Source organism: Lentzea sp. NPDC059081 (assembly GCF_042738015.1).
Classification (GTDB): Bacteria; Actinomycetota; Actinomycetes; order Mycobacteriales; family Pseudonocardiaceae; genus Lentzea.
The window spans coordinates 134646-192316 of sequence record NZ_JBHYGW010000016.1 but is presented as its reverse complement, the minus strand read 5'-3'; the positions used below and the strand labels follow the sequence as shown (position 1 = coordinate 192316).

Here is a 57671-nt window from a genome sequence, read left to right as displayed (position 1 = left end):
CCAAGGGCGAGATCACCGACGCGCAGTCGATCGCCGCCTACACGCTCCTGCTGCTGCACGAGCACTCCCAGCCCTAGTCCTCAGCCCTGAAAAGCCGCCCGGTAGCTCTGCGGTGAGGTCCCGGCGATCCGCTTGAACCTGTCGCGGAACGCCGTGGCCGAGCCGAACCCGACCCTGCTCGCGATCAGCTCCACCGAGTCCTTCGTCGTCTCCAGCAGGTGCTGCGCCCGGCGGACCCTCGCCCGGTGCAGCCACTGCACCGGCGTCGTCCCGGTCTGCTCGCGGAAGCGCCGGTTCAGCGTCCGTGTGCTCATGCCTGCCTGCCGGGCGAGGTCCTCCAGCGTCAGGTCGCGCTCGGCGTGCTCCTCCATCCACCGCAGCAACGGTTCCAGCTCGGCACCCTGCGGCGTCGCGGGTGGCGTCACGATGAACTGCGCCTGCCCGCCCTCGCGTTCCAGCGGCATCACGGCCAGCCTCGCCGCGTCGGCCGCCACCGCGGACCCGTGGTCGCGCCGGATCATGTGCAGGCACAGGTCGAGGCCCGCCGCGGCACCGGCGGACGTCAGGAACTGGCCGTTGTCGACGTAGAGCACGTTCGGGTCGACGTCGATCTCCGGATACCGCTCGGCCAGCTCCGGCGCCGCGAGCCAGTGCGTGGTCGCCCGCAACCCGTCCAGCAGCCCGGTCGCCGCGAACACGAACGTGCCCGAGCAGATCGACGCGATCCGCGCGCCTCTCGCGGCGGCGGCCCGCACCGCCTCGACCACCGGCGCGGGCACGACGAGGTCCGCCGCGTGGCCGGGCAGGACGACGGTGTCCGCGTCCGACAACAACTCCAGGCCGTGCGGCACCTTCAGGTCGAACAGCTCGGACTTGACCGTCCTCTTAGGACCGCAGAGCTCGGTCCGGTAGAGCCCGGTCCTGCTGAACGCCTCTATCGGAACGGCGAAGTCAAACGGGACGACGCTGTCCATCACCACCACTGCCACCGTGTGCACGTCCGCCACGATAGCTGGCGAGAATCCGTTGGAACATGGCATTCCTGCCAGTTCTCCTCACCTCGGGACGCCCCTAGCGTCTTGATCACCGAAGTGAGGGGATGAACGAAGTGAAGGCTCAAGTTGTGCTGTTCGACGGCTTCGACCCGTTGGACGCGATCGGCCCGTACGAGACGTTGATGGCGGGCGGTGTCCAGGTCGAGCTGGCGTCGGCGGAGGGACCGCGCGGGGTGCCCGCCGGTCTGGACCTGATGACGTTGCAGGCCACCGCGCGGCTCGACCCCGGCACCGACCTGGTCGTCCTCCCCGGCGCGGCCGCCCTGCAGGAGGAGGAGATCTTCGCCATCCTCGGCAAGGCGGCGGGGAGCATCGGCCCGGCGCTGAAGGACAGGACCGCGATCCTCGGGACCGTGTGCGGCGGCTCGCTGCTGCTGGCGATGGCCGGTCTGATCGAGGGCCGCAACGCCACCACCAACCACCTCGGCCTGCACGCGCTGAGCTCCATGGGGGTCAACGCCCACCGCGTCCGCATCGTCGACGACGGCGACCTCGTCACGGCCGCCGGTGTCAGCTCCGGCGTCGACCTCGGCCTCTACCTCCTCGAACGCGAGGTCGGCGTCCAGCAGGCCCTGGACGTCGAGGAAGTGTTCGCGCACGAGCGCCGCGGCACGGTGTGGAGGGCCGCGTGACCAAGCTGTTCCTGTCGCTGCACGTGCTGGCGGCGATCATCGCCATCGGCCCGGTCACGGTCGCGGCGAGCATGTTCCCCAGGGCCGTGCGCGACGCCGACGGCAATCCCGCGCTCCTGCACCGGATCTGCCGCGTCTACGCGGTGATCGGCATCTCGGTGCCGGTGCTCGGGTTCCTGACGGCCGGCGTGATGGGCGTGACCGGCCACCCGTGGGTGATCGTGTCGATCGCGCTCACCACCGCCGCGGCGGTCGTGCTGGCGCTCAAGGTCATCCCCGGCCAGGAGAAGGCGCTCAAGACGAACGACGTCAAGAACCTCGCCATGTACACGGGGATCTTCAACCTGCTGTGGGCGACCGTGACCGTGCTGATGATCCTCCGGCCCGGTTCGACGACCGGGGCCTAGCGGTCGGCCACCGGCCGCACCACGATCTCGTTCACGTCGACGGTCTCCGGCTGCGAGATCGCGTACGCGATGGCGTCCCCGATCGCCGACGCGGGCAGCGCGTTCTTGCGGTACTCCGCCATGAACGACGCCGCGTGCTCCTCGGTGATCGTGTCCGCCAGCTCGGACTGCGTGACACCGGGCGAGATCACGGTGACCCGCAGGTCGTCCCGTTCCTGGCGCAGTCCCTCGGACAGCGCCCAGACCGCGTACTTGGTCGCGCAGTACACCGCGGCCGTCGGCGTGACCAGGTGCGCGCCGATCGAGGCCACGTTCACGACGTGCCCTCCGCCGGTGAACAGGGGCAGCACTGCGGCGAGACCGTTCAGCACGCCCTTGATGTTCACGTCCACCATGCGGTCCCACTCGTCGACCTTCAACGAGTCCATGAGGGACAACGGCATCACGCCCGCGTTGTTGACCAGGACGTCGACACGGCCGTACTCGGCGACCGCCGCGTCCACGAAGGACTGGAAGGACTCGCGCGAGGTCACGTCCAACGGCGCGTACCCGGCGCCGATCTCGGACGCCAGCGCCTTCAGCCGGTCCTCGCGTCGAGCACCGAGGAACACCTCGTGCCCCGCCTCGGCCAGGATCCTGGCCGTGGCCTCGCCGATGCCGCTGGAAGCTCCACTGATCAGAACGACTTTGCTCATGGCCACCACCCTCGGCGTGGAACAGGGCGCCTACCAGGACACCTTCTGCCTAGGTGTGGCACACCCAGGCAGTCGACGACGGCAGCACCTACGCTCGGATCCATGCTCGGCGAGTTCCTGAAAGCACACCGCGCCCGCGTCAACCCCGAGGCCGCGGGCCTGCCGAGTCACACCCTGCGCAAGGTCAAAGGCCTGCGGCGCGAAGAGGTCGCGGTGCTCGCGGGGGTGAGCGCGGACTACTACGCCCGTCTCGAACAGGGCCGTGAGACCAACCCGTCCGCGCAGGTCCTCGACGCCCTCAGCCGCGCGCTCCAGCTCGACACGGACGCTCGCGCGCACCTGCACCGCCTTGCGGGCGTCGTCGCGGACGAGGGCCACACGACCGACAAGGTCAGTCCCGAACTGCGGCAGCTCATCAGCGGCATGCACGACATGCCGGCGTTCGTGATGAGCTCCTACCTCGACCTGCTCGCCAGCAACGCGCTGGCCGACGCCCTCTACGAACCGTTCGCCCCGGCCGACAACCTGGCCAGGATGACCTTCCTGGACCCGGCAGCCCCGAGCTTCTACCCGCGCTGGAACTGGGTCGCGCAGAGCACTGTCGGGAACCTGCGGCTGACGGCCGACCCGAGCTCCGCGCGCCTGCGGCGGATGGTGGCGGAGCTCAGCCGCAACCCGGTGTTCGAGGAGCTGTGGGACCACCACGAGGTGCGCGGGAAGACCCAGGACGCCAAGGAGTTCGTGCACCCGGCGGTCGGTCCGCTCAAGCTGACCTACCACTCGTTCGACGTGCGCGAGGCGCCCGGCCAGTTCCTGGTGGTCTACCAGGCGGAGCCGGGCCCGAACGCCGACGCGCTGAAGCTCCTCGCGACTAGTCGGGCCACACGGGAGGCCGCTTCTCCAGGAACGACGCCCGTCCCTCTTTGGCTGACGGGGACTGCGACGTCTCGGCCATGACGTTCAGCGCGACCTCGTAGGCGTCCGCCTCCGGCCGGTCGAGCTGCGCGTAGATCGTCCGCTTGCCGACGGCCTTCGACGCCCGGCTGCCGCGCGTGGCCCGTGCGAGCAGGTCGTCGACCTCAGCGTCCAGCTCGGCGGCGGGCACCGCGCGGTTGATCAGTCCCCACTCGACCGCCGTGGCCGCGTCGATCACGTCGCCGGTGAGCACCAGTTCCATCAACCGCTTGCGCCCGATCGACCTCGCCACCGGCACCGCGGGCGTGTGGCAGAACCACCCGGCTTTGCCGCCCGGCAACGAGAACCCGGCCGTGTCCGCCGCCACCGCGAGGTCGCACGACGCCACCAGCTGACACCCGGCCGCCGTCGCCAGCCCCTGCACGCGGGCGATCACGACCTGGGGCGAGGACTGGATGGTCTTCATCAGTACGGTGCACAGCTCCAGCAGCAGCCGCACGCCCTCCTCGTCGCGTGCGTGCACGTCCGCGAAGTCGTGCCCGGCGGAGAACACCGGTCCCTCGGCGGCCAGGACGATGCCCGCGGCGTCCGACGCGCGGACCTCGCGGAACGCGTCGAGCAGCTCCGTGAGGTGTTCCGCGGACAGCGCGTTGCGCTTGGCCGCGCGGTTCATCGTGATCCGGACGACCGACCCGTCCCGCGAAACGTCCACCATTCCGCGACAGTAAGGCCCTACGCGGGGGAACGCACCTCCCGGATCACGGTGACGATCTCGTCCATGATCTCGGTCAGCTCGTAGTCCTTGGGCGTGAACACCCGCGCCACCCCGCGCTCGCGCAGCTTCGCGGCGTCGTCCGGCGGGATGATGCCGCCGACGATCACGGGGATGTCCCCGGCACCGGCCTCGCGCAGTCCCTCGACCACCGCGGGCACGACCTCGAGGTGCGACCCGGACAGGATCGAGAGGCCGACGACGTGCACGTCCTCCTGCACGGCGGCGGCCACGATCTGCGACGGCGTGAGGCGAATGCCCTGGTAGACGACCTCGAAGCCGACGTCGCGGGCTCGTACGGCCACCTGCTCGGCGCCGTTGGAGTGCCCGTCGAGACCGGGCTTGCCGACCAGCATGCGCAGCCGTTCGCCGATCTCCTCACCGGTCGCGCGCACCCGGTCGCGCACCCGTGCGATCTCCGACCCCGCCTCGCCCGACGCCGATGCGCCGGAGACACCGGTCGGTGCGCGGTATTCGCCGAACGTCTCCCGCAACGCCTGCGACCACTCGCCCGTCGTCACCCCGGCGCGCGCACACGCCAGCGTCACCTCGACGAGGTTCTTGTCGGTCTTCGCGGCCTCGCGCAACGCGTCCAGCGAAGCCTCGACCGCGGCGTTGTCGCGGTTCGCGCGCCACTGTTGGATCGCCTCGACGGCGTGCATCTCGACGATCGGGTCGATGGTCTCGATCGCGTTGGCGCCCTCGGCCTGCAACGGCGACGGCTCGGTCGTGTCGAACTTGTTGACGCCGACGACGACCTCTTCGCCGGACTCGACGCGACGACGCCGGTCGGCCAGTGACGACACCAGCTGCGACTTCATGTAGCCGGACTCGACGGCCGCGACGGCGCCGCCCATCGCCTGCACGCGGTCGATCTCCTCCCGCGCGCCGGCGAGGATCTCGTCCACCTTCGCCTCGATGACGGGCGAGCCGTCGAAGATGTCGTCGTACTCCAGCAGGTCCGTCTCGAACGCGAGCACCTGCTGCATGCGCAACGCCCACTGCTGGTCCCACGGCCGCGGCAGGCCCAGCGCCTCGTTCCACGCCGGCAGCTGGATCGCACGCGCGCGGGCGTTGCGGGACAACGACACCGCGAGCATCTCCAGCACGATGCGCTGGACGTTGTTCTCCGGCTGCGCCTCGGTCAGCCCGAGCGAGTTGACCTGCACGCCGTAGCGGAACCGGCGGTGCTTCGGGTTCTCGACGCCGTAGCGCTCACGCGTGATCTCGTCCCAGAGCTGGGCGAACGCGCGCATCTTGCACATCTCCTCGATGAACCGCACACCGGCGTTCACGAAGAAGGAGATGCGGGCGACGACGTCCCCGAACTTCTCCTGCGGCACCTGGCCGGAGTCGCGCACCGAGTCGAGGACCGCGATCGCCGTGCACATCGCGTACGCGACCTCCTGCGCCGGCGTCGCGCCGACCTCCTGGAGGTGGTAGCTGCAGATGTTGATCGGGTTCCACTTCGGCACGTTGGAGACGGTCCACGCGACCATGTCGGTGATCAGCCGCAGCGACGGTCCCGGCGGGAACACGTACGTGCCGCGGGACAGGTACTCCTTGATGATGTCGTTCTGCGTCGTGCCGGCCAGCGCCGCCGGGTCCGCGCCCTGCTCCTCGGCCACGGTGACGTAGAGGGCGAGCAGCCACATGGCCGTCGCGTTGATCGTCATCGACGTGTTGGCGCCGCCGAGCGGGATCTGGTCGAAGAGCTGCCGCATGTCGCCGAGGTGGCTGACCGGCACGCCGACCTTGCCGACCTCGCCCTTCGCGAGCTCGTCGTCGGGGTCGTAGCCGGTCTGCGTGGGCAGGTCGAACGCGACGGACAGGCCGGTCTGGCCCTTGGCGAGGTTGCGGCGGTAGAGAGCGTTCGACGCCGCGGCCGAGGAGTGGCCCGCGTACGTGCGCATCACCCAGGGGCGGTCGCGTTCACGGTCAGCCGGGTACGGCACAGCAACCTCCCACAACGTCGTTGTCCGGAGCGTACTGGCCGGTAACTCCCGCTGCGCGTGCGCTTGCTCACTGAATCGAGACCACAAAGAGCATGATGGGGAGGTGACGGGCTTCTACCAGACCGCGGTCGTCTTCGGCGCGCTCGGCTTGCTGGCACTGGTGTTGCGGTACTTCGCCGGCAACGACAGACGCGCGGTTCCCGACCTCGACGGCACCGACTTCGGGTTGCTGAACGAGGTCGCGCTCGTGCCCACGGAAGAAGCCGCGATCGTGCTCGTGCAGAAGCTCAAGGCGAACGGGGTGCGCGCCACGCGTTCGCGGCACGCGCCCTACCGGATCATGGTGTTCCCGCAGGACGTGGCGAACGCGCGGCTCGTGCTGAAGAGCTAACCGCTCACTCGTTCGACGTCGGCACCCAGCTTGCGGAGGTTCTCCACGAAGCCCGGGTAGCCGCGTTCGATGTGGAAGATCTCGTAGACCTCGGTGGCCCCGTCCGCGCACAGGCCGGCAAGAACGAGTCCCGCACCCGCACGGATGTCCGACGCCCACACGGGCGCACTCGACAGCGTCTCCACACCGCGGATCACGGCGTGGTGGCCGTCCGTGCGCGCGTCGGCCCCGAGACGGATCATCTCGTCGATGAACCGGAACCGCGCCTCGAACAGGTTCTCGGTGATCATCGAGGTGCCCTCGGACACCGCCGACAACGCGATGGCGAACGGCTGGTTGTCGGTGGCGAAGCCGGGGTACGGCAGCGTCACGAAGTCGACGGCCTTGGGCCGGCCCTCCATGACGACGCGGAAGCCCTCGTCCTCACCCTCGTAGACGGTCACCTCGGCGCCCGCCATCCGCAGCTTCTCCAGCACCAGGTCGAGGTGGTGCGGGTTCACGCCACGCACCCGCACGTCACCGCGCGTCATGGCGGCGGCGAAGCCCCACGTCGCGCCGACGATCCGGTCGCCGATGACGCGGTGCTCGGTCGGCTTGAGCTCGGTGACGCCGTGCACGGTCAGCGTGGACGTGCCCGCGCCCTCGACCTTCGCGCCCATCTGGGTCAGCATCAGGCAGAGGTCGACGATCTCGGGCTCGCGCGCGGCGTTGTCGATGACCGTCGTGCCGTTGGCCAGCACGGCCGCCATCAGGATGTTCTCGGTGGCCCCCATGCTGGGGAAGTCGAGCCAGATCTGCGCGCCGTGCAGCCCCTCGGCCTCGGCGACGATGCAGCCGTGCTCGATCCACGTCTTGGCACCGAGCTTCTCGAGCCCGCTCTGGTGCATGTCCAACGGCCGCGACCCGATCGCGTCCCCACCGGGCAACGCCACGACGGCCCGCTTGCACCGCCCGACCAACGGCCCGAGCACGCAGATGCTGGCCCGCAGCTTGCCCATGGCCTCGGAGTCGGCGTGGTAGCTGAGCTCGGCGGGCGTGGTGATCCTCGCCACGTCCCCTTCGAGCTCGACCTGGCACCCGAGGCTGCGCAGCGCGTCGGCCATCAGCGGCACGTCGAGGATGTCCGGGCAGTTGGTGATGGTCGTGGTGCCCTCGGCGAGCAGGGCGGCCGCCATCAACTTCAGGACGCTGTTCTTGGCGCCGACGACATCAACTTCGCCGACCAGACGTGCGCCACCATGTACCCGGAAATGCTCGCTCACGCGGCAATCCTACGTACGGCCATAGAGTGCCGGTCATGGCGGTGCATCTCACGAAGATCTACACGCGAGTCGGCGACGACGGCACGACGGGCCTGGGCGACTTCTCCCGCGTCCAGAAGACCGACCCGCGCATCGAGGCGTACGCGGACGTGGACGAAACCAACGCCTCCCTGGGCGTGGCGCTGGCCCTGGGCCAACTCGCACCCGACGTGTTCGACGTCGTGCGCAAAGTGCAGAACGACCTGTTCGACGTAGGAGCAGACCTCTGCACCCCGATCGTCCCGGACCCGGAGTACCCACCCCTGCGCGTGACCCAGGCCTACGTGGACCGCCTGGAGGGCTACTGCGACGAGTTCAACGAACGCCTGGGCAAACTGGACTCGTTCATCCTGAACGGAGGCACCCCAGGAGCAGCCCTGCTGCACCAGGCCCGCACGATCGCCCGCCGAGCAGAACGCCGAGCGTGGACGCTCATCGAAGCCGACGCCGAGCGCACGAACGTCCTGACGGCCAAGTACCTGAACCGGCTGTCGGACCTGCTGTTCATCCTGGCGCGGGTGGCGAACCCGGACGGCGACGTGCTGTGGCAGCCAGGCGAGAACGCCTGACAAGGCACGCTGACGCAGGCGTCCCCTCGAGTTGAGGCTCCCCCGCGACCCAACGTACAGATGGGGTCTGACACTCGGCACGATGCGAAAGGGCGGCCACCCCCTTACGCAACACCGAAGGCGAGCAGGACAGACCCCCGCCCGCCAACGGCGAAGCCGAGGCCCCAAGCGATGCCGAAGGCGAGCAGTCAGACCTTGCCCAGATGGGTAGCGGTGCACCCACTCGTGGTTAGGCGATTGGGGCTTGACTTTGGGTGCGAGGTGCTACCACTTGTGGATCGGCCGGGTGCGAAGCATCCGGCCTTTTCCGGCCGAACCAGCGCCTCGCAAGGGCCCCGAAGTCAAGCCCCAATCGCAATCGTCGCGGAGCGGCGATGAACCCAGGTCTTCGTCCGAGGTGCACGCCCACGCTGGAACAGGCACCCAACCGCAATGGCGACCACGCTGGAACTCGCCCGGTCCCAAGGCGACCACGCCGGAACTCGCTCAGCTCAACGCCAAAACCAAAAGGGCGCGCCCCCACCAGGGGAACGCGCCCAATCAATCAACCTCAAGAAGCCCAAGGAATAGACCGCCCAGGCGGCGAAGCCTCCAACCAGGACAAGAACCCGGTCAAAGCATCCGGCCCCATCGCGATCTCGACCTCACCATCCCCCGACCGGCACCGCAGCACGGTGGCCCCGACCGGCATGGCATAAGCCTCAGGCCCAGTGGGCTCCCGCCGAGCGTCGATCTCCAACCCGTCCCGGGAGATCAGCTGGTCGGGACCGGACCCGAGCGACAACACCCGGAACCAGGCGAACGAGTCGCCCCGGTAGTGCCCCACCCCGAGGTGCCAGCCGCGACCGCGGTCGTCGAACTGGCTGCGCAGGGCTACGTGCACCCCGCCCTCGCGCAGCAGCCGGATGCGGCGCCACGCGAAGTAGGCGATGACGACCACGGCCAGGACAAGGACCAGTCCGGCAATCTCGGTGATCCCCACGACTGGGCCCTCGCGCCCGGTCTCAGGCCGACTGTTCCACGGCCCGCACGCGCGCTGCCGCACGTGCGCGCTCGGCGTCGTCCGCGTCCTGCAGCGCCGATCGCGCCGCGTTCACGTCGATCTCGTCCGCGAGGTCGGCGTCCTCCGCGAGGATCGAGACGCCGGTACCGGTCACGGACAGGAAGCCACCGTGCACGGCGGCGGTGACCAGGCCACCGTCGGTCGTGCGGATGCGCACCACGCCACCCTCGACCAGCTGGCCGAGAACGGGCTCGTGACCGGGCAGGATGCCGATCTCGCCCTCGGTCGTCTGCGCCGAAACAGAGGTGGCCTTGCCGGACCACAGGCGGCGTTCAACGGCGACCAGTTCAACGGTCATCTCGGCCACGCGTATCTCCCTCGTCGTCTGGAGTCGAACTGAGTCTAAACGGTCGCCTGACAACCTTGCCGCCCCGCCCGGTGTCACCACGTCGGACAACCGCCGAAGGGGGGACATGCAGGACTTCGAAGAGTTCGTGGCGTTGCGTTCGCAGAGCCTGTTGCGCACCGCCTACCTGCTCTGCGGCGGCGACAGAGGTGCCGCTGAGGACATTCTGCAGGACGTTCTCATGAGCATGTACGGCAAGTGGCGCCGGATCAGGACGTCACCGGAGGCGTACGCCCGCGCCGCGCTGGCCAACTCGGCCAAGAACCGCTGGCGGCGGCGCTCCCGCAAGCCGGAGGCGCCGATGGACCACGCGGAGACGCAGGCCACCAAAGGGCACGAACAGCAGGTCGTGGACGCGGACAGCGTCGTGCGCGCGTTGGCGCAGTTGCCGGAGAAGATGCGCGCCGTCCTCGTGCTGCGGTTCTTCGACGACCTCAGCGAGGCCGACACCGCGCGGGCACTCGGCTGCGGCGTCGGCACGGTGAAGAGCCAGACCTCGCGCGGGCTCGCGCGCATGCGGGAGCTGATGGGTGAGCAGGTGCTGACGTGGAACTGAAGCAGGCGATGGAGGCCGCGACGGCAGACCTCGACGTGCGGCCGGGATTCGTGGGGGACGTGATGACCGGGGCACGACGACGACACACGCGCAGGCTCGTGGCGGTGACCGCGGCGGTGGCACTGCTCGCGGGCGTCTCGGCGGGGGTGGTGCTGAGCCGCCCGGACCCGCCACCGCCGCCGTTGACCGACGCCAGGCTGACCGCGGCGACCGCGGGCGACCTGGCCGGGGACCAGACGTTCCTCAGCCAGGCGCACGCGATCTGGGGGCGTTCGCGGAGCGAGGGGCTGCGGCCGTACGAGAACGTGACCGAGTTCACCGGGCCGGCGCACGTCTTCTGGGCCGCGAACACGCCCAGCGGCCCGGCGGCCCTGCTCGTGCAACCGGTGGAGGTGGGCGGCGAGCCGGCGCCGCGGATGCTGATCGGTCTCGTCGCCGGGGGCGCCGTGGTGCAGCGCGAGCTCGACCGCGGTCAGGAGATCGGGCTCTACCAGTTCGGGCCGGACAGGTCGACCTACCTGGCGCTGGGCATGGGCAGCAAGGTGTTCTGGTCGGTCAACCCCGTGCGCGGTCCCGACAACCGGCTGAGCCGCACCTGGCAGGAGGCCGAGATGGGACCCGGCGGCGTCGCCGTGATCACGGCGACGCTCTCCGAGCGGCCGGTGTTCATCCGCGGCGACACCACCCCGTTGCCCCGCGACTTCTTCTCCGACCCGCTGCAGGGCAGGTTCGCCTGGCGCCCGGACACCGCCTTCCTGCCCCATCCCGGCAACGGCTGGTCGGGCCGGCAATGCGCGTCGGACAGCCCCGTCTCCGGCGTGCGGTGGAGCGCCCAGAACGCCCCGGTGCCGAAGGCGGACCTGCAGCGGCTGGGCCTGCTCGACTACGTCGTCGACTGGGACGCCACCGGCGACTGGAACGTCTGCGCGTGGCTGCCCGACGGCCGCTACGCCGAGGTGTTCGAGGCGTACGGCGACCTCTACGGCGCGATCTACCACCCGGACGGCTCGTTCAGCGCCCCCCTGCTCGGCGGCAAGGCGGTGAAGGGTTCCCCGGTCGTGATGCCGCTGCCGGACGGCCAGGGCACGATCGTCGCCGACTTCGACGCCCGCATCGGCCCGCAGGGGCGCGTGCACGCCTGGCTGGCCCCCGTGGGCACCAAGGAGGTGACGGTGCGCCGTGGGGACGCCTCAGCCGTCGTACCGCTGACCTAGGACTGGTGCCAGGACCGCCAGAGCGTCGCGTACGTGCCGTTCCTGGCCACCAGGTCGTCGTGGGACCCCAGCTCCACGATGCGCCCGGCGTCGACGACCGCGATCCGGTCGGCGTCCCGCGCGGTCTGCAGCCGGTGCGCGATCGCGATCACCGTGCGACTCCCCCGCACGGCCGCGATCGCGCGCTCGGCGTGCCTGGCCGTGGCCGGGTCGAGTGACGACGTCGCCTCGTCCAGCACCAGCGTGTGCGGGTCGGCGACCTCGACCCGCGCCAGCGCCAGTTGCTGCGCCTGGGCGGGATCGAGCTCCAGACCACCCGCGCCGAGCAGCGTGCCGAGCCCGTCCGGCAGGTCGTCGAACCACCGCGCGTCGACGGTGCGCAACGCTTCGACCAGACGGTCGTCCGAGGCGTCCGGAACGGCCAGCGCCAGGTTCTCCCGCAAGGTGCCGATGAACACGTGGTGTTCCTGCGTGACGAGCACGATCCGCTGCTCACCCGCCGCCGCGAGGTCCGCCACCGGCACCCCGCCGACGTGCACGGACCCCTCCGCCGGCCGGTCGACCCCCGCGATCAGCCTGCCCAGCGTCGACTTGCCCGCACCGGACACCCCGACGACCGCCAGCCGTTCTCCCGGCGTCACAACGAGATCGACACCGTGCAGCACCTCGTGTCCGTCCACATAGGAGTAGTGGACTCCGCGCACCTCGATGAGGTCACCGTCCGGCTTCCGCACGACCGGCGCGGGCTCGACGTCGGCACCGATGCCCTCGACCCGCGCGAACGACGCCCCGCCCCGCTGCAGGAACTCGACCCACATCATGATGCGTTCCAACGGTTCGACGAGCCGCCACACATACAGGCTGCCGGTGACGACGACCTCGATCCGCACGTCGTCGGCCGCGTAGTACAGGCCACCCGCCAGCAACACCAGCGCGGTCGGCACCATGCTGGCGAAGTTGATGACCGGGAACAGCACGTTCCTCAGCCACAACGTCCGCATGCGCGTCTCGTACAGGTGCCCGATCGACGCGTGAGCCTTCCCCACCAACCGGTCCCGCAGCCCGTATGTCGCGATGGTCCGGCTGCCCTCGCCGACGGCCGCGGTGATCTCCGCGACGTCCCCGTTCGCCCGGCTCTCCGCCAGGTACGCGTCCCGCGCCCGCACGAGGTACCAGCGCAGAACCCAGGCGACGAACGGCATCCCGATCAACGCGGCCAGCCCGAGCACGGGATCCAGCCAGAACGTCGCCGCGAGCACGACCAGCAGGTCCACCGTGCCGGTGAACACCTGCGGCACGCTGTCCCGCAACGCCGTCCCGACGATGCCGATGTCGCTCGTGACCCGCGTGAGCAGATCACCCGTGCTCAGCCGGTCCACCACCCGCGCGGGCAACGCCAGCGACCGCGTCACGGCCTCCTCGCGCAACGAGGCGAGGAACCGTTCACCGAGCCGGATCGTCTGCACCCCGCTGTAGCGCACCAGCAACAGGTGCACGACCGCCGCGCCGAGCACCCCCAGCGCGAACAGATCCACAGTGGACACGGTCAGCGTGCCGTCCTCGACCCCACCGACGATCTTGCCCACCAGATACGGCCCGACCAGCCCGCTCAACGCCGCCAACGACGTGAGCACCAACACCACGACAAGCGCACGCCGCTCCCCGCGCAACAACCGCACAGCCGCCCGCCGCACCTCACGCCGATCCGCGATCGGCAGCAGGCTCATCGGTTCTCCTCCAGACACACGACCTGGTCTGCCTGCCCGGCCCACAACGGCGACGAGGACACCACCACGGTCGTCCTCCCGCACCGCGCCTGCTTCACCCGCCCGGCCACAGCAGCCTCGGTGACAGCGTCGAGCGCCGAAGTCGGTTCCACGAGCACCAGCACCTCAGGATCACCGAGCAACGCCCGGACAAGCCGCAACCGCTGCCGCTGACCGCCGGAAACGTTGCGCCCCTGCGACTCCAGGTGCGAGTCCAACCCGTCCGGCAACGCCTCGACGACATCCACAGCAGCCGCCACCCAGACCGCCCTCTCCACCGACGCGTCGTCGTGCACCCCCACCGACGCGTCGTCGTGCACCCCCACCGACACCCCCTCGCGAACAGACCCGGGAAACAGGTAGTCGTCGTTGTCCGCCACCACAACCACCCCGGGCAACCGCTCCACAGCAGCCCGCGCCACCGCCGCACTGGAGGACACCACCACCGTCAACACACCGGCCTTCACCTCAAAGGGCTCAGCACCGCCGTCCTTCTCCTCAGGCCGCAACCGCAACAGGTCCACCACCCGCCCAGCCGACACCAGTGCCCGCGGAATCACGTCAGCCCCCTCGACGAAGAAGCTGACAGGCACCACCAACGTCCCGACGTACAGGTAAACCGCCACCATCTCCTCAATGGAAATGGCACCACCAACCGCCATCCGAGCCACGATCCACGTGACAACACCGAGGAACAGCGCAGGCAACCCCCACAACACCTGCACCCAACTGAGCCACACGGACACCCGGTACCCGTCCCGCAACAGGTCATCCGACTTGTCCCGAAACCGCTCCTCGAACGCCGGCTTGCCCCCGATCCCCGACAACACCTTCAACCCGGCCACGATGTCCCCAGCGCGAGAGCTCAACTCCCCCTGACTGCGCCGATACCGAGCCTCGACACCATGCAGCCGCCGCAACACGGGCACAGTCACCACGGCCAGCACAGGCACGCCAAGCAACACCACAACGGCCACCAGCGGCGAGATCCGCACCAACAACACAGCCGTCACCGCATAAGCAACAACAGCCCCCACCCCAGGCCCAGTACTGGTAAGAGCATGCGCAATCCGTTGCGTATCACCGTTCTGCAGATACGTCAGCTCCCCAGCCGACAACCGCCGCCGAACCACCCCACCAAGCCGAGTGACGTGCTCAACCACCACCTGAGCAGTCCGCAACGCAGCATCCGTGCGCACCAACGTCATGGTCCGATGCCGCGCGACCCCCAACAACGCCAACACAGCCACAACAACAACCAGCAACCCGCACCACCACACCAGGGCGCCACGATCCCCACCCCGCAACCCGTCCTCAACGGCCTTGGAGATGAGGTACGGCGGCACCACCAGCCCGCACATCCACAACGACCCCCACCAGGCCCCGGCAAGCACCCGCCAGCGCTGCATGAGAACCAGCCACCACAGATACCGCCACGGAGAACGGACGTCAGGAGTCCCGGGATCGGCATAGGGAGCATGTCGGGCCATCCCCCGACCCTCCCACCGCCAGACGATTGGCACGAGTGATTTCGCCCTCAGACAGCAGCAACACGATCAAGCGATGCCGAAGGCGAGCAATAACAACCCCCCACGCACTCGCGACCGCGATGCCGAAGGCGAGCCGTGCAGACCTCGCACAGATGGGTAGCGGTGCACCCACTCGTGGTTAGGCGATTGGGGCTTGACTTTGGGTGCGAGGTGCTACCACTCGTGGATCGGCCGGTTGCGGAGCATCCGGCCTTTTCCGGCCGAACCAGCGCCTCGCAAGGGCCCCGAAGTCAAGCCCCAATCGCAATCGTCGCGGAGCGGCGATGAACACCCTCGCTTCGTCCGAGGTGCACGACCACGCCGGAACAGGCACCAGACCGCAATAGGCGACCACGCTGGAACAACCCACAAAACCCAAAGGGCCGCCCCTCCACAATGGAGGAACGGCCCCAAGGAACTCTCAGCTACACCAAGCCAGCTCAGTTACCAGCAAGCTTCTTGGCGTTCGCCTCAACGTCGTCCAACCCGCCACAGGAGAAGAAAGCCTGCTCCGGGAAGTGGTCGAACTCGCCCTTGCACACCCGGTCGAACGCCTCGATCGTGTCCTTGATCGGCACGAACGACCCGGGCTGACCCGTGAACTTCTCGGCCACGATGAAGTTCTGGCCGAGGAAGCGCTCGAGCCGGCGCGCACGACCGACGAGGACCTTGTCCTCCTCGGAGAGCTCGTCCATGCCGAGGATCGCGATGATGTCCTGCAGCTCCTTGTACTTCTGCAGGATCCGCTTGACCTCCTGCGCCACCCGGTAGTGCTCCTCGCCGACGATCGACGGCTCGAGGATTCGAGACGACGACGACAGCGGGTCGACGGCCGGGTAGATGCCCTTCTGGGAGATCGGACGGGAGAGCTCCGTCGTCGCGTCCAGGTGGGCGAAGGTGGTCGCCGGCGCGGGGTCGGTGTAGTCGTCGGCGGGCACGTAGATGGCCTGCAGCGACGTGATCGACTTACCGCGGGTCGAGGTGATGCGCTCCTGGAGCTCACCCATCTCGTCCGCCAGCGTCGGCTGGTAACCCACGGCGGAAGGCATGCGGCCCAGCAGGGTCGACACCTCGGAGCCCGCCTGGGTGAAGCGGAAGATGTTGTCGATGAAGAGCAGCACGTCCTGGTTCTGCACGTCGCGGAAGTACTCCGCCATCGTGAGAGCGGACAGCGCGACGCGCATGCGCGTGCCGGGCGGCTCGTCCATCTGACCGAAGACGAGAGCGGTGTCCCCGAGAACACCCATCTCTTCCATCTCCAGCAGCAGGTCGGTGCCCTCACGGGTGCGCTCACCGACGCCGGCGAACACCGACGTACCGGAGAACTCACGCGCGATACGGGTGATCATCTCCTGGATGAGCACCGTCTTGCCGACACCCGCGCCGCCGAACAGGCCGATCTTGCCGCCCTTGACGTACGGGGTGAGCAGGTCGATGACCTTGATGCCGGTCTCGAGGATCTCGGTCTTGCCCTCAAGCTGGTCGAAGGCGGGCGCCTTGCGGTGGATGCCCCACTGCTCGCCGTCGCGGCCGAGGCCCGGCGTGTCGAGGCAGTCACCGAGGGCGTTGAAGACGTGGCCCTTGACGACGTCGCCGACGGGCACCGAGATGGCCTTGCCGGTGTCGGTCACGGTCGCACCGCGCACCAGACCGTCGGTCGGCTGCATCGAGATGGTGCGCACCAGGTTGTCGCCGAGGTGCTGCGCGACCTCGAGGGTCAGCGTCTTGGCGACCGCCTCGAAGGTGATCTCGGCGTGGCAGGCGTTGAACAGCTCGGGCACGGCGTCGCGCGGGAACTCCACGTCGACGACCGCACCGATCACCCGGACCACACGGCCGGTGCGGGTGGTGGTGGCAGTAGCACTCATGTCACTCATCACTTCCTGCGCCACCGGTAAGCGCGGAGGCGCCACCGACGATCTCGCTGATCTCCTGGGTGATCTGGGCCTGACGGGCCGAGTTCGCCGCCCGGCTGAGGTTGCGCACGAGCTCGGTCGCGTTGTCCGTGGCGGCCTTCATGGCCGTCCGGCGCGCGGCGGACTCGGATGCGGCGGCCTCCAGCAGCGCGGAGAACAGGCGCGTCTTGATGTACTTGGGAAGCATCGCACCGAGCAGCGTCTCCGCGCTCGGCTCGAAGTCGTACACCGCGCGCGGTCCCTTGACCTCGCCGGTGTACTCGACCTCCATCGGCGCGATCCGCTTGGCGGTCGGCGTCTGGCTCAGCATCGACTTGAACTCGGTGTACACGACGTGGACCTCGTCCACCCCGAGCACGCCGTCCGGACCGGGGTTGTCGCCCTGGTCGTCGCCGCCCGCGAGGAACGCCTGGACGACCGCGTCGCCCGCCTCGACGGCGTTCACGTACTGCGGAGCCTGGGAGAAGCCACTCCACGAGCCGGCGATCGCGCGCTGGCGGAACGTGTAGTAGCCGACACCCTTGCGACCGAGGATGTAGAGCACCGGCTCCTTGCCCTCGGACTTCAGCAGCGAGATCAGCGACTCGGCGGCCTTGAGCACGTTGGCGTTGTAGCCCCCGCACATGCCCTTGTCACTGGTCACGATGAGCACCGCGGCGCGCTTCGCGTCAGGACGCTCGGTCAGCAGCGGGTGGTCGAGGTTCGCCGAGGCCTCGGCCAACGCGGAGAGGACGTTGGTGATCTCCTCCGCGTACGGCCGGGAAGCCGCGACCCTGGTCTGCGCCTTCGCGAGGCGAGACGTGGCGATGAGCTCGTAGGCCTTCGTGATCTTCTTGGTCGAGTTGACCGTGCGGATCCGCTGGCGGAGCTCCCGAATCTGTGCGCCCATGGCTCAGATCACTTCTTGGTCGGCTCGGTCTTGGCGACCTTCACCGACTCCTGACCGACCTGGTCGGCGTCGAGCGCCTTGGCCGGAGCCTCGTTGACGAGCGTCTTGCCGTCGGAAGCGGTGAACTGCTTCTTGAAGTCGGCGATGGCGCTCGCGACGCGCTTCTGGGCGTCCTCGGGGAACTTCTTGGTCTCGACGATCGAGCCCAGCAGGTCCGCGTGGTTGCGGCGCAGCGAGTCCTTGAAGTCGGCCACGAAGCGACGGATGTCGGCGACGGGGACGTCGTCCAGGTGGCCCTTGGTCGCGGCGAAGATCTCGACGACCTGCTCCTCGACGGCGACCGGCGAGTACTGGCCCTGCTTGAGCAGCTCGACCAGACGGGCACCGCGGTCCAGCTGGGCGCGCGAGGCGGCGTCGAGGTCGGACGCGAACGCGGAGAAGGCCTCCAGCTCGCGGAACTGCGACAGGTCGAGGCGCAGCGAGCCCGCGACGTCCTTCATGGCCTTGATCTGCGCGGCACCACCGACGCGGGAGACGGAGATACCCACGTTGACGGCCGGGCGGACACCGGCGTTGAAGAGGTCGGACTCGAGGAAGCACTGACCGTCGGTGATCGAGATGACGTTGGTCGGGATGTACGCCGACACGTCGTTCGCCTTGGTCTCGATGATCGGGAGACCCGTCATCGAACCGCCGCCGAGCTCGTCCGACAGCTTCGCGCAACGCTCGAGGAGACGCGAGTGCAAGTAGAAGACGTCGCCCGGGTACGCCTCGCGGCCCGGCGGGCGGCGCAGCAGCAGCGAGATGGCGCGGTAGGCCTCTGCCTGCTTGGTCAGGTCGTCGAAGATGATGAGGACGTGCTTGCCCTCGTACATCCAGTGCTGGCCGATGGCGGAGCCGGTGTACGGCGCCAGCCACTTGAAGCCGGCCGAGTCGGAGGCCGGGGCGGCGACGATCGTCGTGTACTCGAGCGCGCCCGCCTCCTCCAGCGCGGCCTTGACGCCCGCGATGGTGGAGCCCTTCTGGCCGATGGCGACGTACACGCAGCGGACCTGCTGCTTGGGGTCGCCCGACTCCCAGGCCTTCTTCTGGTTGATGATCGTGTCGATGCAGACCGCGGTCTTGCCGGTCTTGCGGTCACCGATGATCAGCTGGCGCTGGCCGCGACCGATCGGGGTCATCGCGTCGATCGCCTTGATGCCGGTCTGCATCGGCTCGGACACCGGCTGGCGCTGCAGCACGGAGGCGGCCTGCAGCTCCAGGGCGCGGTTGTCGTCGGCGACGATGTCGCCGAGGCCGTCGATCGGCGTGCCCAGCGGGTTGACGACGCGGCCGAGGAAGCCGTCGCCGACCGGCACGGACAGGACCTTGCCCGTCCGGCGGACCTCCTGGCCTTCTTCGATCTTGTCGAAGTCGCCGAGGATGACCGCACCGATCTCGCGGACCTCGAGGTTCAGGGCGACGCCGAGGACGCCGCCGGGGAACTCGAGCAGCTCGTTGGTCATCGTGCCCGGAAGGCCTTCGACGATGGCGATGCCGTCGTAGGTCTCGGAGACGGTACCGACCTCTTCCCGGCTGACCTCCGGGGAGTAGCTCGAGACGTACTTCTCGATCGCACTGCGGATCTCGTCCGACGAGATCGTCAGCTCCGCCATGTCGTTCCTGCTCTCACTTCTTCGTTCTTGGGAAAGGGCTCGGGGGCTAGCTGGCGAGATTGCGGCGCAGTGCCGCCAACCGGCCGGCGATGCTTCCGTCGATGATCTCGTCGCCGATCTTGATCGTGAGGCCGCCGCCCAGGGCGGGGTCGACCTCCACGTGCAGCGCGATCGGGCGCGAGTAGATCGTGGTCAGCGTCGCGGTCAAGCGGTCGATCTGCTCGGCGGTCAGCTCCACCGCGGACCGGACGTGCGCGACGGAACGCTGACGGCGCTGGGCCGCCAGGTCGGCGAGCTCGGAGAGCCCGTCCGCCACGCGCACACCGCGCGGGTTGCGCACCAGCTGGTCCACCAGCGTCTTGGTGACCGGGCTGACCTTCCCCTCGATGAGGGAGTCGACCAGCGCGACCTTGCCGGAGGCGTCACCGGCGGGGTCCGCCAGCAGCAGCTCGAGCTCGTTCGAACCGGCCACGATGCGGCCGAGGCGGAAGAGCTCGTCCTCGGTCGAGTCGAGCTGGCCGTCGCGCTCGGCACGCACCAGCAGCGCGGTGCGGGCGAGCGACTCGACACCGTCGACGAGCTCGCGCGGGCTGGACCAGCGCGCCGTCACGACGGCGGCCAGGACCTGCAGCGTCGCGTCGCTCACCTTGCCCGCGAACAGCCCGCGGAGCAGCTGCTCGCGACCGGCGGCCTCGGACGAGGCGTCGGCGAGGGCGCCGCGCAGCGTCCGCTGCTCGATCAGCAGGCCGAGCACGGCGAAGAGCTCCTCGCCGAGCTGCGCGAGGTCGTTCGTCGACGTGGTGGCGTCGGCCAGCTCCAGCAGCCGCAGTTCCGCGGCTGCCAGAGCTTCACGACTTGCGGCATGCAACGTCATCGGCAGCCTCTACTTGCTCGCCGGCGCCGCGACGGCGTCCAGCTCGTTGAGGAAGCGGTCGACGGTGCCGCGGCGGCGGGACTCGTCCTCGAGGGACTCGCCCACGACCTTGCTCGCCAGCTCGACAGCGGTGCGGCCGAGGTCGGCGCGCAGCTCCGCGACGATCTGGGCGCGCTGAGCGTCCAGCTGGTGCTGACCCTGCGCGACGATGCGCGCGGACTCGGCCTGCGCCTGCTCACGCATCTCCTCGACGATCTGCAGGCCCTCGGCCCGAGCGTCGTCGCGGATGCGCGCGGCCTCGGCGCGAGCCTCGGCCAGCTGCTCCTTGTACTGCTCGAGAGTGCGCTGAGCTTCGGCCTGGGCCTGCTCCGCCTTCTCGATGCCACCCTCGATCTTGGCCGTCCGCTCCGCGTACAGCGCCTCGAAGCGCGGCGACACGAACTTCTTGATGACGAAGAGGAGGAGCAGGAACGCGACGAGACCGAGGATGATCTCTGCCGGGTGCGGGATGACGGGGTTGACCTCGTCACCCGCAGCCAGGATCAGGGTGTCGTACACGACGTCTCCTAACGCGTTGAAGGGTTAGGTCAGGCGCCGGTCTGCGCGGTCGCGATGAAGTACACGACGAAGCCGATCAGCGCGAGGACCTCGACGATGGCGAAGGTGGTCCACGCGAGGCCGAGCAGCACGCCGCGGGCCTCGGGCTGACGGGCGGTGCCGCTGATGACCGAGGAGAAGATCAGACCCACACCGATGCCGGGGCCGATGGCGGCGAGGCCGTAGCCGATCGCAGCGAGACCCGGGTTGATGTCACCGGCCTGGGCAAGAACGACGGAAGCGCTCACTGTTGCTGTTCCCTTTCACTTCGGTCCGCCGGGAGTTGGCGGATCGGAGGTTTTGTGTTTCTCAGTGCTCTTCTGCCAGCGCCATGCCGATGTAGCTGGCAGACAGCAGCGCGAAGATGTAGGCCTGCAGGCACATGATCAGTGCCTCCAGGAAGGTCAGCGCGATGGCGAAGGCGAAGGACACCGGCGCCACGATGACGGTCAGTCCACCGTTCAGCAGCAGGAACTCACCGGCCAGGGTGAACACCAGCAGCAGGAGGTGTCCCGCGAACATCGCGGCGAAAACTCGGATCGCCAGCGTGAGCGGGTTCAGGATGAACTTCTGGAAGAACTCGATCGGGATCAGCAGCGGGAGCACGAACCACGGTGCGCCCGGCGGAACCGTCTGGTGCTTCAAGTAGCCCACGAAGCCGTGCCGCTTGAACCCGACGAAGTGGTACACCGGGTAAACGACCAGCAACGAAACCGCGAGCGGGAAGCCGATGTGCGACATCGTCGGGAACTGGATGATCGGGATGAGCCCGAACAGGTTGTTCACCAGAACGAAGCAGAAGATCGTGAGAATGAGCGGGACGAAGGGCTTGAAGTCCTTCGCGCCGATCTGCTCCCGTGCGATGCTGTTGCGCCCGAAGTCGTAAGCCGACTCGGCGGCGAACTGGAACTTGCCGGGAACGACCTTCAGGTTGCGGGTCGCCGCGATGAAGAAGGCGCCGATGATCACGATCGACAGCACCAGCAGGACCATCGGCTTCGTGACCGAGCCGAAGATCGGCGGGAGGAAGAAGTCCTTCACACCGGGAGCGACGAACTCGCCCCCCGAAGCCAGCAACTTGGTCACTGTGTTCCTTCCGGTTCTCCCGGCCGGCGTTCACTCCGCCGGGGGAATCGTCACGATCTGGACTTAACGTACCTTACGGTTCGCAAGCGACTACCAGAGGCACCCCTGCTATCGGGTGTCCCTGGTCTGCGCGGACCATATCAGCAGGTCTAGGCGCCGTCGGAGGCGGGGACGACCATCTGGCTACGGCTGCGCTTGGAGGCTCTGGCCTCCAGGAACGACGTCACGAGCACGGTCGCCACCAGGGTGATTCCGAGTGCCTTGGGCTCGAGCCACGGCTGGTTGCGCAGCAGGATCACCGCGAGCAGCAGCACGATCAGCTTGCCCATGAATCCGCCGAGAGCGGCGACCATCACGAACATCGGATCGAGTGCCGCCGTCTTCCGCATCAACAACAGCGTGACGAGGCTCGAACCGATGGCAATCGCACCACCGATCAATGACCCGACAAGACCAGCGGTCCCCCAGATCACCGTTGACACGACGACGCCGAGGACAAACGTGCCGAGCGCGGCCCACGCGGCCTCGCGGAACATTTCCCCGGCGAGTCGCTGGACGGTCAGCTCGTGCGTGACGGCCTTGTCCGCGTCGCTCATGTCTTGAAGTGTAGGAACTCGCTGATGACCACTCGCAGGCAGGTCATGGTTAACGTCGGTTAAGCGGACCCAAACAAGATGCGGCGCCAATTTCCCGGCCGCTCACGATCACCTCGTTGAGCTCCGCGAGACGCCGTCCCGGCCTCACTCCCAGTTCGTCGGCGAACATCCGGTGAACAACTCGGTACACCTCCAGCGCATCCGCTGAACGACCTCCACGGTGCAAAGCCAGCATGAGGAACTCGGCGAACCTCTCGCGCAACGGGTGCAACCTGGTCAGCGCACGCAGTTCGGGCACCAGCTCGCGATGCGCTCCGAGGCGGAGTTCCAGCTCGACCTTCCTCTCCACCACCACGAGCCGTTCCTCCTCCAGCCGGTCGGCCTCGAACCCGAGCGCGTTCGACGCCGCGTCGGCGAGGGCCCGCCCTCGCCACAGCGACAACGCCTCGCGGAGGTGGCCGAGCTCGGTGCGGAGGTCGGCATCGCGACGGGCCACCAGGCCGCGGAACCTGTGCAGGTCCACCAGATCCGGATCCACGTCTACGCGGTAGCCCGTACTGCTGCGCGAGATCGGCACACCAAGACCGTCGAGCGCCCGTCTCAGCCGCACGACGTAAACCTGAAGAGTCGAACTCGCGCGCGACGGCGGCTCGTCCCAAACCTGCTCGACGAGGTTCGCCTGAGGCACCGGTCTTCCCGCCGCGAGCAGGAGCGCGGCCAACAGGCAGCGCAGCCTGCCCGCTCCGAGCACCACTCCGCCGTCGATCGAGAGCTCTCCGAGCACACCGAACGCGCAGATCTTCATGGCTTTCCCCCCAGGCCGCCGACGAACCGGACGTTACGCCGTCTGCTACGCCACGTGTAGGTGAATTGGCGCAACAGCTGGTTAGCGTCGAGCCCGTTCACAACCACGATTTGGGGATCCGATGAACACTTCGCGAAAGACCTCGATCGCTCTGGCCGCGACCATCGCGCTGATGACGGTCGCGGCGCCCGCGCACGCGGACTCGTCAGGCATCAGCGGCAGCATCGCGGTGACGGCCAGGGGCAGCGGCGGCCACGTGACCCAGGTGTACGCCATAGTCACCTCGGTCGGACCGCTGCTGGCCTTCGACGGGTTCTTCAGGTTGTTCGGTCCCGACTACAACGCGACCTCGGAGACGCGCAGGTGGGGCCAGGGCAGCCTCTACTACCACAACGTCAACCGCGACTACGCGAGCGGCCAGAAGCACTGCGCCGAGGGGTGGCGGAAGAAGGACGACGGAACGTTCGAACTGATCGGCCGCCCGTGCGTGGAGAACCCGATCTGACTTTCGTCAGGACTTGCGGGCTTCCCTCAGCCGCGGGATCACCGACACCACGAACGTCACGATCAGCCCGACGACGAAGCACGTCGCCACGATCACCGGGTCGAACAACGTCAGCGCCACCGCGCCGAACGCCAGCACGCCAGCCCACAGGTAGATGAGCAGCACGGCGCGCCGCTGCGAGTGACCGATCTCCAGCAACCGGTGGTGCAGGTGCATCTTGTCCGGGGAGAACGGGCTCTCGCCGCGGCGTGTGCGGCGGATGATGGCCATCAGCAGGTCGAGCAGCGGCACGAAGAGCACGGCGGCGACGACGATCAGCGGCGAGAGCAGACCGAGCAGGTCCGCGGCGCTGCCGGTGGCCTGGTTGATCTTGCCGCTCGCGCTGGTCGTGGCGGCGGCCAGCATCAGGCCGATGAGCATGGAGCCCGAGTCGCCCATGAAGATGCGCGCCGGGTTGAAGTTGTGCGGCAGGAAGCCCAGGCAGGCGCCCGCGAGCGCGGCGGCGATCAGGGCGGGCGGGTAGGCCTCGACGGCGCCCTGCCGTTCGACGAGCAGGCCGATCGAGAACGCGCAGGTGGCCGCGGCGGCGATCAGGCCGATGCCGGCGGCCAGGCCGTCCAGGCCGTCTACGAAGTTCATCGCGTTGATCATCGTGACGGCGAGCAGCACGGTCAGCAGCGCGCCCTGGTTCTGGTCCAGCGAGATGGTCGCGCCGCCGTCCCACGGCACCCAGGCGATCATCCACTGCAGACCGAAGAGCACCAGGATGCCCGCAGCCGTCACCTGGCCGGCGAGCTTCGTCAGCGAGTCGAGCTCGAACCTGTCGTCGATCGCGCCCACGAGCACGATGACGCCGCCCGCGACGATGACGCCCCACGGGTCGTTGGAGAAGTCGAACGCCGCCCGCAGCACCGGCAGCTGGTGCGCCACGAACATGCCGCACAGCACGCCGCCGTAGATGGCGACACCACCCATGCGCGGCATCGGCTGCACGTGCACGTCGCGTTGCCGCGGATAGGCCACTGCCCCGAGCCGGAACGCCATCGCGCGCACCAGGCCGACGAGCAGGAACGTCACGACGGCCGCGATCAGCGCGACGAGCAGGTACTCGCGCACGGGAAGGACGAACGAGGATGCGGGCCCCACGGGCCTACCAATCAATCGGGGGTGTTCGGGGTGCTCGCCACGGTACCCGCGGCGTCATGATCAATTCTGGCAGCCGCGTCCTACCGCGCGACGTCCACCTCGATGCCGAGCACCTCGTCGACGTCCTTCTTGCTGACCGCGCCCTCGCGCAGGATCAGCGCGTCGGGTCCGGTGAGGTCGACGATGGTCGACGCGACGTTCTCCCCGCTCAACCCGCCGTCCAGGTACACGGGCACGGCCTCGCCGAGCTGGTCGAGGGCCTCCTGCGCACTGGCCGCGGGCGCGTGCCCGGTCCGGTTCGCGCTGGAGACGGCCATCGGGCCGACGTCGCGCAGCAGCTCGAGCGCCACCGGGTGCAGCGGCATGCGCAGCATGACCGTGCCGCGGGTCTGCCCGAGGTCCCAGGCCAGGCTGGGCGCGTGCGGCAGCACGATGCTCAGCCCACCCGGCCAGAACGCCTCGATGAGCGCCCGCGCCTGCCGGGGCACGCTGAGGACCAGCCCGTCGATGGTCGTCCAGGACCCGACCAGCACCGGCACGGGCATGTCGGGCCCGCGCCCCTTGGCGTCGAGGAGGCTGCGGACGGCTTCGGCGTCGAAGGCGTCGCACCCGATCCCGTAGACGGTGTCGGTGGGCAGGACGACGAGTCGCCCGCTGCGCACCGCGCCGGCGGCCGCGGCGAGACCAGCCGCGCGATTGTCCGGTTCGCTGCAGTCGTAGACCGTGCTCACCTCGGTGAGCCTAGCCAGCCCCTCCGACAAGCGGCGCGAGGCCTGTCCCATCGCGACGGACGACGGTCCGAACCACCCCCGAAAGGGTGTACACGCGGTCACGCGCGAGGCGGCGGATCCTCGGAGCACGTGACCGCGTGCCCTCCCCGCGACGAACCTACGTCCATTCGTCCGCAATGGGATTCGGCGTCGGCTTATTGACCAGGATTTGGCAACTGCGCGCACGACTTCGCCACTCGCACGCCGCCGCGCAGCGCGATGAGCCCCTCGCGGACTGCGGATCGGCCGAGAAGGGCGTCATCTGCCCTCTTTCGGCGCATTGACAATTTGCGTTCCGGACTTCTCCACCCCATTCCGATCTGGACCGACTATTGTGCGACCGACAGAGCCAGATTAAGCGTTGTTCGTTGTCTCACCTCGTCCCTGACCAGCACAAACACCTGGTGCTAGATTCAATGACAGAAAGTGGACAGGACAATGTCAACTCCCGCCGCGACGAAGGGAAACGATTCCCCGCGGTTACGCCGCGACACGACCCGCTTCCGCTGCGGAGCCGCACACCGCGACGAGGAGTTCGCGGATTCGGCCATTCGCGAGTGCCCCGTGAAGACCACTCGGTCGATTCCGCGGTCGCCAGGAGTCAACGCCGGCGCGGTGGTGCAGGAAGCCGCGCAGTCTCGGCGCGAGGTGCGCTGCGCACTGTCGCCGGCGATCCCCTTCGGCGCGCGCAGGATGCTGCTCGCGCGGCGGTCGCCGGTCGCCGTGACCCTCGTGACCGGGGTGCGGCCGGCGTTCGGCAGGAGGGCTCGGCCGATGCCGCCGCCGCACGGGCGCAGGCCGTTCGTGCTCGGCTTGAGCGCCAGCGCGATCGCGCCGTTGTCCGGGCGCTCCAAGTGCACGGACGAGCTCGACGCCTCCAGCAGCTGCTGCTCCGGGGAGTACGAGCCGGAGAGCAACGGCGGTGGGCCCGCGACCAACGGGATCGCGCCGCTCTTCGCGGTGCCGCCGACCGGCCGGATGAGCACGGGCAACATGACCACCCGCACGGCTGAGGAACGCTCATGACTGATCGCAAATTCGAGGTCCGCGGACCGGTGATCGGCTTCACCGCGGGCACGAGCGGGCGCGCCGGGACCGGCGGCGTCCACATCGGACACATCCAGGACGTCGCCGCCGTGCTGCGGCTCCTCGACGAGCTGCGCGAGGACCTCAACGACGCCAAGGCGCCGACGTCGACCATCGAAGCGGTGGACGACCTGCGGATCGAGGCGCGCAAACCCCAGCCCCGCAAGGAGATCACCGACCACCTCATGGACAAGCTGGCGGACCGGGGGCTCGGCGAGCAGATGAAGGAGCTCGCGAAGGCCTTCGACGCGCTCTTCTAGACCCGGCGGGCGGTCGCGAACCGCGGCCGTCCGGCCAGATCGATGTGGTCGGCCACGTCCGTGAGCACCCGGCGCGCCGACAGCAACGCCGGCACGGACTCGCCCTGCGTGTCGTCGTGCTCGATGCCCACCGCACCACCGGGCTTGAGCCAGCGCGCGGCCGCCGACACCACGTGCCGGATCACGTCGAGGCCGTCCGCTCCGGAGAACACCGCGCGGTGCGGGTCGTGCACGCCCACCTCGGGCTGCACCGGGGTTCCCTCCGGCACGTAAGGCGGGTTGCACACCACGAGGTCGACCTGACCGTCCAGATCGGACAGCAGCGACGGGTCGGTCGCGTCGCCGAAGTGCAACCGGATCGGCGTGTCACCGGCGGCCACCCGCGCGTCGGCGTTGCGGCGCGTCCACGACAGCGCCTGCGGGTCGATCTCGACCGCGTGCACCACGGCGTCGGGCCTCGCCTGGGCGATCGACAACGCCAGCGCGCCCGTCCCGGTGCACAGGTCGACGACGACCGGCGAAGTGGTGCCCACCAGCGACTTCAGACCCCACTCCATCAGCAGCTCGGTCTCGGGCCGCGGCACGAACACGCCGGGCCCGACCTCGACCGTGATGGCGCCCATCGGGGCCCAGCCGAGGATGTGCTGCAAGGGGATCCGCGAGGCGCGCACCCGCACGAGCCTGTGCAGCTGGTCGACCACCGGCGGGTCGACCAGCGGGATGAGCGGCAGCCGACCCCGTTCCACGCCGAGCACGTGCGCGGCCAGGTACTCCGCGTCGACGCGCGGACTGTCCACGCCGGCCTCGGCGAGGATCTTGGCCGCCTCCGAGACGGCGAGGCGGAGCGGCTGCCGGTTCATCATCAGGACCGAAACTACCTCAGAAGTTGATCATGTGCCCGGCCAGGCCGTGCACCGCTTCCTTGACGGCCTCCGACAGTGTCGGGTGCGCGTGGACGTTGCGCGCGACCTCGTGGACGGTGAGGTCCCACTGCTGCGCCAGCGTGAGCTCGGGCAGCAGCTCGGTCGCCTCGGGGCCGATGATGTGGCCGCCGAGCAGCTCGCCGTGCGTGCCGTCGCTGATCAGCTTCACGAAGCCGCCGGGCTCGGCGAGACCGTGGGCCTTGCCGTTGGCGGTGAACGGGAACTTCGCGACCTGGACGTCGTAGCCCTTCTCGCGGGCCTGCTTCTCCGTGTAGCCGAACGAGGCGATCTGCGGCTGGCAGAACGTCGCCCGCGGGATCATCACGTAGTCGAGCTCCATGGTCTCGGCGCCCGCGATGGTCTCGGAGGCGATGATGCCCATGGACTCGGCGGTGTGCGCGAGCATCAGCTTCGCCGTCACGTCACCGATCGCGAAGATGTGCGGCACGGACGTGCGGCCGCGACCGTCGATGTCGATCGCGCCGCGGTCGGTCAGCTTCACGCCGGTGTTCTCGAGGCCGTAGCCCTCGACCCGCGGCACGAAACCGATGGCCTGCATGACCTTGTCGGCCTCCAGGACCTCCTCGGCACCGTTCTTCGACACGGTGACGCGGACCTTGGGGCCGGACTCGTCGATCGACTCGACGCGGGTGCCGACGCGGACGTCGACGCCGAGCTTCTTGTAGCGCTTGAGCAGCTCGGCGGACACCTCCTCGTCCTCGAGCGGCACCATGCGGTCGAGGAACTCGACGATGGTGACCTTCACGCCGTAGTTGTGCATGACGTAGGCGAACTCGACGCCGATGGCGCCCGCACCGGCGATGATGATCGACTCCGGCAGGTCCTCGGTCATGATCTGCTCTTCGTAGGTCACGACGCGGTCGGACTTCTGCGTGTTCGGCAGCATCCTGGTCGTGGCGCCCACGGCGATGATCGCGTGGCCGAAGGTGATCGTCTCGTCCCCGACGGTGAGGGTGTGCTCGTCGGTGAAGTTGGCCCACCCGTCGAACTCGGTGATGCCGTTCTTCTTCATGAGGAAGTGCACGCCCTTGACGCGCCCGTCCGCGACCTTGCGGCTGCGTTGCCACGCCGCGCCGTAGTCGAAGCTGACGGTGCCGTCGACCTTGATGCCGAACGTCTTCTGCTCGTGCGTGAAGATGTGCGCCAGCTCGGCGTTGCGCAGCAGCGCCTTCGACGGGATGCAGCCGACGTTCAGGCAGACGCCGCCCCAGTACTTCTCCTCGACGATGGCGGTCTTCAGCCCGAGCTGAGCCGCACGGATCGCGGCGACGTACCCGCCGGGACCCGCACCCACGACCACGACATCAAAGTGTGCGCTCATAAGCACACACCCTAGGTCCCGAGCTGCTCCAGCAAGAACTCAACCGTCCGTTTCCAGGCGTCCGCCTGCGCGTGCGCGGTGGCGTGCGGAACACCACCACCCGAGAAGGTGACACCGGGCCCCGGATAGGTCACGTCGGTGGCCGGCCGGTGCGGCGGGCCCGCGATCAGGTGTCCTGCCTCGGGATACACGACGTGCTCGGACGGGAAAGCGTGGCCGTGGTCCTTCAGCCGCCGCATCGCGACCTCGCTCAGCTCGGCTCCCGGCCACCCGTCGTCGTGTCCGGACGAGATGAGCAACACACCACCTTCGATCCGTTCGACCGGAATCTCGGTGTCCTCCGGAATGCCGTCGCTCAGGTCGAACGCGAGCCGCAACGGCACCGGTTCGTCGTTGACGATCTTGGACCGCAGCTCTTCGCTCACGTAGTAGGGCAGGTACGGCAGCGGCTCGCCCTTGAGGGTCCACGACGCCGCCTCGTACGAGAGCTTCTGCAGCAGGTTCCCGCCGGGCCCGATCGCCTGCGTCACCACCCCGCTGCCCACCACGCTGACGACGGCCTTGACCTGCGGGAACGTCGCACCAACCAGCAACGCCAGCTCGCCGCCGCGCGAGCCGCCGATCACCCCGATCGAGCTCGCGCGTTCGGACAGGTACTCGATGGCGTCGCCGAAGTACTCGAGCGGGATGTCGACCAGGTTCTCCGGCAGGCCCTTCATGCCGAAGTAGCCCAGCGCGAACGTGACGAACCCGTGCGCGGCCAGCAGAGCCGCGTCCGCCTCGTGGATCCCGCCCTCGGACCCGCTGAGCACGATCACGCCCGGCAGGTCGCCTCCGTCGTCCTCAGGGGCGAAGAGGGTGCCGACGAGCCCGTTCTCCCGGACCTCCAGCCGCTCGACGCCCTCGGGCAGCGTCCGGCGGTCGAGCACGCGGTCGCCGACGCCCTCGACCGAGAGCACCGTCTTGCCGGCCTTGCCGCCGGTGCGTTCGAGCGACCAGAACAACCCCATCGGGTCGACCCCGCGGTAGCTGCCCTCGACGGGCGCGTGCCGCGTCAGGTCGACGAGGCCGCGGTCATCGGCCTCGAAGACGGCGTGGGAGGCACGATCGCCGGTGGACAGCTGGACTGTGATCGACTGGCCCGGCTTCAGACCCGCGACCTGCACCTCGACCGGTTGGTCGAGAGGCGCGCTCTGAGGTTTCACCAGGATCTCGGCCACAACGCGCCCCTCTCACGTCGGATTACCCGCCTGCGAGCCGTTCTGCCCGGTCAGCGGTGGCGAGTGCGTCCACCACCGCGTCCAGGTCTCCGTCGAGGACCTGGTCCAGGTTATGCGCTTTGTACCCAACCCGGTGATCGGAGATGCGCGATTCGGGGAAGTTGTAGGTCCGCACCCGTTCACTCCTGTCAACGGTGCGGATCTGGGTGCGCCGGGCGTCGGACTGCTCCTGCGCCTTCTGCTCCTCGGCCAGCGCCGCGAGCCGCGACTGCAGGACCTGCATGGCGCGCGCCTTGTTCTGCAGCTGGCTGCGCTCGTTCTGGCAGGAGACGACGATGCCCGTCGGCAGGTGCGTGATGCGCACGGCGGAGTCGGTGGTGTTGACCGACTGACCACCCTTGCCGGACGACCGGTAGACGTCGACGCGCAGGTCCTTCTCGTCGATCTCGACCTCGGTCGTCTCCTCGGTCTCCGGGAAGACGAGGACACCGGCGGCGGAGGTGTGGATGCGCCCCTGCGACTCGGTGACGGGCACGCGCTGCACCCGGTGCACACCGCCCTCCCACTTCAACCGGCTCCACACCCCGTCGGGAGTGGCGCTCTTGGTCTTGATGGACACCGTGACGTCCTTGAAGCCGCCCAGGTCGGAGTCGGTGCCGTCGAGCATCTCGACCTTCCAGCCCTGCCGCTCCGCATACCGCGTGTACATGCGCAGCAGGTCGCCGGCGAACAGCGCGGACTCCTCGCCGCCCTCACCGGACTTGATCTCCAGCAGCACGTCGTCCCCGTCGTGCGGGTCGCGCGGCAGCAGCAGCTCGGTGAGCTTCTCCTCCAGCTTGGGGAGCTGCTCCTCGATCTGCACGACCTCGTCCTGGAAGGTCCTGTCCTCGGCCGCGAGCTCCTTGGCGGCCTCGAGGTCGTTGCGGGCCTGCTCGATCTCCCGCGCCGTCTTCACGATGGGCCCGAGCTGGGCGTACCGCTTGCCGAGCTTGCGCGCCCCCGCCTGGTCAGCGTGCACGGAAGGGTCCGCGAGCTTCTTCTCCAGCTCGTCGTACTCGGCGAGCAAGCTGTCCAGCGACTGCGACACGTCTCCTGCTTTCGTTGGGCTTCCCTGGAAACGGCGACGGCGCCCGCCCCGGCCGTGAAGCCGAGGTCAGGCGCCGTGAAAGCAGCTACTTGTTGCGCTTGCCGTAACGCGCCTCGAAGCGCGCCACGCGACCGCCGGTGTCCAGGATGCGCTGCTTGCCCGTGTAGAACGGGTGGCAGTTCGAGCACATCTCGACGCGAACCTCGGACGCCGAGGTGGTGCTGCGGGTGGTGAAGCTGTTGCCACAGCTGCACGTCACCTCGGTAGCGGTGTACTCCGGGTGGATTCCAGTCTTCAAGATCTTGTCCCTTTCAAGGATGGCCGCCGGGTCCCAGTTGGTGAACGGGTGAACCGGAGCCGGACTCGACCGTTTAGTTTGCCAGACCGTTCAACACGTGCAAAAACGCGGTTGTTCCCGACACCGCCCCACGACGTCCGGCGTGGGTGAAGTCACAACCGCTCAACCGCCGCGATACGCCGTTCGGCGCAAGGTGCAGCCGTTCAGCCAGATACGACTCCATGTTGTTGGTGGCCGTCCACCACACTGTGTGCCGTGTTCTGCGCCGCTGAACGCCCGACCAGCCTCGCAACATGGCTGGCGATGCCGTTCTTGTTCGCTGCAGCCGTGTTCGGCCTGATGGGGTCAGCAGGGCTGCTCACCGGCGCCTGGCCCACAGTAGCCCTCTCACCAGCGATAACAGGGGCCGGCGTAGCAGTGGCGGCAGCAGTCTCCGGCGGCGTCCGCTGGACCCGCCGCTGGCAGCGAACCTGGCTGAGGTGGCCCTACCTGGCAACCGTGCTGGCAGCAGGCGTACTGGCAGGGGGCGTAGAAGTCCCAGCCCTGGCCACCGCCGCAGTGGGCGTGCCGGTGCTGCTGGCTCTGATCCTCCAAGCGCTGATGCAGACGGACGAGAAGCGCCCAGCCTCAGACTGCCGCTGACCCAGCGCAGGCGAGGAACCGCGTGGGGCGAGAGAGCCCTGGGTGGGCGAAGCCGAAGACATCCCAGTTGCTGGGGATGTCAAGCGGCGGTGGTGTGGTGCTGTGGCCAGGCGGTGGTTTCGTCGTAGTGGGTGTGGGTTTTGAGGCAGCCGTGCAGGATGCCGACGAGGCGGTTGGCCAGCTGGCGTAGCGCCGGGTTGTGGCCCAGTCCTCGGGAGCGTTGATGCTGGTAGTAGGCGTGGGCGCCGGGGCTGACGCGCATGGCGACGAAGGCCTGGGCGATGAGGGCGTCCAGTAGCCGGTCGTTGTGGACGTGCCGGGCGCGGACGGTGCGTTTGCGGCCGGAGGCGATGGTGAGCGGGCTGGTGCCGGCGTAGTTCTTGCGGGCTTTCGCGCTGGCGTAGCGGGCGGGGTCGTCTCCGAACTCGGCCAGCACCCGAGCGCCGAGAACGCGTCCCATCCCCGGCTGGGACAGCACGATCTCAGCGTCCGGGTGCCGGCCAAAATGGGCCTCGACCTCGTCCTGCAAGCCGTGGATCTGCTCGGCCAGGATCGCGATGGTGGCGCGGGTGGTCGCGGCGTAGGCGGCGGTCACCACCGGCGGCCGGCCCAACTGCTTCGTGCGCAACGCGGCCTGGATCTCAGCGGCCTTGACGTCGAGGTCACGCCGCCGCGCCCGCTGCAACGCGCCACGGATCTGGTTGAACGACAACCTCTTCGCGCTGTCCGGATCAGACGCCCGGCCCAGCAACTCCAGTGTGTCCGCCGCGTCGAGATCGGTGAACGCGACGAGCGCGGCGGGAAAGTACTCCCGCAACGAGTGCCGCAGCCGCAGCGTGTGACGGGTGCGGTCCCAGATCAGCGTCTTGTGCACCCTGGCGACGACCTTGATGCCCTCGGCCCCGGCCGAGTCCCCCGCGACCGGCCGCAGCTGGTGGGCGTCGGTGCGGACCATGTCCGCCAGCACATGCGCGTCCCCGGCATCGCTTTTCGCGCCCGACACCTGATGACGGTCCCGGAACCGCGCCACCGACAACGGGTTCACCGCGAACACCTCATAGCCCGCGGCGACCAGCGCCGCGACCCACGGACCACGGTCGGTCTCGATCCCGACCCGGACCTGCACATCCTCGGCGTCCACATCACCGGCGTGCTCGGCGATCAACGCGTGCAACCGGGCCATCCCCGTCACACCCTCCGGCAACCGGGCCTTCGCGAGCCTGCGCCCATCACCTCGACATCGTGGTGATCCTCGGCCCAGTCATCGCCCACCAACAGCAGCATCGTGCCCTCCCGTCGACATCGTCGAGCAGCAGCGGGAGAACACATCAGCGACCTAATGAACAGTGCTCACGCCCAGCGGACGGGCACGACATCCCAGCAGCGATCCCGTTCTCCCGGCACCGGTGAGGGCACGATCTTCGGCAAGGACTCCACCGTCCAGGCGAGACAAGTGCTCACCCACCAGCGCTACCGGAACCGAGCCTGCCAGACGACCGGCCCACCACTCATTAGGCGAGCAGTGACAACCCCCGCACTTCCAACCACGATGCCGAAGGCGAGCCGTCTTCCCTGACGCCGCTGGGCAGCGGTAAACCCACTCGTGGTTAGGCGATTGGGGCTTGACTTTGGGTGCGAGGTGCTACCACTAGTGGATCGGCCGGTTGCGGAGCATCCGGCCTTTTCCGGCCGAACCAGCGCCTCGCAAGGGCCCCGAAGTCAAGCCCCAATCGCGGATCGTCGCGCAGCGGCGATGAACCCAGGTCTTCGTCCGAGGTGCATGACCACGCTGGAACAGGCACGGAACCGCATTGGCGACCACGCTGGAACAGGCACCTGACCGCAACCGCAACCACGCTGGAACCAGGCCCAAAACTCCTCGGCATTAGAGTGAACAACGCAAAATTGCCCCCGCTGACCAGCAGCGGAGGCAATTTCACGTGAAACTTACACCGAAAATCAGTCCTGCTCAGCCCCAGGCGTGGTCTTCGCCACCTGCATCAAGAACTCGATGTTGGTACGAGACTTCCGCAGCCGGTCCAGCAGCAGATCGATCGCCTGCTGACCATCCAACGCGTGCAGCACCCGACGCAGCTTGTGCGTCACAGCCATCTCGTCCGGAGAGAGCAGCAGCTCCTCCTTGCGGGTACCGGACGAGTCGACGTCCACGGCCGGGAACGTCCGCTTGTCCGCGATCTTCCGGTCGAGCTTGAGCTCCGCGTTGCCGGTGCCCTTGAACTCCTCGAAGATCACCGAGTCACCCGCGGAACCGGTCTCCACCAGCGCCGTCGCGATGACGGTCAGCGAGCCGCCGCCCTCGATGTTGCGGGCGGCACCCAGGAAGCGCTTCGGCGGGTACAGCGCGGTCGAGTCGACACCACCGGACAGGATGCGGCCGGAGGCCGGGGCCGCCAGGTTGTACGCACGGCCCAGGCGGGTGATCGAGTCGAGCAGCACGACCACGTCGTGGCCCATCTCCACCAGGCGCTTCGCCCGCTCGATCGCGAGCTCGGAGATGGTGGTGTGGTCCGACGGCGGGCGGTCGAAGGTCGAGGCGATGACCTCGCCCTTCACCGAGCGCTGCATGTCGGTGACCTCTTCAGGACGCTCGTCCACGAGCACGACCATCAGGTGGCACTCGGGGTTGTTCTTCGTGATCGCGTTGGCGATCGACTGCAGAACCGAGGTCTTGCCGGCCTTCGGCGGCGACACGATCAGGGCGCGCTGGCCCTTGCCGATCGGCATCACCAGGTCGATGACGCGGGTGGTGAGGATGTGCGGCTCGGTCTCGAGGCGCAGACGCTCGTTCGGGTAGAGCGGCGTCAGCTTCGTGAAGTCCGGGCGGTTGCGCGCCTCGTCCGGGTCCAGGCCGTTGATCTTGTCGACGCGGACCAGCGGGTTGAACTTCTGGCGCTGCTGCTCGCCCTCGCGCGGCTGGCGGACGGCGCCGGTGATGGCGTCGCCTCGGCGCAGGCCGTACTTGCGGACCAGCGACAACGACACGTAGACGTCGTTCGATCCGGCCAGGTAGCCGGAGGTGCGGACGAACGCGTAGTTCTCCAGCACGTCCAGGATGCCCGCGACGGGGAGCAGGACGTCGTCGTCGCGGACCTCGGTCTCGCGGTCCGGACGCTCGCCGCCCTCGTTGCGGCCACCGCGGCGGCGGCGGTCGCGGAAGCGGCCACGGCGGCCGTCGCCGTCGTCGTCACCCTGCTGGTTGCCGCCCTGGCGGTCGTCCCGGCCACCGCGGTCGCCGCGCTCACCGCGGTCGCGGTTGCGGTCACGGCCGCCCCGCTCGCCCCGGTCGGAACGGTCGCCGCGCTCGGAACGCTCACCGCGGTCCTGGCGTTCGGAACGCTCGGGGCGCTCGCCCCGGTCGGACCGCTCGGAGCGTTCGCCGCGCTCAGGGCGCTCGGCACGCTCAGAGCGCTCGGCGCGCTGCTCGGACTGCTGGCCCTCGCCCTCGGCGCCACCGCCACCGCGGCCGGAACGGCGGCGACGGTTGCCCCGGCGGCCGCCCTCCTCACCACCGGTGCCGGTCTCGGCGGGCGCAGCGGCGGCGGGCTTCTCCGCCACGTCGAGCTGCTGCTGAACAGGCTTTTCGGCGGGCTTCTCGGCGACCGGGGCAGCCGCGGGCTTCTCCGCGGGGGCCTGGGCCTTCGCCGCGGCCTTGGCGGGCTTCTCCGCCTTGGCGGCGGGGGCGCCGGCGCCCTGCTTCTCCTTGATGGCCGCGATCAGGTCGCCCTTGCGCAGACCTGCGGTTCCGGAAATGCCCAGCGTGCCGGCGAGCTCACGGAGCTCAGCGAGGACCATGCCGGACAGACCCGCGCGCCGGCGCGGCGTCGTGCCGTTCGAAGGGGTGGACAGAGCGGTCTCCTCGGCTCCAGAACCAGACGCAGCTGCGACATCGCTGCTCAGCAAATCGGTGTTGCTCACACATGTCCTTCCTGACCAGGCCCCGCCTCCTACGCGGCCCAGCGGACCCGCCTTCCCGCTTCAACTGGGGAACGGCGGTCAGTCCGATGCAGACGGAAGCACACACCGCTTCCGGCAAGCACGGGACTTTTCTCAGGTCACACGGCGATCGGGTGCCTCTTTTGCGTCCGCCCCGCCCGCACGGCACAGAGCCGGAACACAAAAGGATTGCGACCCGGAACGAGTGTCCGGGCGCGACACCGGCGCCCGTGCGCGCGGTGACTGATCGCCCCCGAGGGTAGACGCCCCTCTTCCACCATGCAACAACCGGGGTCGGGCGTGTCAGTCCAATGGACGAACGCGCACGCCGGCCTTGTCGACGTCGAGTCTCCGCACGTCGAAGCCGTGCACGTCGACCTCGGGAGGAAGATCGCCGAACGCGATCACGGTGGGTCCCGCTCCGGACACGCAGGCGGGAACCCCGAGCTTGCGAAGATCGTTGATCACGCGGACGGTGTCGGGCCACGCGGGCTCGCGGTAGTCCTGGTGGAGGCGATCCTCAGTAGCGGCAAGGAGTACGGACGGATCGGACGTCAGCGCGTGCACGGCCAGGGCAGCGCGCCCGGCTGCGTGCGCGGCGTCCGCGTGCGGCACCTCGGCCGGGAGCAGGCCGCGGGTCGTCTTGGTGGACGACTCCTGCGACGGGATCAGCACGACCGGGCGCACGCGTGCGTCGGGGTCCATCCGGACGGCGCGGTAGCACTCGCCCTCGGACCACGCGACGACCACGCCGCCGAACAGGGACGCGGCGGCGTTGTCCGCGTGACCTTCGAACTCCGCTGCGATTTGCAACGCGTCCGTGTCCAACTCGCGACCCGTCAGGGTGAACCCCGCTGCGACACCCGCCACGATCGCGGCGGCCGACGAGCCCAGCCCGCGTGCGTGCGGAATGGTGTTGCGGCACCTCAGCGCGAGCCCGCCGGTGTAGCCGGTGGCGCGGACCGCCCGCACGACGAGGTGGGTCTCGTCGAGCGGGACGTCTCCCGATCCGGCACCGTCGACGGTGATCGAGAGGTGACCGTCCGCAGCGGAGGCCACCTCCACGTCGTCGTACATCCCGAGCGCCATGCCCAGCGCGTCGAACCCCGAACCGAGGTTCGCGGTCGACGCGGGGACGGAGACGAGGAACTTCACGCCAGCTCCAGCGCGTGCGCGACGGCGCCGGGGTCGACCGGGACCGGCTCGACCTCGGTGGTGCCGAGCAACGCGGTGTCGGGGTCCTTCAGACCGTGACCGGTGACCGTGCACACGACGGTGGACCCGTGCGGCAGCCTGCCGTCCTCGGCGGTCATCAGCAGACCGGCGATGGACGCGGCCGACGCGGGTTCCACGAAGATGCCCTCCGACGACGCCAGCAGCCGGTAGGCGGCCAGGATCTGGTCGTCGGTGACGGCGTCGATCAGGCCACCGGACTCGTCGCGCGCGTTCACGGCTCCGGTCCACGACGCCGGCGACCCGATCCGGATCGCGGTCGCGATGGTCTCCGGGTTCGGCACCGGCTGGCCGCTGACCAGCGGCGCGGCACCGGCGGCCTGGAACCCGAACATCTTCGGCAGGCCCTGGTCGTAGGACGTGTAGCCCTTCCAGTACGCGGTGATGTTGCCCGCGTTGCCGACCGGCAGGCAGTGCACGTCCGGCGCCCGCCCGAGCACGTCGCAGACCTCCCAGGCGGCGGTCTGCTGGCCGACGAGCCGCACCGGGTTGACCGAGTTCACCAGCGTGACCGGGTACTCGGCGGCGGTCTTGGAGGCGAGCTCCAGGCAGTCGTCGAAGTTGCCGTCGATCTGCAGGATCTTCGCGCCGTGCATCACGGCCTGCGCGAGCTTGCCCATCGCGATCTTGCCGCTGGGCACCAGCACGGCCGCCGTCAGGCCCGCCTTGGCCGCGTAGGCAGCCGCGGACGCCGACGTGTTGCCGGTGGAGGCGCAGATGACGGCCTTCAGGCCGGACGCGAGCGCGTACGTCATGGCCACGGTCATGCCGCGGTCCTTGAACGACCCGGTCGGGTTCGCGCCCTCGACCTTGACGTAGACGTCGCACCCGGTCGTCTCGGACAGCCGGCGCGCGTGCACCAGCGGCGTGCCGCCCTCGTGCAGCGTCACGACCTCGGCGCCCGCGGGGATCTCGATGCGGTCCCGGTAAGCGTTGATGAGGCCGGGCCAGCCGGCTCTCGCGGCGCCAGTCATTCCTCGCCCTCCACCCTCATCACGCTCACGACCTCCCGCACGACCGGGAGGCCGCCGATCTTGTCCACAGTGGACCGCAGCGCGGCGTCGGTCGCCGCGTGCGTGACGATCACTAGACTGGCGTCCTCTGTCCGGCCTTCCTGGCGCACCGCGGCGATGCTGACGTCGTGCTCCGCGAACACGGCGGCGACCTGCGAGAGGACACCCGCCTTGTCCGCCACGTCGAGCGCGATGTGGTAGCGCGTGGGCGTGTTCCCCATGGGCTGCGCGGGAAGCGCGGCGTAGGCCGACTCGCGCGGACCACGTCCGCTCGCGACCTTGTTGCGCGCCACGGCGACCAGGTCGCCGAGCACCGCGCTCGCCGTCGGGGCGCCACCGGCGCCCTGCCCGTAGAACATCATCTCCCCCGCCGCGTCTGCCTCGACGAACACCGCGTTGAACGCACCGTTGACGCTCGCCAGCGGATGCGTCCGGGGGATCATGGCCGGGTGGACTCGAACGGCGACTGACTCCTGGCCGGACGGGCTGACGACGCGCTCGCAGATGGCGAGCAGCTTCACCGTGCGCCCCAGGCCCTTGGCCGCCGCGATGTCCGCCGCCGACACCGAACGGATGCCCTCGCGGTACACGTCCGACGCCGTCACGCGGGTGTGGAACGCAAGCGACGCGAGGATCGCGGCCTTGGACGCGGCGTCGAACCCGTCGACGTCCGCCGTCGGGTCGGCCTCGGCGTATCCGAGCCGCGAGGCCTCCTCGAGCGTCTCGGCGTAGCCGGCGCCCGTGGCGTCCATCGCGGACAGGATGAAGTTCGTCGTGCCGTTCACGATGCCCATGACGCGCGTGATCCGGTCGCCCGCGAGGGACTCCCGCAACGGGCGCAGCAACGGGATCGCGCCGGCGACGGCGGCCTCGAAGTACAGGTCGGCACCGGACGCGTCGGCCGCCTCGAACAGGTCGGAACCGTGCTCGGCGAGCAGCGCCTTGTTGGCCGTCACGACGGACTTGCCGTTGCGCAGCCCCTCGAGCAGCAGGCCGCGCGTCGGGTCGATGCCGCCGATGACCTCGACGATCACGTCGACGTCGTCGGACTTCACGAGCGCCGCGGCGTCCGTGGTGAGCAGGTGCGCCGGCACCTCGCGGTGTTTGTTCGGCCTGCGCACGGCGATCCCGGCGAGCTCAACCGGCGCGCCGATGCGCTGGGTGAGGTCCTCGGCCTGGTCCGTCAGCAGCCGGACTACCTCCGTGCCCACCGTGCCGCATCCGAGCAACGCGACGCGAATGGGCTCCACGGAGCCCGTCTCTTTGACTGACACTGCCTATACCTCCAGACGGAACAGATCGTCCTCGGTCTCGCGACGCAGCAGGAGCCGCGCCTCCCCGTCGGTCACCGCGGCGAGCGCGGGCCTCGGAAGTCGGTTGTACCCGCTCGCCATCGAGTAGCAGTAGGCCCCGGTCGCAGCGATCGCCACCAGGTCGCCCGGCGCGAGGTCGTCGGGCAGCCAGCAGTCGCGCACGACGATGTCGCCGGACTCGCAGTGCTTGCCCACGACGCGGCACAGCACGGCCCGCGAGTCGGGTTCGGAGGCGCGGGAGACCAGCTTGCAGTCGTAGACCGCGTCGTAGAGAGCAGTGCGGATGTTGTCGCTCATGCCGCCGTCGACGCTGACGTACCGGCGCCGCGCGCCACCGTCGAGCTCGATGTCCTTGATCGTGCCGACCTCGTACACGGTGACCGTGCCGGGGCCGACGATCGCGCGGCCGGGCTCGACCGCGATGCGAGGCATCTCCAAGCCGTTGTGCTCGCACTCCTTCTGCACGATGTTGTGCAGCTGCCGCGCGAGCTCCGCGGGCGGGGGCGGGTCGTCGTCCGGCGTGTAGGCGATGCCGAGGCCGCCGCCGAGGTCGACGACGTTCAACGTCGGGACGGCGCCGTGCTCGGCGCGGATGTCGGCGAGCAGGCCGATCACCCGGCGGGCCGCGACCTCGAAGCCGGACGCGTCGAAGATCTGCGAGCCGATGTGGCTGTGCAGGCCGACGAGCTCCAGCCCGGCGGCCTTCAGCACGCGCCGCACCGCCTCGGCCGCGTCGCCGGAGGACAGCGAGAAGCCGAACTTCTGGTCCTCGTGCGCGGTCGCGATGAACTCGTGCGTGTGGGCCTCGACGCCGACCGTCACGCGGATCAGCACCTTCTGCACCACACCGCGTTCGCGCGCGATCTGGTCGAGGCGCGCGATCTCGTGGAACGAGTCGACGACGATCCCGCCGACGCCCGCCTCCACGGCCGCGATCAGCTCGGGAACGCTCTTGTTGTTGCCGTGCAACGCGATCCGCTCGGCCGGGAAGTCGGCCCGCAGCGCGATGGCCAGCTCGCCGCCGCTGCAGACGTCGATCGAGAGGCCTTCCTCGGCCACCCACTTCGCGACCTGCACGCTGAGGAACGCCTTGGACGCGTAGTGCACGAGCGTCGGGTCGCCGAACGCCTCGGCGTGCTCGCGGCAGCGCGCGCGGAAGTCCTGCTCGTCCATGACGAACAACGGGGTGCCGTACTGCTCGGCGAGCCCGCGAACGTCCACACCGGCCAGTTCGACGACACCGGTCTCGGCACGCTTGGCGTTGCGTGGCCACACGGCCGGGTGCAGGTAGTCGAGCTGGTCGGCGGTGGAGGGGCGGTCGCCGGCGGTGGTGCCGGGGACCATGACGTCGGCGTGCCGGGGTCCGGCCGGGTGCGCGCGCATCACATGCGCTCCGGGGCGGTCACGCCGAGCAGGCCGAGGCCCGCGGCGAACACGCGCCTGGTCGCGTTGACGAGCTGAAGCCTGACCTGGTGCAACGGAGTTGTCTCCTCGTCGCCGCGCGGCAGCACGCGGCAGTCATCATGGGTCTGGAAGCGGTGGTACGCACCCGCGAGGTCTTCGAGGTAGCGCGCCACTCGGTGCGGTTCGCGCAGCTCGGCGGCGGATGCCACCACGCGCGGGAACTCGCCGATGGTGCGGATGAGCTTGCCTTCGAGCTCGTGGGTGAGGAGGGCGTAGTCCTCACCGGGCGTCACGCCGAGGTCGGCGGCGTTGCGCTGGATCGACGCCGTGCGCGCGTGGGCGTACTGCACGTAGTAGACCGGGTTCTCGTTGTTGTGCTTGCGCAGCAGGTCGAGGTCGATGTCCAGGGACGAGTCGACCGACGAGCGGATCATGGCGAACCGCGCCGCGTCCACGCCGACCGCGTCGACCAGGTCCTCCATCGTGATGACGGTGCCCGCGCGCTTGCTCATCCGGACCGGCTGGCCGCCGCTCACGAGGTTCACGAGCTGGCCGATCAGCACCTCGACGACGTCCGGGTCGTCGCCCAGCGCGGCCGCCGCGGCCTTGAGCCGGGCGACGTAGCCGTGGTGGTCCGCGCCGAGCATGTAGATGCACAGGTCGAAGCCGCGGCCGCGCTTGTCGACGAGGTAGGCGATGTCGCCCGCGATGTACGCCGGGTCGCCGTCGCTCTTGATGACGACCCGGTCCTTGTCGTCACCGAAGTCGGTGGACCGCAGCCACCAGGCGCCGTCCTTCTCGTAGAGCGAGCCGCTGGCCTTGAGCTTCGCGATCGCCTCGTCGACGCGACCGCTCCTGTGCAGCGAGTCCTCGTGGAAGTAGACGTCGAAGTCGGTGCCGAACTCGTGCAGGGCGCGCTTGATCTCGTCGAACATCAGCCCGACGCCGACCTCGCGCACGGTCTCGGGGTCGCTCAGCGCGCCGGGCTCGCGGCGCAGCACCTCGGCGGCGATGTCGCTCACGTACGTGCCGTTGTAGCCGTCCTCGGGGGCCGGCTCGCCCTTCGCGGCGGCGATGAGCGACCGGACGAACCGGTCGATCTGCGCGCCGGCGTCGTTGAAGTAGTACTCGCGGGTGACCTCGCCGCCACGGGCCTGCAGGACCTTGCCGAGCGCGTCGCCCACGGCCGCCCAGCGCGCGCCGCCGAGGTGGATCGGGCCGGTCGGGTTGGCGGAGACGAACTCCAGGTTGATCTTCTTGCCGCTCAGCTCGGTGCCCGTGCCGTAGCCGTCCGCCAGCGCCGCACGAACGATCGCTCCCTGCGCCTCGGTGGCGATCGTGAGGTTCAGGAAGCCCGGTCCGGCGACGTCCGCCTTGGCGATGGCGTCCTGGGTCAGCAGTGCCTCGGCGAGCCAGGTGGCGAGCTCGCGGGGCTGGACGCCGACCTTCTTGGCGAGCTGGAGCGCGACGTTCGTGGCGTAGTCGCCGTGCTCGGGGTTTCTGGGGCGCTCGACCGTCACCTGCCCGGGGAGAGCGGCAGCGTCCAGACGTCGGTCGGCCAGCAACCGGGCAACCGTGGTCCGGACCAGATCGGCGAGAGCTTCGGGTGTCACGACAGATGAGTTTAGAGAAGCGTTGTCGCAGGTCTCGACCGGGTTATCGGGTCCTAGAGGGTGAGACGGCAAGTGTTAACGCGCACGTGGTATCGCCCTGCGCTGACAGCGACCAGACACGGAGTCCCTACACTGGCGCCGGTTGACCAGGACGACATCTGAGGCGGACATGACCAGCGGCAAGAAGACGAAGGCCACGCGCAACAGCGTGGCCGCGGCCCGTTCCTCGGTGGTGGCGAGCAAGCCGAAGCCGTGGGGCACGATCATCGCGGTGATCGCCGTGCTGGGCCTCGCGGGCGGTGTTTTCGGGTATGCGTACTCGCAGATCCACGCGAACAACGTCAAAGAGGCCGCCCTGGCCAAGTGGAAGCCCTCGGACACGAACAAGGACCCGTCGACGCAGCTCGCGGGCATCGTGACCAAGGAGTACAAGGGCTCCCGCCACGTCGAGCCGACGCAGCGCGTCGCCTACGACCAGACCCCGTCGTTCGGCGGCCCGCACGACGCCCAGTGGGCCGACTGCACCGGCGTCGTCTACGACAAGGCCGTCCGCACCGAGAACATGGTCCACGGCCTGGAGCACGGCGCCGTCTGGATCGCGTACAACCCGGACCAGGTCAAGGACGACCAGCTGACGAAGCTCAAGACCAAGGTCGAGGGCATCCCGTACATGATGCTGTCGCCGTTCCCCGGCCTCGACAAGCCGATCTCCCTGCAGTCCTGGGGCCACCAGCTGAAGGTCGAGAAGGCCGACGACGAGCGCGTCGACCAGTTCATCTCCTCGCTGCTGCGCAACCCGAACACCTACCCCGAGGTCGGCGCGTCCTGCGAGAACACGGCGTTCCTGTCGAACCCGGCCCCGTTCGTGGCCGAGAAGCCGGGCGCCGACGCCGTGCCGATGGACGGCGGCAAGGACGACTCGCAGACCGAGGGCCAGCAGGGCCAGCAGCCGAACATGAGCACGCCGCCCGCGTCGGGCTCGGTCTCGACGCCCCCGTCGAGCTGATGACCGCTCCTTCCGACGAGACCGGGCGCCCCTCCGGGGTCGCCCGGATCCTCGTGATCGGCGCCGCGGTCCTGGCCGTCCTGCTCCTGGGCGCGGCCGTGGGCCTGCTGGTGAAGCTCCCCGGCTCGACCTCCACGTCCGCAGCGCCGGCCTCCGGCTCCGTGGACGTGGGCTTCTGCCAGGACATGTCGCAGCACCACCTGCAGGGCATCCAGATGGCCAACATCGCCCGCGACCGCTCCACCGACACCGAGGTCCGCCAGCTCGCGTTCGACATCGCCTCCACCCAGCTGGAACAGGTCGGCCGCATGAAGGGCTGGCTGATGATGTGGAACGAGCACGAGCAGAACATCTCGGGCGTCTACATGTCCTGGATGAACGACTCGGGCGTCCACGGCCACGGCGCCACGACCCCGGAGTCCGGCAAGCCGCTGATGCCCGGCATGGCCGTGACCGAGGAACTCACCAAGCTCCGCACGATGCCCGCCGGCCGCGACTTCGACGTGTACTTCCTCCAACTGATGCTCCGCCATCACATGGGCGGCGCACCGATGGCGGAGTACGCCTCGACCCGCGCGAGCCAGCCGTTCGTGCGCACGCTGTCGGAGAACATGCTGAAGTCCCAAGCCTCAGAAACCGAACTGATGAAGGACTACCTGGCGAAGCGCGGAGCCGCCCCGCTGCCGTAGCCGTGTCCGTCCAGCGAAAGGGCCGTCCCCACCGGGGGCGGCCCTTTCGCTTCCAAAGCGAAGCCGAAGGCGAGCACAAACAACCCCCGCACCGCCAACGGCGAAGCCGAGGCGCCCAAGCGATGCCGAAGGCGAGCCGTCTTCCCTGACGCCGCTGGGTAGCGGTGCACCCACTCGTGGTTAGGCGATTGGGGCTTGACTTTGGGTGCGAGGTGCTACCACTCGTGGATCGGCCGGGTGCGAAGCATCCGGCCTTTTCCGGCCGAACCAGCGCCTCGCAAGGGCCCCGAAGTCAAGCCCCAATCGCAATCGTCGCGGAGCGGCGATGAACCCAGTCTTTCGTCCGAGGTGCACGACCACGCTGGAACAGGCACCCAACCGCCCAGAGCAACCACGCTGGAACTGGCACCCGAATCCAACGACCTGGTCCAACGCCAACCCGTGGACATCCGCCTACCCCTGAGTAACGTAGGTCACACCCCTACTCGGAGGTAACCATGACCGTCGACGAGCGAGCGGCCCGGCAGGTCGCCGAACAAGCACGGGAAACCCGCTGGCAGCGACCGAGCTTCGGCAAGGAGCTCTTCCTCGGTCACTTCCGCCTGGACCTCATCCACCCCCACCCCACAGGCTCGGCACAAGACCACCGCAGAGGCGAGGAATTCCTCGAAAAACTCCGCAAGTTCACCGAAACACACATCGACAACGCCAAGATCGAAAAAGACGCCCAGATCCCCGACGACGTCCTCAAAGGCCTCAAAGACCTCGGCGCGTTCGGCATGAAGATCAAGCCCGAGTACGGCGGCATCGGACTGACCCAGGTCTACTACAACAAGGCCCTGATGCTCGTAGGCAGCGCCAACCCGGCCATCGGCGCAATGCTGAGCGCACACCAGTCCATCGGCGTCCCCCAGCCGATCGCGATGTTCGGCAACGAGGAACAAAAACAGGAGTTCCTCCCCAGGTGCGCCAAGGGCGAGATCACCGCCTTCCTCCTGACCGAACCCGACGTGGGCAGCGACCCAGCCAGACTCGGCACCATCGCCAAACCAGACGGCGACGACTACGTCCTCAACGGCGTAAAACTCTGGACCACCAACGGAGTCGTGGCCGACCTCCTGGTCGTCATGGCCCAGGTCCCGGACAAGGGCATCACCGCGTTCGTCGTGGAAGCGGACGCCGAAGGCATCACCGTGGAGAACCGCAACGCGTTCATGGGCCTGCGGGGCCTGGAGAACGGCGTCACGAGGTTCCACAACGTCCGAGTCCCCAAGAAGAACGTCATCGGCAAGGAAGGCGCCGGCCTCAAGATCGCCCTCGCCACGCTGAACACCGGCCGGCTGAGCCTGCCCGCCCTGTGCGCGGGCAGCGCGAAGTGGTGCCTCAAGATCGCCCGCGAGTGGAGCAGCGAACGCGTCCAGTGGGGGCTGCCTGTTGGTAAGCACGAGGCCATCGCGGGCAAAATCGCCTTCATCGCCGCTACCGCCTACGCGCTGGAAGCCGTGCTGGACCTCAGTTCCGAGTTGGCCGACGCGGGCAGCCACGACATCCGCATCGAGGCCGCGCTGGCCAAGCTCTACGCGAGCGAGAAGGCCTGGCTGGTGGCCGACGAGCTGGTGCAGATCCGCGGCGGACGCGGGTACGAGACGGCGGAGAGCCAGGCGGCGCGCGGCGAGCGCGGCATCGCGGCCGAGCAGGTGCTGCGCGACCTGCGGATCAACCGCATCTTCGAGGGTTCCACCGAGATCATGCACCTGCTGATCGCCCGCGAGGCCGTCGACGCCCACCTCAGCGTCGCCGGCGACATCATCGACCCCGACGCCGACCGCCAGGCCAAGGTCAGGGCCGCGGCGAAGGCGGGCGGGTTCTACGCGAAGTGGTTCCCGACGCTGGTCGTCGGCAAGGGCCAGAGCCCGGCCGGGTACGCGGAGTTCGGGCCGCTCGCGAAGCACCTGCGGTTCGTCGAGCGCTCGGCGCGCAAGCTGGCACGGCAGACGTTCTACGCGATGTCGCGGTGGCAGGGGAAGATGGAGCGCAAGCAGCGGTTCCTCAGCCGGATCGTCGACATCGGCGCCGAGCTGTTCGCGATCAGCGCCGCGTGCGTGCGGGCCGCGCAGGACGAGAACCCGAACTCGAAGGTGCTGGCCGACGCGTTCGCCAGGCAGGCGCGCGTCCGGGTCGACGAGCTGTTCGAGAAGCTCTGGACGAACACCGACGACAGCGACCAGGCGCTGGCCAGGCAGGTCCTCGACGGCGGCTTCACGTGGCTGGAGGAGGGCGTGGTCGACGCGTCCATCCCCGGCCGGTGGATCGCGGACTCGGCGCACCGGGAGTCGGCGGCGGCGAACGTCCACCGCCCGACGCCGCGCTAGTTCCGTTGCTGCACTGGGCAGGCTGATGGTGGTGCGGCGCGGCACCTGCCCAGTGCACTCGGCCGGTAGGGGGCTACGTCCCCCGCATCCCCCTACCGACTCCCCTTGCAACGGAAGGACACAACCCTCCAGGAGGAGGTGCGGTAACGCTAAGCCACAAAACACCGTTAACAGTTACGACGATTGAGTGAACTACCAGGTGAGGTGCACTCGACTACTCTCAGAGAGTGACTTCGAAGACCAGCTCGCGGGCCGCTTCCAGGCCCATCGCGATGGCTCCGGAGAGCACCGCGCCGTCGCCGAGCGAGCCCGCCACGACCTGAGGCGCCAACGGGGTCATCGTGCGGAGCGCCGTCTCCAGCGGTTCGAGCAGCAGGTCGACGTTCGACCCGATCCCCCCGCCCAGCACGACCAGCTCCGGGTCGATCACCGCGGCGACCGAGGCGACCAGGAACGCGAGCCGTTCCGCTTCCACCCGCACGATCTCCGCGGCGGCGGCGTCGCCTCCGCGCGCGAGCCGGAACACATCTCGCGCCGACCGCGCCGGCAGCTCGCGAGCACGTGCCTGCGCCACAACGGACTCCGCCGCGACGGCTTCCTCGAACTGTCCACGATGGACGTCCGAAGAGGACCTGACGAACGGCAGGAATCCCACCTCGCCCGCCGCCCCGTGCGCACCGCGGAACAGCTTGCCGTCCACCACGATGCCCATGCCCACACCGGTGCCGACCGTCGCGCACACGAACACGCTGACGTCGCGCGCCGCGCCGTACACGTGCTCGCCCAGTGCGGCCAGGTTCGCGTCGTTCTCCACGACCACCACCGGCCCGAGCGACGACTCCAGCCCGTCGAGCACGCCCGCGGACTCCCAGCCCGGCAGGTTGGGCGCGTGCCGCACGACCCGGGACCGCTGGTCGATCACGCCGGGGCTGCCGATCACCTTCACGACGACGTCGGTCAGCGCGAGCCCGGCGTCGGCCACGGTGCGCGCGGCCAGGCCCGTCACCGTGCGCACGAGGGTGGCGGCCGACTTGCACCGGTTGCGCTCGTCCACGCGGGCCACCACGGCACCGCCCAGGTCGGCCACGGCGACCCGGATGCGCTCCCGCCCGATGTCGACGCCCAGCACGTACGCCGCGGCCGGGTTCGGCTCGTAGACCACCGCCGACCGGCCGGGACCGGTGGTCGTGCGGCCGGTGGGGCGCACCAGGCCGTGGCGTTCGAGGTCGGCCAGCGCCTGGCCGACCGTCGGCTTGGACAGTCCGGTGTCCTTGGCGACCTGCGGGCGGGTGGCGGCACCCAGACGGCGCAACCGGTCCAGCACAGCGCGTTGGTTCAGCACGCGCATGCCCGCGGGCGTACCCACCTCTGGGGGCTTGCGGTCCGTCACCTGCCCGATTCTAGATCTTGAAGCTCCCCGTCAGCGCGCAACTGTTGAAAGGACAGGTTGCGCGACAATTACCGTCTTGTCCCTTGACAACGATGTCACGTGCAGAAACGCTCCCACCCAAAAGACGCAGGTCTGGCGGCGGAAGGGTTGCGATGAGGCAACTGGGGAAGAGACGAACCAGAACTCTGGTGAGTGTCGCGATCACTGCGACACTGGTGTGCGGCGTCACCAACGGCTACGCGGCCGCCGCACCAGAGGAGCAAGGCGTGGGCTTTTCCTCGTCCTTCGAGGACGGTCAACCACAACCGTCCTGGGCCAACACGGTAGAGACCGACGCGGCGGGCAAGCCGAAGTCCTCGGGCGTGATCGGGTCGGACGGCTCCGGCATCCCGGGCAACGTCTCCGACAAGGTCCTGGAGGTCCAGGCCAACGGTGAGTTCGCGGACGCGGGCGAGGTGAAGGAGAACCTCGTCGACGGCAGCGTCAACACCAAGTGGCTGGTCTTCACGTCGACCGGCTGGGCGTCGTTCCGCTTCGGCGAGCAGCAGACGATCAAGAAGTACGCGCTCTCGTCCGCCAACGACGCTCCCGAGCGCGACCCCAAGAACTGGACGCTGCAGGGCTCGAACAACGGCACCGACTGGACCGTCGTCGACACCCGCGCCGGTGAGACGTTCGCCGAGCGCTTCCAGACCAAGACCTACGACATCGCGACTCCCCAGGCGTTCTCGCGGTACAAGCTCGACGTGACGCTGAACAACGGCGGCGACAACGTCATGCAGCTCGCCGAGGTGCAGCTCTCCGACGGCACCACCACGCCCCCGCCGCCGAACATGCGCAGCGTCGCCGGCAGCGGCCCCACGGGCGGGTACGCGTCCAAGTCGCGGGTCGGCTGGACGGGCGTGAAGTCGTTCCGCGCCCAGGGCCGCCACACCGCAGAGGGTCGCGCGTACAGCTACAACAAGGTGTTCGACGTCGACGTCAAGGTCGGCGCGAAGACCGAGCTGTCGTACATGATCTTCCCGGACTTCGTCACCGACAACCTGAGCTACCCGAGCACGTACTCGGCGGTGGACCTCGCGTTCTCCGACGGCACGTACCTGAGCGACCTCAAGGCGGTCGACCAGCACGGCGCCGTCCTGTCGCCGCAGGGCCAGGGCGCGGGCAAGTTCCTCTACACCAACCAGTGGAACAAGGTGGCGTCCACGATCGGCGCCGTCGCGGCCGGCAAGACGATCAAGCGGATCCTGGTCGCCTACGACGGTCCGAAGGGCCCGACGGAGTTCGGTGCCTGGTACGACGACATCCGGATCGGCGACGTCGTCACCAAGCAGTACGCGAAGCCGTCGGACTACGTGCTGACCACGCGCGGCACGAACTCGAACGGTTCCTTCTCGCGGGGCAACAACTTCCCGGCGACCGCGGTGCCGCACGGCTTCAACTTCTGGACCCCGATGACCAACGCGGGTTCCATCTCGTGGCTCTACGAGTACCAGCAGCGCAACAACGCGCAGAACCTGCCGACGCTGCAGGCGTTCACGACCTCCCACGAGCCCAGCCCGTGGATGGGTGACCGCCAGACGTTCCAGGTCATGCCGTCGAACATCGCGCCGACCCAGGACCGCGCGCTGCGCGCCCTGCCGTTCCGGCACGACAACGAGGTCGCGAAGGCGCATTACTACGGCGTGACCTTCGAGAACGGCATGAAGACCGAGATCGCGCCGACCGACCACGCGGCGGTCTTCCGGTTCACGTTCACCGACGAGGGCCAGAAGAACCTCGTGTTCGACAACGTCAACAACTCCGCGGGCCTCACCCTGGACGCGGCGAACGGTGTCGTCACGGGCTACTCGGACGTGAAGAGCGGTCTCTCCACCGGCGCGACCCGCCTGTTCGTCTACGGCAAGGTCGACAAGGCGGTCACGGCGAGCGGCCGGCTGACCGGCGCGGGCCGCGACAACGTGGGCGGCTACTTCTCGTTCGGCGACAAGACCGTCGAGATGCGCATCGCCACGTCGCTGATCTCGGTCGACCAGGCCAAGTCGAACCTGGAGCAGGAGGTCGCGGGCTCCGACACGTTCGAGTCGGTGCGCGACCGCGCGCAGGCCGCGTGGGACAAGATCCTCGGCATCCTCTCCGTCGAGGGCGCGTCGGAGGAGCAGCTGATCACGCTGTACTCCAACATGTACCGGCTCTACCTCTACCCGAACTCGGGCTTCGAGAAGGACGGCGACAAGATCCAGTACGCGTCTCCGGTGGCTCCCGCCGTCGGTGAGAACACGCCGACCAAGACCGGCGCCAAGATCGTGGACGGCAAGGTCTACGTCAACAACGGCTTCTGGGACACCTACCGCACGACCTGGCCCGCCTACTCGTTGTTCACGCCTTCGCAGGCGGGCGAGATGGCCGAGGGCTTCGTCCAGCAGTACAAGGACGGCGGCTGGATCTCGCGCTGGTCCTCCCCCGGCTACGCCAACCTGATGACCGGCACGAGCTCGGACGTCGCGTTCGCCGACGCCTACCTCAAGGGCGTCACGAACTTCGACATCAAGGCCGCCTACGACGCCGCGGTGAAGAACGCGTCCGTCGTGCCGCCGAACCAGCAGGTCGGCCGCAAGGGCATGGACCGGTCGGTCTTCCTCGGCTGGACCGGCAACGACCAGCTCGACGAGGCGTGGTCGTGGGCGATCGAAGGCTACGTCAACGACTTCGGCATCGCGTCGATGGCGAAGGCGCTGCACGAGAAGACGGGCGAGAAGCGGTACGCCGACGAGTACGAGTACTTCATCAACCGCGCCCAGAACTACGTGCTGACGTTCGACAAGCGGATCGAGTTCTTCCAGGGCCGCAACGTCGACGGGTCGTGGCGGGTGGAGGACCCGGCGGCCTACAACCCGCAGGACTGGCGCTACGACTACACCGAGACCAACGGCTGGAACATGGCGTTCTCGGTGCCGCACGACGGGCAGGGTCTCGCGAACCTGTACGGCGGGCGGGACAAGCTGGCCGCCAAGCTCGACTCGTTCTTCAGCACCCCGGAGACCGCGAAGTTCCCCGGCGGCTACGGCGGCGTGATCCACGAGATGATCGAGGCGCGGGACGTGCGGATGGGCCAGTACGGCCACTCCAACCAGCCGTCGCACCACATCGCCTACATGTACGACTACGCGGGCAAGCCGTCCGGCACGCAGGAGAAGGTGCGCGAGATCCTGTCGCGCCTGTACGTGGGCTCGCAGCAGGGCCAGGGCTACGCCGGTGACGAGGACAACGGCGAGATGTCGGCCTGGTACCTGTTCTCGTCGCTCGGCTTCTACCCGTTGCAGATGGGCAAGCCGGCGTACGCGATCGGCTCGCCGCTGTTCACCAAGGCGACCGTGAAGCTCGAGAACGGCAAGAAGCTCGTCGTCAACGCGCCGAAGAACAGCACGAAGAACATCTACGTGCAGGGCGTGAAGGTCAACGGCAAGCCGTGGAACAAGACCTCACTGCCGCACGACGTGCTCGCGGCCGGCGCCACGATCGACTTCGACATGGGCCCGAACCCGTCGAAGTGGGGCACCGGCGCCGACGACGTGCCGGACTCGATCACCAAGGGCGACGCGGTCCCGGCCCCGTTGCGCGACGTGGCGACCGGCGTGTCGACCGCCGAGCTGGTGGACAACAACTCCGGCACCTCGGCCGTGGTCGGCTCCATCGACTTCAAGGCGTCCGACGCCAAGGAGAAGGCGGAGTTCTACACCCTGACCAGTGCCAAGTCCGGCACGTCCCCGTCGGCGTGGGAGCTGAAGGGCTCCTACGACGGCAAGACGTGGGCGACCGTCGACAAGCGCAGCGGCGAGAACTTCCAGTGGCAGCAGTACACCCGGTCGTTCAAGATCGCCTCGCCGGGCCGGTACAGCCAGTACCGCCTGGAGTTCTCGGGTGACGTGGCGCTGTCGGAGCTCGAGCTGCTGTCGAAGCCGCTGCCGGCCGCCACGACCACGGTGACGGGCACGGTCAACGGCCCGCTGCAGGTCAAGGGCGTGACCTATGTGGACGGCGCCACGGTGAGCGGCCCGGTCACGGTGGCTCGCGGCGCGACGCTGTACGTCTTCGGCGGCGAGATCAAGGGCCCGATCTCGGCCTCGGACGCGGCCTCGGTCGTGCTCGTCGGCGCGAAGGTCAACGGCCCGGTGACGGTGAACGGCTCCGCCACCGAGGTCGCGGTCGAGAACAGCACGATCAGCGGCCCCGTGTCGCTGACGACGAACAAGACCCGGTCGGTCGTGGCGTTCTCCACGGTCGGCGGCCCGCTGTCCTGCGTCGGCAACACCCCGGCGCCGGTCAACAACGGCTTCGCGAACGACGTGAAGGGTCCGAAGGCAGGACAGTGCACTGGGCTGTAACGCCCAACTGATCCACGCTTGCCGGGAAAGCCGCGTTCCGTCACGGAGCGCGGCTTTTCCCATTCACCTGAAAGGATCTATCCCCTTCGGACATACTCCGATGAGATCTTGGCGGTTCGTGCTGCGGCGACGGGGAGGCTCTTGTGGTGCCGTTCGAACGAGGTCGCGTCTGGGTGGCGGTTCCCACGCCTCGCACCGAGACCGTTCCGTCACGAACAGGAACCCCGTCCACGAAGGACGATCTGCGGGATCTCCCCGCATCACCAGGAAAGCTCCCGGCACCGCTGCGCTGACGAGCCGCCTTCGACCTGCAGCGTGGCGTGCTCGATGTGGTACTTGGACGCCAGCAGCGCCTGAGCGGCCTTGAGCACGTTGTCGTGGTCGGCCTTCTCCGTGGTCGTGAGGTGGGCCGAGGCCACCTCCATCCCGCTGGTCAACGTCCAGACGTGCAGGTCGTGCGCCTCCGTGACGCCCTCGATCTGCCCGAGCGCCTTCTGCATCTCGGTCACGTCCAACCGCTCCGGCGCGTGCTGGAACAGGATGTGCAGGGCGTTCTTGGCCAGCCCGTACGTCCGCGGCAGCACCCAGATGCCGATCAGCACACCCATGATGGGGTCGGCGTACTTCCACCCCGTCGTGATGGTGACCAGGGCGGAGAGCAGCACGCCCACCGACCCGATGAGGTCGGCCAGGACCTCCAGGTAGGCCCCCCGGACGTTGATGCTGTCCTGGGCGCCCTCCTTCAGCACGCTGAAGCTGACGAGGTTGGCCACCAGCCCCAGGCTCGCGGCGATGAGCACCGGCCAGCCCGGCACGCTGGGCGGGTCCTGGAACCGTCCGACGGCCTCGTAGATCACGTACCCCGCCACGCCGAACAGCAGCACGGCGTTGGCCAGCGCGGCGAGCACCTCGGCGCGGTAGAAGCCGAACGTGCGGTTCTTCCCGGCCTTGGCCCGCTTGGCCACGATGATCGCCGTGAGGGCCATGCCGACACCGAGCACGTCGGTGAGCATGTGGGCGGCGTCCGAGATCAACGCGAGCGACGATGTGGCGAACCCGACTACGAACTCCACCACCATGAAGACCGCGCCGATGCCGAACGCGACCCACAACTTGCCGGCGTGCTGCCCGCTCGCCGACGCCGTCCCGTGTCCATGGCCGTGACCCATGCTCGGAACATATAGCGACATGCGCATGAGTGCAATCCGGGCTATTCCCGGTTGAACGATCCCGTGACGGAGACCACGTCTCGTTGTTCTTGGGGGTGGGTGTCATCGGGGGCCGGCTGGGTGCGCTAGGATCTTCCACGTAGCTACGGCCCCCGTAGCTCAGGGGATAGAGCACCGCCCTCCGGAGGCGGGTGCGCAGGTTCGAATCCTGCCGGGGGCACCAAAGACGAAGGCGATTCGTGTTCGCGTCCAGCGCGAACCGGGTCGCCTTCGGGCTTTTCGGGGCCGTGCTCCCCAGACCCGCGAACCTCGGTACGAGTTTCCTGTTCCCAGCTGATCAGGGCAGCCGAGCCCAATCGAGTTCCTGGCGAAGGGCCCATTTCGTGCGGTGCGCGTCGCGCACGGCGGTCATGTGCGCGCGGAAGTCGTCGTCGCGGTCGCAGCGGGAGAACAGCGTCTTGGCCTCGGCCAGCAGACGAACGGCCGCCTTGTAGGAGTCGCGGTTGCGCACTTCGATCGCTCGGTCGGCGGCGCGGAGCAGGATCGGAACGGCGTCGGCCGGATGCTTCGCGGCGCGGACGCGCGCGAGGCGGAGCCACAGAACTTCCGAGCAGCCGCCGTCGACCGCAGCCTGCCAGGCGGCGTCGTGCTCCTCGTCTGCCAGCAGGATCTCCACCAACGTCGAGCGGCCCGGTGACCAGGATCCCTTCACCGGCCGCAGGTCGGCGAGGAAGGCCAGTGCGCGTTCCCGCCACTGCGGAAGATGGCCGACGGTGACGTCGCACAGCGCGCGGAAGGTCTCCAGGCTCGGCCGGTCGGTGAAGTTGGCCCACAGCATCTCGCTCGCCATGTCACGTCGTCCAGCGCGTACGTGGATCTCCGCGGCCAGATCGCGCAGACGGAAGTCGGGGTCGAAGTCGGCCAGGCCGCGCTCCAGCCACGTCAGCGCCTCGTCGTCACGGTCGTCGGCACACAGCCTTTCCGCGATGCGGAGCACGTCGTAGGAGCTCGTCACGTCCCTGGCCAGCACCTCGATCAGTCCGTCCGCTCCTCCCGACGACTCGGCCAGGTTCTCCATGAGATGGGTGATGACGAAGCGGCGGGCGCTGTAGTCGTTCGGCTTCTTCGGTGGGAGCTTCCGCCATGCCTGCTCGACGAGTTCCCGGTACCGTGCCAGGCCCGCGGCGCCCAGCACCTCCTCGTATGCGGGCAGCACGTCGAGGAACACCTCGTATTCGGTGCTCACCGCGCGCGTGACCAGACGTTCGGCCAGTTCCACCGGGTCCGGTGAGCCCGCCTCGCACGCCGCCAGATGGATCTCCTCCACGCGGGTGATCGCCTCGGACAGCCCGCCGTCGGAGTCGTCCACGCGTTCGGCCGAGGACTCCAGCAGTTCCAGCGCATGTTCGGCGAGGACGATCGCAGCGTCAGCGAATCCGGCTGCGACCAGCCGTTCGACCTCATCCAGAGCGCCACCGACGTGCAGGAAGTAGCCGTACGCCTCGCCGTAGTCGACGAAATCGGGGATCTCGATCGCGCGTGCCAAGCGGTCTCTGATGTCCCGGTCGTCGAACGCGTTCTTCTGTCCGGCCGCGGCGGCGAGCCGGGCACGCAACACGCGATCGGTTTTCGCCGTCGTCATCAGCTGCTCGACCAGCCACTCCTGATCACAACCGAGCAGGAACGACCGCAGGCGCTTGTCCGACAGCGGCTTCGCATGCGGCTTCCCCACGTCACCGCCTTGCTCCAGCCACGCCAGCGAAGCGGCGACGCAGTGCTTGCAGAACACGCCATCGGCCCCATAGGGGCAGGAGCAACGCCCACGCAGCCCCTTCGGCGTGACGTCGAGCCGCACGCGGTAAGTCCGCGTGCCGTCGACCGTTGCGGTCACGGTGGTCCCGTCCACCACGACCCGCCGAACCTGGCCTGCCGCGAAGTACCGCTCGCCTCGCTCGAACGACCTCTCGTCGGCCAGCTTCCGCACAGTGCTCCTGCTCACCACCACGGCTGGTCATCCTGCCAGGCAAGCGCTAGGAGCGTTCCCCGCCGGACTCACCTCCACCAAGCGCTAGGGCTCGCAGCCCCGTTCGCCGAGACTGGCAGGATGTGACGCAGTGGAATCGTGCCGCTCGAACGCGCGTTTCCTTTCCCTTCCAGAGGATTGGACGCAATGGGACGCTCGTCGGTGTTCACCTTCCAGTACATCGCCATCGACACGGAGGCCGGTGTCACGCCGGAGGAGTTCGAGACCTTCGTGCGTGCCGAAGGCGTTCATTTGCCCTTGTACCCGGGGTGGCGGTGGACGCTGCTGCGCGGGTTGCGCGGCGAGCGGACCGGGCAGTACCTGATGCTGTACGAGATCGAGAGCGCCGAACAACGCGACCGCTACGTCACGGCCAGGGGTGAGCAGACCGAGGAGGCCAGGCTGTTCTGGGCGCGGCACCCCGAGGCGGAGGCGGTGCTGGCGCGATGGCGGCGGCTGGGCACGTTCGGTGAGCTGCCGACGTTGTTCACCGACTACCGGCTGCTGGCCGACAACCCCCGCAGCACCGTCACGCCCGGCCCCCGCTACCGCGACCGTCCGGGCGAGGAGCCCGTCGCCAGGGTCGTCGGGATCCACAACCTGGCGTTGCGCGCCGGCGTGACCGAGGAGATGTTCGACCGCTTCATCGCCGAGAACCACCACCGGATCGACGACTACCCGGACTGGCGGTTCCACGTGCTCAAGGGCGAGCGGGGCAACCGCCTCGACCAGTACGTGATGATGATGGAGATCGCGAGCCTGGACGCGCTGGACGTCTTCTACCCCGAGCCCGACATCGCCACCGGCGAGGCGGCGGAGTTCGCGGCCGCGCACCGCGACACCAAGCAGATGTACGAGGAGTGGAAGCAGCTGGCCTCGTTCTCGGGCTCGCCGCAGATCTACACGGACTATCTCGCCGTCGCGGAGAACCCGGCATAGTCCTCACACGATTGGGCCGGCGTGGGATCAGGTGGTGAGTCGCACATGGCGGCGGTGACCTCGGCGCAGGATTTCGTAACGGGGCGTCCCGGTAGGTGATGTCAGTCCGGCGGCGCCGCTCTCCGCCTGTCCCGCGGCCCGTCCACGACGATGCTGCTCTCAAGCACCAACCCAGGTCAGTGCGCCTTTGCGCTCAGGCACAGTGCTGGGGGGGGGGCAGGGGGGGGGGGCCACAACTCTTCAACCTTCTTTCCGGAAAGGAAGCATTTTTTTTGGGGGGGAAAGAGGGCTCCCCCCCCGCAGCT

Annotated in this window: 50 protein-coding genes, 1 tRNA gene and 1 pseudogene (1 of these 52 only partly in view); 17 read left to right on the top strand and 35 right to left on the bottom strand. The window is 68.8% G+C overall.

From position 1 onward, the window contains the following. Positions 1–77, top strand: the final stretch of a protein-coding gene (locus ACFWV3_RS30170) for an NUDIX domain-containing protein (protein WP_382416055.1). The gene continues 460 nt to the left of window position 1, outside the view; the window shows 77 of its 537 coding nt (coding positions 461–537); the start codon falls outside the window, past its left edge; the stop codon is at positions 75–77. 3 nt (positions 78–80) lie between these two features. On the opposite strand, the gene ACFWV3_RS30165 is transcribed toward ACFWV3_RS30170, so the two are convergent. Continuing rightward, positions 81–998, bottom strand: coding sequence for a GlxA family transcriptional regulator (locus ACFWV3_RS30165; protein ID WP_382416053.1), 918 nt, complete (start codon positions 996–998; stop codon positions 81–83). Between the two features lie 101 nt (positions 999–1099). On the opposite strand from ACFWV3_RS30165, the gene ACFWV3_RS30160 reads away from it, so the two are divergent. Continuing rightward, on the top strand, positions 1100–1687 hold the full coding sequence (locus tag ACFWV3_RS30160) for a DJ-1/PfpI family protein (protein ID WP_382416051.1): 588 nt from the start codon (positions 1100–1102) through the stop codon (positions 1685–1687). Beyond that, positions 1684–2094, top strand: coding sequence for a hypothetical protein (locus ACFWV3_RS30155; protein ID WP_382416049.1), 411 nt, complete (start codon positions 1684–1686; stop codon positions 2092–2094). Before ACFWV3_RS30160 ends, ACFWV3_RS30155 begins: the two co-directional genes overlap by 4 nt. On the opposite strand, the gene ACFWV3_RS30150 is transcribed toward ACFWV3_RS30155, so the two are convergent. Continuing rightward, the gene (locus ACFWV3_RS30150) at positions 2091–2789 is read right to left on the bottom strand and encodes an SDR family oxidoreductase (protein WP_382416047.1); all 699 of its coding nucleotides are present in this window, start codon (positions 2787–2789) and stop codon (positions 2091–2093) included. The genes ACFWV3_RS30155 and ACFWV3_RS30150 overlap by 4 nt on opposite strands. Before the next feature lie 102 nt (positions 2790–2891). Here ACFWV3_RS30150 and ACFWV3_RS30145 point away from each other — a divergent pair, with 102 nt between their 5' ends. Further along, the gene (locus ACFWV3_RS30145; protein WP_382416045.1) at positions 2892–3746 is read left to right on the top strand and encodes a helix-turn-helix domain-containing protein; all 855 of its coding nucleotides are present in this window, start codon (positions 2892–2894) and stop codon (positions 3744–3746) included. Here ACFWV3_RS30145 and ACFWV3_RS30140 read toward each other — a convergent pair. Together ACFWV3_RS30140 and ACFWV3_RS30135 are read right to left on the bottom strand one after the other, a co-directional pair. Further along, positions 3661–4419, bottom strand: a complete 759-nt coding sequence (locus ACFWV3_RS30140; RefSeq protein ID WP_382416043.1) for an enoyl-CoA hydratase-related protein — start codon at positions 4417–4419, stop codon at positions 3661–3663. The genes ACFWV3_RS30145 and ACFWV3_RS30140 overlap by 86 nt on opposite strands. A 17-nt stretch (positions 4420–4436) precedes the next feature. After that, the gene (locus ACFWV3_RS30135) at positions 4437–6431 is read right to left on the bottom strand and encodes a protein meaA (RefSeq protein WP_382416041.1); all 1995 of its coding nucleotides are present in this window, start codon (positions 6429–6431) and stop codon (positions 4437–4439) included. 103 nt (positions 6432–6534) lie between these two features. Here ACFWV3_RS30135 and ACFWV3_RS30130 point away from each other — a divergent pair, with 103 nt between their 5' ends. Then, entirely contained in the window at positions 6535–6822 is a 288-nt protein-coding gene (locus ACFWV3_RS30130; protein WP_382416039.1) for a hypothetical protein, read from the top strand. On the opposite strand, the gene murA is transcribed toward ACFWV3_RS30130, so the two are convergent. Continuing rightward, on the bottom strand, positions 6819–8084 hold the full coding sequence (murA, locus tag ACFWV3_RS30125) for a UDP-N-acetylglucosamine 1-carboxyvinyltransferase (RefSeq protein ID WP_382416037.1): 1266 nt from the start codon (positions 8082–8084) through the stop codon (positions 6819–6821). The genes ACFWV3_RS30130 and murA overlap by 4 nt on opposite strands. Positions 8085–8119: 35 nt before the next feature. Between murA and ACFWV3_RS30120 the strand changes: the two genes are divergently transcribed. Beyond that, positions 8120–8692 (top strand): cob(I)yrinic acid a,c-diamide adenosyltransferase, encoded by a 573-nt coding sequence (locus ACFWV3_RS30120; RefSeq protein ID WP_382416035.1) that lies wholly within the window; start codon positions 8120–8122, stop codon positions 8690–8692. A gap of 550 nt (positions 8693–9242) precedes the next feature. Here the strand turns inward: ACFWV3_RS30120 and ACFWV3_RS30115 are convergent. Then, complete coding sequence (locus ACFWV3_RS30115) at positions 9243–9674, bottom strand: DUF2550 domain-containing protein (protein ID WP_382416033.1); 432 nt, start codon at positions 9672–9674, stop codon at positions 9243–9245. A gap of 22 nt (positions 9675–9696) precedes the next feature. Beyond that, complete coding sequence (locus tag ACFWV3_RS30110; protein WP_382416031.1) at positions 9697–10062, bottom strand: F0F1 ATP synthase subunit epsilon; 366 nt, start codon at positions 10060–10062, stop codon at positions 9697–9699. Positions 10063–10168: 106 nt separating this feature from the next. On the opposite strand from ACFWV3_RS30110, the gene ACFWV3_RS30105 reads away from it, so the two are divergent. Together ACFWV3_RS30105 and ACFWV3_RS30100 are read left to right on the top strand one after the other, a co-directional pair. Beyond that, positions 10169–10657, top strand: a complete 489-nt coding sequence (locus ACFWV3_RS30105) for a SigE family RNA polymerase sigma factor (RefSeq protein ID WP_382416030.1) — start codon at positions 10169–10171, stop codon at positions 10655–10657. Beyond that, positions 10648–11871 (top strand): hypothetical protein, encoded by a 1224-nt coding sequence (locus ACFWV3_RS30100; protein WP_382416028.1) that lies wholly within the window; start codon positions 10648–10650, stop codon positions 11869–11871. Before ACFWV3_RS30105 ends, ACFWV3_RS30100 begins: the two co-directional genes overlap by 10 nt. Here ACFWV3_RS30100 and ACFWV3_RS30095 read toward each other — a convergent pair. The 11 genes from ACFWV3_RS30095 to ACFWV3_RS30045 form a co-directional block, all read right to left on the bottom strand. Next, positions 11868–13598 carry an ABC transporter ATP-binding protein gene (locus tag ACFWV3_RS30095; RefSeq protein WP_382416026.1) on the bottom strand — a complete coding sequence of 577 codons (1731 nt, stop codon included), beginning with the start codon at positions 13596–13598 and terminating at the stop codon, positions 11868–11870. The two genes, ACFWV3_RS30100 and ACFWV3_RS30095, sit on opposite strands and share 4 nt — an antisense overlap. Next, positions 13595–15046: an ABC transporter transmembrane domain-containing protein gene (locus tag ACFWV3_RS30090; protein ID WP_382416024.1), complete on the bottom strand. Its 1452-nt coding sequence runs from the start codon at positions 15044–15046 to the stop codon at positions 13595–13597. Before ACFWV3_RS30090 ends, ACFWV3_RS30095 begins: the two co-directional genes overlap by 4 nt. A 560-nt stretch (positions 15047–15606) precedes the next feature. After that, positions 15607–17043: a F0F1 ATP synthase subunit beta gene (gene atpD / locus ACFWV3_RS30085; RefSeq protein WP_382416022.1), complete on the bottom strand. Its 1437-nt coding sequence runs from the start codon at positions 17041–17043 to the stop codon at positions 15607–15609. Further along, on the bottom strand, positions 17036–17971 hold the full coding sequence (locus tag ACFWV3_RS30080; protein ID WP_382416020.1) for a F0F1 ATP synthase subunit gamma: 936 nt from the start codon (positions 17969–17971) through the stop codon (positions 17036–17038). Before ACFWV3_RS30080 ends, atpD begins: the two co-directional genes overlap by 8 nt. An 8-nt stretch (positions 17972–17979) precedes the next feature. Continuing rightward, entirely contained in the window at positions 17980–19626 is a 1647-nt protein-coding gene (atpA, locus tag ACFWV3_RS30075) for a F0F1 ATP synthase subunit alpha (RefSeq protein ID WP_382416018.1), read from the bottom strand. A 46-nt stretch (positions 19627–19672) separates the two neighbouring features. After that, entirely contained in the window at positions 19673–20506 is an 834-nt protein-coding gene (locus ACFWV3_RS30070) for a F0F1 ATP synthase subunit delta (protein ID WP_382416110.1), read from the bottom strand. A 3-nt stretch (positions 20507–20509) separates the two neighbouring features. Then, positions 20510–21058: a F0F1 ATP synthase subunit B gene (locus ACFWV3_RS30065; RefSeq protein ID WP_382416016.1), complete on the bottom strand. Its 549-nt coding sequence runs from the start codon at positions 21056–21058 to the stop codon at positions 20510–20512. A 29-nt stretch (positions 21059–21087) separates the two neighbouring features. Beyond that, the gene (locus ACFWV3_RS30060) at positions 21088–21345 is read right to left on the bottom strand and encodes an ATP F0F1 synthase subunit C (RefSeq protein WP_355294557.1); all 258 of its coding nucleotides are present in this window, start codon (positions 21343–21345) and stop codon (positions 21088–21090) included. 61 nt (positions 21346–21406) lie between these two features. After that, complete coding sequence (atpB, locus tag ACFWV3_RS30055; RefSeq protein ID WP_382416014.1) at positions 21407–22183, bottom strand: F0F1 ATP synthase subunit A; 777 nt, start codon at positions 22181–22183, stop codon at positions 21407–21409. Positions 22184–22332: 149 nt separating this feature from the next. Beyond that, a complete protein-coding gene (locus ACFWV3_RS30050) occupies positions 22333–22779 on the bottom strand; it encodes a hypothetical protein (protein WP_382416012.1) in 447 nt (148 codons plus the stop codon). A 49-nt stretch (positions 22780–22828) separates the two neighbouring features. Beyond that, on the bottom strand, positions 22829–23584 hold the full coding sequence (locus ACFWV3_RS30045) for a BTAD domain-containing putative transcriptional regulator (protein ID WP_382416011.1): 756 nt from the start codon (positions 23582–23584) through the stop codon (positions 22829–22831). A 121-nt stretch (positions 23585–23705) separates the two neighbouring features. Here ACFWV3_RS30045 and ACFWV3_RS30040 point away from each other — a divergent pair, with 121 nt between their 5' ends. Next, positions 23706–24089, top strand: coding sequence for a hypothetical protein (locus ACFWV3_RS30040; protein WP_382416009.1), 384 nt, complete (start codon positions 23706–23708; stop codon positions 24087–24089). Positions 24090–24095: 6 nt separating this feature from the next. Here the strand turns inward: ACFWV3_RS30040 and ACFWV3_RS30035 are convergent, their stop codons facing one another. Continuing rightward, positions 24096–25235 (bottom strand): glycosyltransferase family 4 protein, encoded by a 1140-nt coding sequence (locus tag ACFWV3_RS30035; RefSeq protein ID WP_382416007.1) that lies wholly within the window; start codon positions 25233–25235, stop codon positions 24096–24098. Positions 25236–25315: 80 nt separating this feature from the next. Continuing rightward, positions 25316–25966: an L-threonylcarbamoyladenylate synthase gene (locus ACFWV3_RS30030; protein WP_382416005.1), complete on the bottom strand. Its 651-nt coding sequence runs from the start codon at positions 25964–25966 to the stop codon at positions 25316–25318. Between the two features lie 603 nt (positions 25967–26569). Between ACFWV3_RS30030 and ACFWV3_RS30025 the strand changes: the two genes are divergently transcribed. Both ACFWV3_RS30025 and ACFWV3_RS30020 read left to right on the top strand, forming a co-directional pair. Then, positions 26570–27031, top strand: a complete 462-nt coding sequence (locus ACFWV3_RS30025; protein WP_382416003.1) for a hypothetical protein — start codon at positions 26570–26572, stop codon at positions 27029–27031. Beyond that, complete coding sequence (locus tag ACFWV3_RS30020; RefSeq protein ID WP_382416001.1) at positions 27028–27351, top strand: hypothetical protein; 324 nt, start codon at positions 27028–27030, stop codon at positions 27349–27351. The genes ACFWV3_RS30025 and ACFWV3_RS30020 overlap by 4 nt, the downstream gene beginning before the upstream one ends. Here ACFWV3_RS30020 and prmC read toward each other — a convergent pair. The 12 genes and pseudogenes from prmC to argS form a co-directional block, all read right to left on the bottom strand. Next, positions 27348–28211: a peptide chain release factor N(5)-glutamine methyltransferase gene (prmC, locus tag ACFWV3_RS30015; RefSeq protein ID WP_382416108.1), complete on the bottom strand. Its 864-nt coding sequence runs from the start codon at positions 28209–28211 to the stop codon at positions 27348–27350. The two genes, ACFWV3_RS30020 and prmC, sit on opposite strands and share 4 nt — an antisense overlap. A gap of 19 nt (positions 28212–28230) precedes the next feature. Then, on the bottom strand, positions 28231–29616 hold the full coding sequence (lpdA, locus tag ACFWV3_RS30010; RefSeq protein WP_382415999.1) for a dihydrolipoyl dehydrogenase: 1386 nt from the start codon (positions 29614–29616) through the stop codon (positions 28231–28233). Between the two features lie 11 nt (positions 29617–29627). Beyond that, positions 29628–30836 (bottom strand): acyl-CoA thioester hydrolase/BAAT C-terminal domain-containing protein, encoded by a 1209-nt coding sequence (locus tag ACFWV3_RS30005; protein WP_382415997.1) that lies wholly within the window; start codon positions 30834–30836, stop codon positions 29628–29630. A gap of 22 nt (positions 30837–30858) precedes the next feature. Next, positions 30859–31923, bottom strand: coding sequence for a peptide chain release factor 1 (prfA, locus tag ACFWV3_RS30000; protein WP_382415995.1), 1065 nt, complete (start codon positions 31921–31923; stop codon positions 30859–30861). Positions 31924–32008: 85 nt separating this feature from the next. Next, on the bottom strand, positions 32009–32221 hold the full coding sequence (gene rpmE / locus ACFWV3_RS29995; RefSeq protein ID WP_330853619.1) for a 50S ribosomal protein L31: 213 nt from the start codon (positions 32219–32221) through the stop codon (positions 32009–32011). Between the two features lie 721 nt (positions 32222–32942). Then, positions 32943–34144 (bottom strand): annotated as a pseudogene (locus ACFWV3_RS29990) (IS110 family transposase). Between the two features lie 678 nt (positions 34145–34822). Then, positions 34823–36799, bottom strand: a complete 1977-nt coding sequence (gene rho, locus ACFWV3_RS29985; RefSeq protein ID WP_382415993.1) for a transcription termination factor Rho — start codon at positions 36797–36799, stop codon at positions 34823–34825. A gap of 321 nt (positions 36800–37120) precedes the next feature. Further along, the gene (thrB, locus tag ACFWV3_RS29980; RefSeq protein WP_382415991.1) at positions 37121–37972 is read right to left on the bottom strand and encodes a homoserine kinase; all 852 of its coding nucleotides are present in this window, start codon (positions 37970–37972) and stop codon (positions 37121–37123) included. After that, positions 37969–39024, bottom strand: coding sequence for a threonine synthase (gene thrC / locus ACFWV3_RS29975; RefSeq protein ID WP_382415989.1), 1056 nt, complete (start codon positions 39022–39024; stop codon positions 37969–37971). The genes thrB and thrC overlap by 4 nt, the downstream gene beginning before the upstream one ends. Further along, positions 39021–40313 (bottom strand): homoserine dehydrogenase, encoded by a 1293-nt coding sequence (locus tag ACFWV3_RS29970; protein ID WP_382415987.1) that lies wholly within the window; start codon positions 40311–40313, stop codon positions 39021–39023. The genes thrC and ACFWV3_RS29970 overlap by 4 nt, the downstream gene beginning before the upstream one ends. A gap of 27 nt (positions 40314–40340) precedes the next feature. Then, positions 40341–41759 carry a diaminopimelate decarboxylase gene (gene lysA / locus ACFWV3_RS29965; RefSeq protein ID WP_382415986.1) on the bottom strand — a complete coding sequence of 473 codons (1419 nt, stop codon included), beginning with the start codon at positions 41757–41759 and terminating at the stop codon, positions 40341–40343. After that, on the bottom strand, positions 41759–43393 hold the full coding sequence (gene argS, locus ACFWV3_RS29960) for an arginine--tRNA ligase (RefSeq protein ID WP_382415984.1): 1635 nt from the start codon (positions 43391–43393) through the stop codon (positions 41759–41761). Before argS ends, lysA begins: the two co-directional genes overlap by 1 nt. A gap of 169 nt (positions 43394–43562) precedes the next feature. On the opposite strand from argS, the gene ACFWV3_RS29955 reads away from it, so the two are divergent. The 3 genes from ACFWV3_RS29955 (at position 43563) to ACFWV3_RS29945 (ending at position 47460) form a co-directional block, all read left to right on the top strand. Then, positions 43563–44399 carry a DUF3105 domain-containing protein gene (locus ACFWV3_RS29955; RefSeq protein ID WP_382416106.1) on the top strand — a complete coding sequence of 279 codons (837 nt, stop codon included), beginning with the start codon at positions 43563–43565 and terminating at the stop codon, positions 44397–44399. Next, positions 44399–45088 (top strand): DUF305 domain-containing protein, encoded by a 690-nt coding sequence (locus tag ACFWV3_RS29950; RefSeq protein ID WP_382415982.1) that lies wholly within the window; start codon positions 44399–44401, stop codon positions 45086–45088. The genes ACFWV3_RS29955 and ACFWV3_RS29950 overlap by 1 nt, the downstream gene beginning before the upstream one ends. Before the next feature lie 497 nt (positions 45089–45585). Beyond that, positions 45586–47460 (top strand): acyl-CoA dehydrogenase family protein, encoded by a 1875-nt coding sequence (locus tag ACFWV3_RS29945; protein ID WP_382415980.1) that lies wholly within the window; start codon positions 45586–45588, stop codon positions 47458–47460. 220 nt (positions 47461–47680) lie between these two features. On the opposite strand, the gene ACFWV3_RS29940 is transcribed toward ACFWV3_RS29945, so the two are convergent. Next, complete coding sequence (locus tag ACFWV3_RS29940) at positions 47681–48850, bottom strand: ROK family protein (RefSeq protein ID WP_382415978.1); 1170 nt, start codon at positions 48848–48850, stop codon at positions 47681–47683. 152 nt (positions 48851–49002) lie between these two features. Here ACFWV3_RS29940 and ACFWV3_RS29935 point away from each other — a divergent pair, with 152 nt between their 5' ends. Continuing rightward, positions 49003–53235 (top strand): GH92 family glycosyl hydrolase, encoded by a 4233-nt coding sequence (locus ACFWV3_RS29935; protein ID WP_382415976.1) that lies wholly within the window; start codon positions 49003–49005, stop codon positions 53233–53235. 260 nt (positions 53236–53495) lie between these two features. On the opposite strand, the gene ACFWV3_RS29930 is transcribed toward ACFWV3_RS29935, so the two are convergent. Then, entirely contained in the window at positions 53496–54404 is a 909-nt protein-coding gene (locus ACFWV3_RS29930; protein ID WP_382415974.1) for a cation diffusion facilitator family transporter, read from the bottom strand. Between the two features lie 148 nt (positions 54405–54552). Between ACFWV3_RS29930 and ACFWV3_RS29925 the strand changes: the two genes are divergently transcribed. Further along, a tRNA-Arg gene (locus tag ACFWV3_RS29925) sits at positions 54553–54627 on the top strand. A gap of 114 nt (positions 54628–54741) precedes the next feature. Here ACFWV3_RS29925 and ACFWV3_RS29920 read toward each other — a convergent pair. After that, positions 54742–56313: an SWIM zinc finger domain-containing protein gene (locus ACFWV3_RS29920; RefSeq protein ID WP_382415973.1), complete on the bottom strand. Its 1572-nt coding sequence runs from the start codon at positions 56311–56313 to the stop codon at positions 54742–54744. A 261-nt stretch (positions 56314–56574) separates the two neighbouring features. On the opposite strand from ACFWV3_RS29920, the gene ACFWV3_RS29915 reads away from it, so the two are divergent. Beyond that, complete coding sequence (locus tag ACFWV3_RS29915; protein WP_382415971.1) at positions 56575–57366, top strand: hypothetical protein; 792 nt, start codon at positions 56575–56577, stop codon at positions 57364–57366. The last annotated feature ends 305 nt before the right edge of the window (positions 57367–57671 follow it).

Coding starts and splice junctions, on each gene's coding strand:
- ACFWV3_RS30095 (WP_382416026.1), bottom strand. CDS start 13,598: ATGAGCCTGCTGCCGATCGCGGATCGGCGTGAGGTGCGGCGGGCGGCT.
- ACFWV3_RS30090 (WP_382416024.1), bottom strand. CDS start 15,046: ATGCAGCGCTGGCGGGTGCTTGCCGGGGCCTGGTGGGGGTCGTTGTGG.
- ACFWV3_RS30120 (WP_382416035.1), top strand. CDS start 8,120: ATGGCGGTGCATCTCACGAAGATCTACACGCGAGTCGGCGACGACGGC.
- ACFWV3_RS29915 (WP_382415971.1), top strand. CDS start 56,575: ATGGGACGCTCGTCGGTGTTCACCTTCCAGTACATCGCCATCGACACG.
- thrC (WP_382415989.1), bottom strand. CDS start 39,024: ATGACTGGCGCCGCGAGAGCCGGCTGGCCCGGCCTCATCAACGCTTAC.
- ACFWV3_RS30020 (WP_382416001.1), top strand. CDS start 27,028: ATGACTGATCGCAAATTCGAGGTCCGCGGACCGGTGATCGGCTTCACC.
- atpD (WP_382416022.1), bottom strand. CDS start 17,043: ATGAGTGACATGAGTGCTACTGCCACCACCACCCGCACCGGCCGTGTG.
- ACFWV3_RS30080 (WP_382416020.1), bottom strand. CDS start 17,971: ATGGGCGCACAGATTCGGGAGCTCCGCCAGCGGATCCGCACGGTCAAC.
- atpA (WP_382416018.1), bottom strand. CDS start 19,626: ATGGCGGAGCTGACGATCTCGTCGGACGAGATCCGCAGTGCGATCGAG.
- ACFWV3_RS29955 (WP_382416106.1), top strand. CDS start 43,563: ATGACCAGCGGCAAGAAGACGAAGGCCACGCGCAACAGCGTGGCCGCG.
- ACFWV3_RS29950 (WP_382415982.1), top strand. CDS start 44,399: ATGACCGCTCCTTCCGACGAGACCGGGCGCCCCTCCGGGGTCGCCCGG.
- ACFWV3_RS29935 (WP_382415976.1), top strand. CDS start 49,003: ATGAGGCAACTGGGGAAGAGACGAACCAGAACTCTGGTGAGTGTCGCG.
- ACFWV3_RS30040 (WP_382416009.1), top strand. CDS start 23,706: ATGAACACTTCGCGAAAGACCTCGATCGCTCTGGCCGCGACCATCGCG.
- ACFWV3_RS29945 (WP_382415980.1), top strand. CDS start 45,586: ATGACCGTCGACGAGCGAGCGGCCCGGCAGGTCGCCGAACAAGCACGG.
- ACFWV3_RS30145 (WP_382416045.1), top strand. CDS start 2,892: ATGCTCGGCGAGTTCCTGAAAGCACACCGCGCCCGCGTCAACCCCGAG.
- ACFWV3_RS30050 (WP_382416012.1), bottom strand. CDS start 22,779: ATGAGCGACGCGGACAAGGCCGTCACGCACGAGCTGACCGTCCAGCGA.
- lpdA (WP_382415999.1), bottom strand. CDS start 29,616: ATGAGCGCACACTTTGATGTCGTGGTCGTGGGTGCGGGTCCCGGCGGG.
- ACFWV3_RS30150 (WP_382416047.1), bottom strand. CDS start 2,789: ATGAGCAAAGTCGTTCTGATCAGTGGAGCTTCCAGCGGCATCGGCGAG.
- lysA (WP_382415986.1), bottom strand. CDS start 41,759: ATGCGCGCGCACCCGGCCGGACCCCGGCACGCCGACGTCATGGTCCCC.
- ACFWV3_RS30105 (WP_382416030.1), top strand. CDS start 10,169: ATGCAGGACTTCGAAGAGTTCGTGGCGTTGCGTTCGCAGAGCCTGTTG.
- ACFWV3_RS29930 (WP_382415974.1), bottom strand. CDS start 54,404: ATGGGTCACGGCCATGGACACGGGACGGCGTCGGCGAGCGGGCAGCAC.
- ACFWV3_RS30160 (WP_382416051.1), top strand. CDS start 1,100: ATGAACGAAGTGAAGGCTCAAGTTGTGCTGTTCGACGGCTTCGACCCG.
- prmC (WP_382416108.1), bottom strand. CDS start 28,211: ATGAACCGGCAGCCGCTCCGCCTCGCCGTCTCGGAGGCGGCCAAGATC.
- ACFWV3_RS30140 (WP_382416043.1), bottom strand. CDS start 4,419: ATGGTGGACGTTTCGCGGGACGGGTCGGTCGTCCGGATCACGATGAAC.
- ACFWV3_RS30045 (WP_382416011.1), bottom strand. CDS start 23,584: ATGAAGATCTGCGCGTTCGGTGTGCTCGGAGAGCTCTCGATCGACGGC.